Source organism: Variovorax gossypii, from assembly GCF_003965815.1.
GTDB lineage: Bacteria > Pseudomonadota > Gammaproteobacteria > Burkholderiales > Burkholderiaceae_C > Variovorax > Variovorax gossypii.
This window is the reverse complement of the sequence record NZ_RXOE01000009.1, coordinates 54,177-107,179: the sequence shown is the minus strand read 5'-3', so window position 1 is coordinate 107,179 and position 53,003 is coordinate 54,177. Positions and strand designations below refer to the sequence as shown.

At 68.9% G+C, this 53,003-nt stretch carries 59 protein-coding genes (1 of these 59 only partly in view); 19 read left to right on the top strand and 40 right to left on the bottom strand.

Translation table 11 applies throughout. The features are described 5' to 3' along the window. On the top strand, positions 1–559 hold the 3' portion of the coding sequence (locus EJP69_RS25700) for an ABC transporter ATP-binding protein (RefSeq protein WP_093199482.1). 512 nt of this gene lie to the left of the window's left edge; 559 of the gene's 1,071 nt are visible here — the last part of the coding sequence; its start codon lies off the left edge, out of view; the stop codon is at positions 557–559. 144 nt (positions 560–703) lie between these two features. On the opposite strand, the gene EJP69_RS25695 is transcribed toward EJP69_RS25700, so the two are convergent. After that, entirely contained in the window at positions 704–1,744 is a 1,041-nt protein-coding gene (locus EJP69_RS25695; protein ID WP_126473099.1) for an endonuclease/exonuclease/phosphatase family protein, read from the bottom strand. A gap of 141 nt (positions 1,745–1,885) precedes the next feature. Then, positions 1,886–3,658, bottom strand: a complete 1,773-nt coding sequence (locus EJP69_RS25690) for a DEAD/DEAH box helicase (RefSeq protein ID WP_126473097.1) — start codon at positions 3,656–3,658, stop codon at positions 1,886–1,888. Between the two features lie 302 nt (positions 3,659–3,960). Here EJP69_RS25690 and ettA point away from each other — a divergent pair, with 302 nt between their 5' ends. Further along, on the top strand, positions 3,961–5,622 hold the full coding sequence (gene ettA / locus EJP69_RS25685) for an energy-dependent translational throttle protein EttA (RefSeq protein ID WP_093199490.1): 1,662 nt from the start codon (positions 3,961–3,963) through the stop codon (positions 5,620–5,622). 106 nt (positions 5,623–5,728) lie between these two features. Here ettA and EJP69_RS25680 read toward each other — a convergent pair whose 3' ends face one another. From EJP69_RS25680 to EJP69_RS25660, 5 genes are read right to left on the bottom strand one after another with little or no spacing between them, the layout of a single operon-like run. Beyond that, on the bottom strand, positions 5,729–6,184 hold the full coding sequence (locus tag EJP69_RS25680) for a carboxymuconolactone decarboxylase family protein (RefSeq protein ID WP_126473095.1): 456 nt from the start codon (positions 6,182–6,184) through the stop codon (positions 5,729–5,731). Beyond that, a complete protein-coding gene (locus EJP69_RS25675; protein ID WP_126473093.1) occupies positions 6,111–6,599 on the bottom strand; it encodes a MerR family transcriptional regulator in 489 nt (162 codons plus the stop codon). Before EJP69_RS25675 ends, EJP69_RS25680 begins: the two co-directional genes overlap by 74 nt. A gap of 57 nt (positions 6,600–6,656) precedes the next feature. Further along, entirely contained in the window at positions 6,657–8,450 is a 1,794-nt protein-coding gene (gene pabB, locus EJP69_RS25670; RefSeq protein ID WP_126473091.1) for an aminodeoxychorismate synthase component I, read from the bottom strand. Beyond that, positions 8,440–9,837: a TAXI family TRAP transporter solute-binding subunit gene (locus EJP69_RS25665; RefSeq protein WP_093199500.1), complete on the bottom strand. Its 1,398-nt coding sequence runs from the start codon at positions 9,835–9,837 to the stop codon at positions 8,440–8,442. The genes pabB and EJP69_RS25665 overlap by 11 nt, the downstream gene beginning before the upstream one ends. 17 nt (positions 9,838–9,854) lie before the next feature. Then, complete coding sequence (locus EJP69_RS25660; protein ID WP_126473090.1) at positions 9,855–10,883, bottom strand: P1 family peptidase; 1,029 nt, start codon at positions 10,881–10,883, stop codon at positions 9,855–9,857. A 40-nt stretch (positions 10,884–10,923) separates the two neighbouring features. On the opposite strand from EJP69_RS25660, the gene EJP69_RS25655 reads away from it, so the two are divergent. After that, entirely contained in the window at positions 10,924–12,234 is a 1,311-nt protein-coding gene (locus EJP69_RS25655) for an NAD(P)/FAD-dependent oxidoreductase (protein WP_126473088.1), read from the top strand. Positions 12,235–12,241: 7 nt separating this feature from the next. Here EJP69_RS25655 and EJP69_RS25650 read toward each other — a convergent pair whose 3' ends face one another. Next, entirely contained in the window at positions 12,242–13,138 is an 897-nt protein-coding gene (locus EJP69_RS25650) for a LysR family transcriptional regulator (RefSeq protein WP_126473086.1), read from the bottom strand. Between the two features lie 110 nt (positions 13,139–13,248). On the opposite strand from EJP69_RS25650, the gene EJP69_RS25645 reads away from it, so the two are divergent. Then, positions 13,249–14,160, top strand: a complete 912-nt coding sequence (locus EJP69_RS25645) for an isocitrate lyase/PEP mutase family protein (RefSeq protein WP_126473084.1) — start codon at positions 13,249–13,251, stop codon at positions 14,158–14,160. Here the strand turns inward: EJP69_RS25645 and EJP69_RS25640 are convergent. The 9 genes from EJP69_RS25640 to EJP69_RS25600 all read right to left on the bottom strand — a co-directional run bounded on the left by EJP69_RS25640 (position 14,129) and on the right by EJP69_RS25600 (position 20,782). After that, positions 14,129–14,419, bottom strand: coding sequence for a copper-binding protein (locus tag EJP69_RS25640; protein ID WP_126473083.1), 291 nt, complete (start codon positions 14,417–14,419; stop codon positions 14,129–14,131). The genes EJP69_RS25645 and EJP69_RS25640 overlap by 32 nt on opposite strands. A gap of 54 nt (positions 14,420–14,473) precedes the next feature. Then, positions 14,474–14,914 (bottom strand): DUF411 domain-containing protein, encoded by a 441-nt coding sequence (locus EJP69_RS25635; protein ID WP_126473227.1) that lies wholly within the window; start codon positions 14,912–14,914, stop codon positions 14,474–14,476. Positions 14,915–14,940: 26 nt separating this feature from the next. Beyond that, positions 14,941–15,459 carry a cupredoxin domain-containing protein gene (locus EJP69_RS25630; protein ID WP_093199516.1) on the bottom strand — a complete coding sequence of 173 codons (519 nt, stop codon included), beginning with the start codon at positions 15,457–15,459 and terminating at the stop codon, positions 14,941–14,943. Between the two features lie 39 nt (positions 15,460–15,498). Beyond that, positions 15,499–16,887: a multicopper oxidase family protein gene (locus EJP69_RS25625; protein ID WP_126473081.1), complete on the bottom strand. Its 1,389-nt coding sequence runs from the start codon at positions 16,885–16,887 to the stop codon at positions 15,499–15,501. 1 nt (position 16,888) lies between these two features. Continuing rightward, positions 16,889–18,289 carry a TolC family protein gene (locus EJP69_RS25620; protein ID WP_420824235.1) on the bottom strand — a complete coding sequence of 467 codons (1,401 nt, stop codon included), beginning with the start codon at positions 18,287–18,289 and terminating at the stop codon, positions 16,889–16,891. A gap of 191 nt (positions 18,290–18,480) precedes the next feature. Beyond that, a complete protein-coding gene (locus tag EJP69_RS25615; RefSeq protein WP_093199523.1) occupies positions 18,481–18,909 on the bottom strand; it encodes a hypothetical protein in 429 nt (142 codons plus the stop codon). A gap of 24 nt (positions 18,910–18,933) precedes the next feature. After that, positions 18,934–19,209 carry a hypothetical protein gene (locus tag EJP69_RS25610; protein ID WP_126473077.1) on the bottom strand — a complete coding sequence of 92 codons (276 nt, stop codon included), beginning with the start codon at positions 19,207–19,209 and terminating at the stop codon, positions 18,934–18,936. Next, complete coding sequence (locus EJP69_RS25605) at positions 19,206–20,204, bottom strand: glycerophosphodiester phosphodiesterase (protein WP_093199528.1); 999 nt, start codon at positions 20,202–20,204, stop codon at positions 19,206–19,208. Before EJP69_RS25605 ends, EJP69_RS25610 begins: the two co-directional genes overlap by 4 nt. Continuing rightward, entirely contained in the window at positions 20,201–20,782 is a 582-nt protein-coding gene (locus tag EJP69_RS25600) for a DUF1439 domain-containing protein (protein ID WP_126473075.1), read from the bottom strand. The genes EJP69_RS25605 and EJP69_RS25600 overlap by 4 nt, the downstream gene beginning before the upstream one ends. A 247-nt stretch (positions 20,783–21,029) precedes the next feature. Between EJP69_RS25600 and EJP69_RS25595 the strand changes: the two genes are divergently transcribed. Then, positions 21,030–22,586, top strand: coding sequence for an ArnT family glycosyltransferase (locus EJP69_RS25595; RefSeq protein ID WP_170217230.1), 1,557 nt, complete (start codon positions 21,030–21,032; stop codon positions 22,584–22,586). Here the strand turns inward: EJP69_RS25595 and EJP69_RS25590 are convergent. The 11 genes from EJP69_RS25590 to EJP69_RS25540 all read right to left on the bottom strand — a co-directional run bounded on the left by EJP69_RS25590 (position 22,559) and on the right by EJP69_RS25540 (position 31,482). Beyond that, positions 22,559–23,065 (bottom strand): GNAT family N-acetyltransferase, encoded by a 507-nt coding sequence (locus EJP69_RS25590; RefSeq protein ID WP_093199673.1) that lies wholly within the window; start codon positions 23,063–23,065, stop codon positions 22,559–22,561. The two genes, EJP69_RS25595 and EJP69_RS25590, sit on opposite strands and share 28 nt — an antisense overlap. A gap of 28 nt (positions 23,066–23,093) precedes the next feature. Next, the gene (locus tag EJP69_RS25585) at positions 23,094–23,555 is read right to left on the bottom strand and encodes a P-loop nucleotide/nucleoside kinase family protein (RefSeq protein WP_093199536.1); all 462 of its coding nucleotides are present in this window, start codon (positions 23,553–23,555) and stop codon (positions 23,094–23,096) included. 224 nt (positions 23,556–23,779) lie between these two features. Further along, complete coding sequence (locus EJP69_RS25580; RefSeq protein WP_093300904.1) at positions 23,780–24,562, bottom strand: amino acid ABC transporter ATP-binding protein; 783 nt, start codon at positions 24,560–24,562, stop codon at positions 23,780–23,782. Continuing rightward, a complete protein-coding gene (locus tag EJP69_RS25575) occupies positions 24,546–25,199 on the bottom strand; it encodes an amino acid ABC transporter permease (protein ID WP_093199540.1) in 654 nt (217 codons plus the stop codon). Before EJP69_RS25575 ends, EJP69_RS25580 begins: the two co-directional genes overlap by 17 nt. Positions 25,200–25,229: 30 nt before the next feature. Further along, the gene (locus EJP69_RS25570) at positions 25,230–25,892 is read right to left on the bottom strand and encodes an amino acid ABC transporter permease (RefSeq protein WP_093300901.1); all 663 of its coding nucleotides are present in this window, start codon (positions 25,890–25,892) and stop codon (positions 25,230–25,232) included. Between the two features lie 114 nt (positions 25,893–26,006). Further along, positions 26,007–26,807, bottom strand: a complete 801-nt coding sequence (locus tag EJP69_RS25565) for a transporter substrate-binding domain-containing protein (RefSeq protein ID WP_126473071.1) — start codon at positions 26,805–26,807, stop codon at positions 26,007–26,009. After that, a complete protein-coding gene (locus tag EJP69_RS25560; protein WP_093199547.1) occupies positions 26,804–27,586 on the bottom strand; it encodes a GntR family transcriptional regulator in 783 nt (260 codons plus the stop codon). Before EJP69_RS25560 ends, EJP69_RS25565 begins: the two co-directional genes overlap by 4 nt. Positions 27,587–27,686: 100 nt before the next feature. After that, positions 27,687–29,036 carry an MFS transporter gene (locus EJP69_RS25555; protein ID WP_126473069.1) on the bottom strand — a complete coding sequence of 450 codons (1,350 nt, stop codon included), beginning with the start codon at positions 29,034–29,036 and terminating at the stop codon, positions 27,687–27,689. Positions 29,037–29,067: 31 nt separating this feature from the next. Continuing rightward, positions 29,068–30,141 carry an MBL fold metallo-hydrolase gene (locus EJP69_RS25550; protein WP_126473068.1) on the bottom strand — a complete coding sequence of 358 codons (1,074 nt, stop codon included), beginning with the start codon at positions 30,139–30,141 and terminating at the stop codon, positions 29,068–29,070. 52 nt (positions 30,142–30,193) lie between these two features. Next, the gene (locus tag EJP69_RS25545; RefSeq protein ID WP_126473066.1) at positions 30,194–30,967 is read right to left on the bottom strand and encodes an SDR family NAD(P)-dependent oxidoreductase; all 774 of its coding nucleotides are present in this window, start codon (positions 30,965–30,967) and stop codon (positions 30,194–30,196) included. Beyond that, positions 30,964–31,482, bottom strand: coding sequence for an ester cyclase (locus EJP69_RS25540; protein WP_125951135.1), 519 nt, complete (start codon positions 31,480–31,482; stop codon positions 30,964–30,966). Before EJP69_RS25540 ends, EJP69_RS25545 begins: the two co-directional genes overlap by 4 nt. A 142-nt stretch (positions 31,483–31,624) precedes the next feature. Between EJP69_RS25540 and EJP69_RS25535 the strand changes: the two genes are divergently transcribed. Further along, entirely contained in the window at positions 31,625–32,344 is a 720-nt protein-coding gene (locus EJP69_RS25535; RefSeq protein WP_126473064.1) for a Crp/Fnr family transcriptional regulator, read from the top strand. A gap of 25 nt (positions 32,345–32,369) precedes the next feature. On the opposite strand, the gene EJP69_RS25530 is transcribed toward EJP69_RS25535, so the two are convergent. Both EJP69_RS25530 and EJP69_RS25525 read right to left on the bottom strand, forming a co-directional pair. Continuing rightward, complete coding sequence (locus EJP69_RS25530; RefSeq protein WP_126473063.1) at positions 32,370–33,338, bottom strand: Bug family tripartite tricarboxylate transporter substrate binding protein; 969 nt, start codon at positions 33,336–33,338, stop codon at positions 32,370–32,372. A 45-nt stretch (positions 33,339–33,383) separates the two neighbouring features. Beyond that, the gene (locus EJP69_RS25525; protein WP_093300890.1) at positions 33,384–33,824 is read right to left on the bottom strand and encodes an OsmC family protein; all 441 of its coding nucleotides are present in this window, start codon (positions 33,822–33,824) and stop codon (positions 33,384–33,386) included. Between the two features lie 239 nt (positions 33,825–34,063). Here EJP69_RS25525 and EJP69_RS25520 point away from each other — a divergent pair, with 239 nt between their 5' ends. Then, positions 34,064–35,761, top strand: coding sequence for a long-chain fatty acid--CoA ligase (locus EJP69_RS25520; protein ID WP_093199676.1), 1,698 nt, complete (start codon positions 34,064–34,066; stop codon positions 35,759–35,761). Between the two features lie 48 nt (positions 35,762–35,809). Here EJP69_RS25520 and EJP69_RS25515 read toward each other — a convergent pair whose 3' ends face one another. Further along, positions 35,810–36,265, bottom strand: coding sequence for a hypothetical protein (locus EJP69_RS25515; protein WP_126473061.1), 456 nt, complete (start codon positions 36,263–36,265; stop codon positions 35,810–35,812). After that, entirely contained in the window at positions 36,262–36,741 is a 480-nt protein-coding gene (locus EJP69_RS25510; RefSeq protein ID WP_126473059.1) for a tetratricopeptide repeat protein, read from the bottom strand. The genes EJP69_RS25515 and EJP69_RS25510 overlap by 4 nt, the downstream gene beginning before the upstream one ends. 142 nt (positions 36,742–36,883) lie before the next feature. Here EJP69_RS25510 and EJP69_RS25505 point away from each other — a divergent pair, with 142 nt between their 5' ends. Both EJP69_RS25505 and EJP69_RS25500 read left to right on the top strand, forming a co-directional pair. Further along, complete coding sequence (locus EJP69_RS25505) at positions 36,884–37,423, top strand: thermonuclease family protein (RefSeq protein ID WP_126473057.1); 540 nt, start codon at positions 36,884–36,886, stop codon at positions 37,421–37,423. Positions 37,424–37,517: 94 nt separating this feature from the next. Continuing rightward, positions 37,518–39,452: a PhoX family protein gene (locus EJP69_RS25500; protein WP_126473055.1), complete on the top strand. Its 1,935-nt coding sequence runs from the start codon at positions 37,518–37,520 to the stop codon at positions 39,450–39,452. A gap of 21 nt (positions 39,453–39,473) precedes the next feature. Here EJP69_RS25500 and EJP69_RS25495 read toward each other — a convergent pair whose 3' ends face one another. Then, the gene (locus EJP69_RS25495; RefSeq protein WP_126473053.1) at positions 39,474–39,719 is read right to left on the bottom strand and encodes a hypothetical protein; all 246 of its coding nucleotides are present in this window, start codon (positions 39,717–39,719) and stop codon (positions 39,474–39,476) included. A gap of 16 nt (positions 39,720–39,735) precedes the next feature. Continuing rightward, positions 39,736–41,082, bottom strand: a complete 1,347-nt coding sequence (locus EJP69_RS25490; protein WP_093199585.1) for an NAD(P)/FAD-dependent oxidoreductase — start codon at positions 41,080–41,082, stop codon at positions 39,736–39,738. 177 nt (positions 41,083–41,259) lie between these two features. On the opposite strand from EJP69_RS25490, the gene egtB reads away from it, so the two are divergent. The 5 genes from egtB (at position 41,260) to EJP69_RS25455 (ending at position 45,904) form a co-directional block, all read left to right on the top strand. Beyond that, positions 41,260–42,516 (top strand): ergothioneine biosynthesis protein EgtB, encoded by a 1,257-nt coding sequence (gene egtB, locus EJP69_RS25485; protein ID WP_126473051.1) that lies wholly within the window; start codon positions 41,260–41,262, stop codon positions 42,514–42,516. Between the two features lie 2 nt (positions 42,517–42,518). Then, positions 42,519–43,535 (top strand): L-histidine N(alpha)-methyltransferase, encoded by a 1,017-nt coding sequence (egtD, locus tag EJP69_RS25480; RefSeq protein ID WP_126473049.1) that lies wholly within the window; start codon positions 42,519–42,521, stop codon positions 43,533–43,535. Between the two features lie 778 nt (positions 43,536–44,313). After that, the gene (locus EJP69_RS25465) at positions 44,314–44,598 is read left to right on the top strand and encodes a DUF427 domain-containing protein (RefSeq protein WP_093204311.1); all 285 of its coding nucleotides are present in this window, start codon (positions 44,314–44,316) and stop codon (positions 44,596–44,598) included. Then, positions 44,595–45,350, top strand: coding sequence for a 2OG-Fe dioxygenase family protein (locus tag EJP69_RS25460; protein WP_093204314.1), 756 nt, complete (start codon positions 44,595–44,597; stop codon positions 45,348–45,350). The genes EJP69_RS25465 and EJP69_RS25460 overlap by 4 nt, the downstream gene beginning before the upstream one ends. Positions 45,351–45,463: 113 nt before the next feature. After that, positions 45,464–45,904, top strand: coding sequence for a universal stress protein (locus EJP69_RS25455; protein WP_007833935.1), 441 nt, complete (start codon positions 45,464–45,466; stop codon positions 45,902–45,904). Between the two features lie 48 nt (positions 45,905–45,952). On the opposite strand, the gene EJP69_RS25450 is transcribed toward EJP69_RS25455, so the two are convergent. Next, positions 45,953–46,609 carry an RluA family pseudouridine synthase gene (locus tag EJP69_RS25450; protein WP_126473047.1) on the bottom strand — a complete coding sequence of 219 codons (657 nt, stop codon included), beginning with the start codon at positions 46,607–46,609 and terminating at the stop codon, positions 45,953–45,955. Between the two features lie 206 nt (positions 46,610–46,815). On the opposite strand from EJP69_RS25450, the gene EJP69_RS25445 reads away from it, so the two are divergent. After that, positions 46,816–48,015: an MFS transporter gene (locus tag EJP69_RS25445; RefSeq protein ID WP_093204320.1), complete on the top strand. Its 1,200-nt coding sequence runs from the start codon at positions 46,816–46,818 to the stop codon at positions 48,013–48,015. A 6-nt stretch (positions 48,016–48,021) separates the two neighbouring features. Here the strand turns inward: EJP69_RS25445 and EJP69_RS25440 are convergent, their stop codons facing one another. Genes EJP69_RS25440 through EJP69_RS29575 form a run of 3 tightly spaced genes read right to left on the bottom strand, consistent with a single transcriptional unit; the run spans position 48,022 to position 48,758 of the window. Beyond that, positions 48,022–48,309 carry a 2Fe-2S iron-sulfur cluster-binding protein gene (locus EJP69_RS25440; protein ID WP_093204323.1) on the bottom strand — a complete coding sequence of 96 codons (288 nt, stop codon included), beginning with the start codon at positions 48,307–48,309 and terminating at the stop codon, positions 48,022–48,024. After that, entirely contained in the window at positions 48,306–48,596 is a 291-nt protein-coding gene (locus EJP69_RS25435) for a VF530 family protein (protein WP_093204327.1), read from the bottom strand. The genes EJP69_RS25440 and EJP69_RS25435 overlap by 4 nt, the downstream gene beginning before the upstream one ends. Positions 48,597–48,608: 12 nt before the next feature. Further along, a complete protein-coding gene (locus tag EJP69_RS29575) occupies positions 48,609–48,758 on the bottom strand; it encodes a hypothetical protein (RefSeq protein WP_170217229.1) in 150 nt (49 codons plus the stop codon). A gap of 87 nt (positions 48,759–48,845) precedes the next feature. On the opposite strand from EJP69_RS29575, the gene EJP69_RS25430 reads away from it, so the two are divergent. The 3 genes from EJP69_RS25430 to EJP69_RS25420 all read left to right on the top strand — a co-directional run bounded on the left by EJP69_RS25430 (position 48,846) and on the right by EJP69_RS25420 (position 51,093). Then, positions 48,846–49,364 (top strand): GNAT family N-acetyltransferase, encoded by a 519-nt coding sequence (locus EJP69_RS25430; protein WP_093204330.1) that lies wholly within the window; start codon positions 48,846–48,848, stop codon positions 49,362–49,364. A gap of 14 nt (positions 49,365–49,378) precedes the next feature. Further along, entirely contained in the window at positions 49,379–50,068 is a 690-nt protein-coding gene (locus EJP69_RS25425; protein WP_093300873.1) for a PepSY-associated TM helix domain-containing protein, read from the top strand. 116 nt (positions 50,069–50,184) lie between these two features. Then, a complete protein-coding gene (locus EJP69_RS25420; protein ID WP_093300871.1) occupies positions 50,185–51,093 on the top strand; it encodes a DUF808 domain-containing protein in 909 nt (302 codons plus the stop codon). A 46-nt stretch (positions 51,094–51,139) separates the two neighbouring features. On the opposite strand, the gene EJP69_RS25415 is transcribed toward EJP69_RS25420, so the two are convergent. Continuing rightward, positions 51,140–51,355, bottom strand: a complete 216-nt coding sequence (locus tag EJP69_RS25415; RefSeq protein WP_093300870.1) for a hypothetical protein — start codon at positions 51,353–51,355, stop codon at positions 51,140–51,142. A 33-nt stretch (positions 51,356–51,388) separates the two neighbouring features. After that, entirely contained in the window at positions 51,389–52,576 is a 1,188-nt protein-coding gene (locus EJP69_RS25410; protein ID WP_126473045.1) for a lactonase family protein, read from the bottom strand. Between the two features lie 129 nt (positions 52,577–52,705). Here EJP69_RS25410 and EJP69_RS25405 point away from each other — a divergent pair, with 129 nt between their 5' ends. Further along, entirely contained in the window at positions 52,706–52,978 is a 273-nt protein-coding gene (locus EJP69_RS25405; protein ID WP_093204347.1) for a DUF2164 domain-containing protein, read from the top strand. Positions 52,979–53,003 lie beyond the last annotated feature (25 nt).

The following is a 53,003-nucleotide window of genomic DNA, read 5'->3' as shown; positions in this document are numbered from 1 at the left end:
GATGCGTGCCGAGATCAAGGCGCTGCACCAGCGGCTGAAGACCACCACCGTGTACGTGACGCACGACCAGATCGAGGCCATGACCATGGCCGACCGCATCGTCGTGATGCACGACGGCATCGTCGAGCAGATCGGCACGCCGCTGGAGCTGTACGACCGGCCCGACAACCTGTTCGTCGCGCAGTTCATCGGCTCGCCGTCGATGAACGTGATCGAGGGCACGGTGCGGCGCTCGGGCGGGGAGTGCTGGGTCGAGTCGCAGGGCGCACGCTGGCCCGTTCCGGCCGCCACCGCGGTGCCCGACGGCCAGCCGGTGCACTACGGCATCCGGCCCGGCGACATGACTCTCGGTGGCGGATCGCACGGCGTGGAAGCCAGGGTCATCGTGGTCGAGCCCACGGGCGCCGAGACCGAACTGCTGGTGCAGGTCGGCGAGGCCAGGCTGGTGCTCGCCGTGCACGGCCGCGTCGACGCCCGGCCCGACGATACGGTGCGGCTGGCCATCGAGGCCGAGAGCGTGCACCTCTTCGACCGGCAGACCGGCCGCCGCATGGGCTGACTCCGCCTGAAACCAGGGCCCGCCGCGAAGGCGCGGCCTGTTCGTGTTCGCGGGCGCGCGCGGAACCTGCTTTGACGGGCTGCTGGGTGCGCCCTCGTGAAGGGGGGCAGAGCCACACGAAGTGTGGCGAGGCTGGGGGCGGGCCTAGCTTGTGCGCAGCCTGAGAAGGGCGCGCACGAAGCCGTGATCTGAGCGCGAGCGATCGCGTCCCTCGTGCAGGTGGTCGTTGAAGTAGTCGACCCGCCGCACGTCGCCCAGGCTGTGCCGGCTGGTGGCGACGAACTCCTCGCTCACGAAGATCTGGTCGAGCACCTCCGGGTAGCCCTGGTGGACGTGCGAGTAGGCCACGTCCTTCTTGAGCGCCGCCTCGCCCTGCATCTCGTAGGCGTTGAACAGGGCCACGTCGCGCGCGGCCTTGTCGTAGGCCACTTCGGAGGTGGCCGCCACGAGCTGCGTGGTCACGCTGTGGGGGTTGTCGTTGAAGTCGCCCATCACCACCAGCGGCACGTTCGTGCCCTGCAGCAGGTCGATCACGATGCAGCGCAGGGCGGCCGCTTCAGCGCCGCGCATCAGCAGCGAGCGCAGCGAGGCCATCACGCCCACCTTGCGGTCGTCGCGGTCCTCGAGGTGATTGCCTTGCGCATCCTGCAGGAACTTGGGGCGCTTGGACTTCAGGTGCACCGTGAGCACGTGCACCTGCTGGCCGTGCTTCATGCGCACCGTGGCGAGCAGGGGCGGCCGCTCGAAGCGCGTGTGGGGGCCGAGGCCCGGTACTTCCACGCCGAAGCCCGGGGGGAAGTCGACGAAGGAGCGGACCTCGTCCACCTTCAGCCTCGTTGCGATGCCCACGCGCGGCGTGCCCTGCGCGCCAGGCCGCGCGGGCGTGCCTTCGGGGCTGCCGGGCGGCGGCGTGTTTTCCGCGCCGGGTGCCGAAATGAAGTCGTAGCGCAGGCCGCTGCGCGCGATGCAGGCCTTCAGCGCGGATTCGTCCCACACCTCCTGCACCGCCAGCACGTCGGCGTTGAGCGCGTTGAAGCGCTCGCCGATCCAGTCGATCTTTCGCTCGTACTCGCGCTCGGTGTAGGCGTCCTGGTTCTCGTAGTACACGCGGTTCGGGGCCGCGAGGTTGAGGAGGTTGCAGGTGGCTACGAAGAGGGTCGCGTAGTTGGGTGGGATGTATTGCATGGCGTGACGATTGTGGCTTGAGTTGTCATTTGCCAGCCCGTACCGCCGCGATGGAAAACCCCATGAAAAAAGGCGCCCGGAGATGCTCCGGGCGCCCTGGTTCGGATTGCCGGTAGCTGCCTGCTGCGCTACCCGCGGATGTCAGCGGCCGAACGAACGGCCGCCACCGCCACCGGAGCGATTGCCACCACCGCCGTAGCCGCCACCACCCGAGCGGCCACCGCCGCCCGAACGGTTGCCGCCACCGTAGCCACCGCCACCCGAACGGCCGCCGCGTCCACGGCCACCCATGTGGTCGACGCTGGTGCGAAGCGGATCGGGCTGGCCGGCACCGCCGCCACCGACCGATTCGGCGCGCAGGTGCGCGACCTGGTTGGCTTGCGTCGGGCTGTGGCTGTTGCCGTGGTGGCGCGGCTGGCGCTCTTCATGCGGCGCGTGATGGTGGTGCTGCGGCGCGCGTGCCGGGCCCTGCGGGCCGCGGGCTTGCTGCGGGCGGGGGGCTTGGCCGCGTGGGCCCTGGCCTTGACCCTGGCCGCCGCCGTTGGCGTTGCGGCCCTGGCTGTTGCCGCCGCCCTGGCCACCGCCACGACGCTGGCCACCGCCACCGCCGCTGCCGCCACCCTGGCCGGCCTTGTTCTCACGGATGCGCTGCAGCATCTCGGTGCGCGCAGCCTTGGCGGCCGCCTGCATCACTTCGCGGCTCGGCGGACGGCCGGCGCCGCCCCAGATGGTCTGGCGGCCCATGGCGATGGGCTCGGCGCGTTCGCCTTCCTCGGGGCCGTAGCCCTCGATGATCTGCACGGGGATCGTCTGCTTCGTGAAGCGCTCGATCTCCTGCATGAAGCCTTCCTCGTCCAGGCACACGAAGCTCACGGCCTCGCCGCTGGAGCCGGCGCGGCCCGTGCGGCCGATGCGGTGCACGTAGTCTTCGCTGACGTTCGGGATCTCGTAGTTCACGACGTGCGGCAGCTCGTCGATGTCGATGCCGCGGGCGGCGATGTCGGTGGCCACCAGCGCGCGCAGCTCGCCGCTCTTGAAGCCGGCCAGCGCCTGGGTACGGGCGCTCTGGCTCTTGTTGCCGTGCAGCGCCATCGCCTCGATGCCGTTCTTGGTGAGGAATTCGGCCACGCTGTTGGCGCCGAACTTGGTGCGCGTGAACACCAGCACCTGGCTCCACTTGTTCTCGTTGATGATGTGCGCGAGCAGCGCCTTCTTCTTGCCGCGGCCCACGGGGTGGATCACCTGGGTGATGCGCTGCACGGTGGTGTTGCGCGGCGTGACCTGGATGCTCTGCGGGTTGCGCAGCAGCGTGGCGGCCAGGTCGCGGATCTCGTCGCTGAAGGTGGCCGAGAACAGCAGGCTCTGCTTTTCCTTGGGCACCAGCGCCAGCACCTTGCGCACGTCGTGGATGAAGCCCATGTCGAGCATGCGGTCGGCTTCGTCGAGGATGAGGATCTGGACCTGGCTCAGGTCGAGCATGCCCTGCTGCTGCAGGTCGAGCAGGCGGCCGGGGGTGGCCACGAGGATGTCGACGCCGCTCTTGAGCTTGCTGATCTGCGGGTTCATGCCGACGCCGCCGAAGATCACGGTCGAGCTCAGCTGCAGGTACTTGCCGTAGGTGCGCACCGATTCCTCGACCTGCGCGGCGAGTTCGCGGGTGGGGGTCAGCACGAGGGCGCGCACGCCGGTGCCGCCGAACTTGTTGGTGGCGCTGCGGGTCATGCTGAGCTTGTGCAGCATCGGCAGCGTGAAGGCGGCGGTCTTGCCGGTGCCGGTCTGGGCGCCGCCGAGCAGGTCGTGGCCCTCGAGCACCGCGGGGATGGCTTGCGCCTGGATGGGGGTGGGGGAGTCGTAGCCGTGTTCGTGCACAGCCTTCAAGATGGCGGGGGCCAGCTTCAGTTCGTCAAAAGTCATTGGAAACAACAAGCGCCATACACGGCGCGGTGGCATCGGCCCGCCAGGCGTCTAAAGACGACGCCGAGCCAGTCAAGGCAGATGAGGGTCAGGGGTGGGAGCCGGAAAGTCCGCCCTTGCGAAAGGGTTGAAATGGCGCTTTCTTCGTCCCCGGCAGAGAGCCGGTGTTGCGGGCAACTGGACCCGGCAACGGGGTCTATTGTCGCATGAGTCGATAATCAGTGGTTTGCCGCGCCCGAATGCCTCCATTCCGGCGACCGCGCATCCCTTCGAATCCCGCTACCCAAGGTAACCAACCACACATGGCTCAATACGTCTATTCGATGAACCGTGTCAGCAAGACCGTGCCGCCCAAGCGGCAGATCTTGAAAGACATTTCGCTGTCCTTCTTCCCCGGCGCCAAGATCGGCGTGCTCGGCCTGAACGGCTCGGGCAAGTCCACGCTGCTCAAGATCATGGCGGGCGTCGACAAGGAAATCGAGGGCGAGGCACTGCCCATGCCCGGCCTGACCATCGGCTACCTGGAGCAGGAGCCCAAGCTCAATGCCGAGCACACGGTGCGCGAATCGGTCGAGGAATCGATGGGCGCCGTCAACGCGGCCAAGAAGCGCCTGGAAGAGGTCTACGAGCTGTACGCAGCCGAAGACGCCGACTTCGACGCACTTGCCGCCGAACAGGCCGAACTCGAGGCCATCATCGCCACCGCCGGCACCGATTCCGAGCACCAGCTCGAGATCGCCGCCGACGCCCTGCGCCTGCCGGCCTGGGACGCCAAGATCGGCGTGCTCTCGGGCGGCGAAAAGCGCCGCGTCGCGCTGTGCCGCTTGCTGCTGAGCAAGCCCGACATGCTGCTGCTCGACGAACCGACCAACCACCTTGACGCCGAATCGGTCGAGTGGCTCGAAGTGTTCCTTCAGCGCTTCCCGGGCACCGTGGTGGCCATCACCCACGATCGCTACTTCCTCGACAACGCCGCCGAGTGGATCCTCGAACTGGACCGCGGCCGCGGCATTCCATGGAAGGGCAACTACAGCACCTGGCTCGAGCAGAAGGGCGAGCGCCTGGCGCAGGAGCAGAAGAGCGAGGAAGCCCACGCCAAGGCCCTGAAGAAGGAACTGGAGTGGTCGCGCCAGAACCCGAAGGCCCGCCAAGCCAAGAGCAAGTCGCGCCTGGCCCGCTTCGAGGAGCTGAGCGACGTCGAATACCAGAAGCGCAACGAAACGCAGGAAATCTTCATTCCCGTGGCAGAGCGCCTGGGCAGCCAGGTGTTCGAGTTCAAGAACGTCAGCAAGTCCTTCGGCGACCGCATGCTGATCGACAACCTGAGCTTCAACATCCCGGCGGGTGCCATCGTCGGCATCATCGGCCCGAACGGCGCCGGCAAGTCGACGCTGTTCAAGCTGCTCGCGGGCAAGGAAAAGCCGGATTCGGGCGAGGTCGTCATCGGCCAGACCGTGAAGATGGCCTTCGTCGACCAGTCGCGCGACGCGCTGGGCGACCAGAAGACCGTGTGGGAAGACATCTCGAACGGCCTCGACATCATCAACGTCGGCAAGTTCCAGATGGCCAGCCGCGCGTATGCGGGCCGCTTCAACTTCAACGGCGCCGACCAGCAGAAGAAGGTCGGCACGCTGTCGGGCGGTGAACGCGGCCGCCTGCACCTGGCCAAGACGCTGATCGCCGGCGGCAACGTGCTGCTGCTTGACGAACCGTCGAACGACCTGGACGTGGAAACCCTGCGCGCGCTCGAAGACGCGCTGCTCGAATTCGCCGGCACGGTCATGGTGATCAGCCACGACCGCTGGTTCCTCGACCGCATCGCCACGCACATCCTCGCGGCCGAAGGCGACAGCCAGTGGACCTTCTTCGACGGCAACTACCAGGAGTACGAAGCCGACAAGAAGAAGCGCCTGGGCGAGGAAGGCGCCAAGCCCAAGCGCATGCGCTACAAGGCCCTTAAATAAGGCTCGCCCCCAGGCTGCGCGCACTTCGTGTCGCTACGCCAACCCCCTACCGGGGGCAACACCTGCGGCCCGGCAAAGCCGGTTCCGCGGTGTTCCTGGAATGGGTTCAGATTGCTTCGACAAGAGCGCGTGGTTCCGCAAGGGGCCGCGCGCTTTTTTCATCGTCCGCCGCGAAAACCTCACGTGCGGCGAAGATGCCGTTGAGCGCCGCGGGGAAGCCCGCGTACACCGCCATCTGCATCATGATCTCGACCACTTCGTCGCGCGTCACGCCGACGTTCAGCGCGGCCTGGATGTGCACCTTCAGCTGCGGCGCGGCATTGCCCATGGCGGTGAGCGCGGCCACCGTCGCGATCTCGCGGGAGCGCAGGTCGAGGCCGGGGCGCGAGTAGATGTCGCCGAACGGAAACTCGATCACCAGGCGACCGAAGTCCGGCGCGATGCCGGCCAGGCTCTCGACCACCTTGACGCCGCCTTCGCCGTCGATCTCATGAAGCCTGGCCAGGCCACGCGCGTAGCGCTGGTTGTCGCTTTGGCCCTGGTCTTGTTGTTTGTTCGTCATCGCTCGTCTTTCCTTCCCGGGCCTTGCCCGACTTGGGAGGACGCTTCTGCGTTTTCTCGATCTCGCTGTAGTGGTCGATCTTGAACGACAGCGCCTGCATGGATTGCTGCAGCGCCGCCACCTTGGCCTGAACTTCGGCGAGGTGCCGTTCGAGCATCTCGCGCCGTTCGCCGACGCTGGCGTCCCCCTGGCTTCGAAGCCTGACGAAGGCCTGCATGCCCTGGATGGACATGCCGGTTTCGCGCAGGCGCAACAGGAAATCCAGCAGGTCCATGTCGGCGCTCGCATAGCGCCGCTGACCGCCGGGTGCACGGGACACCGCGGCGATCAGCCCGATGCGTTCGTAGTAGCGCAGCGTGTAGACCGTGAGGCCGGTTCGTTCCGCGACTTCCGCAATGGTCAGACTGGTTTCCATGGCGTTGATTCTCGAAATTAGAGCGCGCTCTAAGTCAAGCGCCTTGCCGAACTATTTTTAAAAGCCGTCCAGGTCGGCATCCAGCCAGCCGCGCAGGCTGTTCACGAAGGCCAGGGCCCGCACCCGGGGCAGATCGTCTACCCGAACGACCGCTTCGGCAAGCTGGCCGCTGTGCACGCGGTTGGCGCGGCCGATGCCGTTCAGCAAGCCGCAGTGCAAGGGCGGCGTGACCCAGCGGCCGTCGAGCAGCAGGGCGATGTTGCCGCGCGTGCATTCGGTGATTTCGCGGTCGCGGTTCCACAGCAGGGTGTCGAACACGCCCGGGGCGGTGGGCGCGAAGGCTTCGTAGTGGGCGCGGCGGGTGGTCTTGAATCGGGTGAAGTCGCCGTGGGCTTCGTCGAATGGCCGCTCTGCGAGTTGCAGGCGCACGCGCGCCGACGGCGCTTCCATCGTGAAGGCCTCGGCACGCGGCGTGCCCTGCGCATCGAGCAGCAGGCGCACGCGCCACATGCCCGCGGCATGACGCGCCTTCAGTCCATCGAGACAGTGGGCGACCGTCTCCTCGTTCCACGGGCGGCCGAAGTGCGCTGCCGCGGCCGCCATGCGCGCCAGATGCGCGGGCGCGTCGCGCAGTTCGCCGTCCGCCAGCGCGAGCGTTTCGAGCAGGTCGAACGATGGCGTCGAGGCTTGGCCTGCCCGATCCAGGAAGGCTCGCTTGTGATGCCATTCCTCCCACTCCGCATCGGCCCGCGCATCGGCCGTGATGCCGCTGCCGATGCCGCAGCGCGCCTCGCCGTTTCGCAGCGTCACGGTGCGGATCGGCACGTTGAAGGTGGCATGGCCTCCGGGCCGCACGACGCCCACGGCGCCGCAGTACACGCCGCGCGCCTCGTGCTCAAGCTCGCGGATCATGCGCATCGCGCTGACCTTGGGTGCGCCGGTGATCGAGCCGCAAGGGAACAGCGCCCCGAACACGTCCGCCAGCGTGGTGCCTTCGCGTACGAGCGCTTCTACGTCGGAGGTCATCTGCCACACGGTCGGCAGCGCCTCGGTATGGAACAGGCGCGGCACGCGCACCGAGAAAGGCCGCGCCACGCGCGAGAGGTCGTTGCGGATCAGGTCCACGATCATCACGTTCTCGGCCCGCTCCTTCGGCACCGTACGAAGCCGCTGCGCGAGCGCCTCGTCCTCTGCGGGCGTGGCGCCGCGCGGTGCCGTGCCCTTCATGGGGCGGGTCAGGATGCGGTCGCCCTGCCAGTCGAAGAAGAGTTCGGGCGACACAGACAGCACCTGCTCCTCGCCGGTGTCGATGAAGGCGGTGTAGCCGTCGGGCTGAGCCTGCCGCAGCGCCATGAACAGGGCCTGCGCGTCGCCATCGAAGCGGGCATGCAGCGCGGCGGTGTAGTTGAGCTGGTAGAGCTCGCCGTCCGAGATGGCGCGGTGGATGGCCTGCATGCGCCGGTCGAAGTCGGCGCGCGAGATGCCGGGTTGCCAGTCGATCGAAGGCGCGGCGTCGTCGCCCGGTGCTTCAGGCCAGGGCAGGGCCTCGTCGTGCACGCCGAACCAGGCCAGCGGCCCCTCCGCCGCGTGCACCGCGTGCACCGCGTGCACCGCGAACGCGCGGTCGAATGCCGCGGCTGCCTCGTAGCGCAGGTAGCCCACGCACCATCGCCCCTCGCGGGCGAGCGCCTCGACGGCGTCGAGCACGGGGCGTACCTCGGCCGCGGTGCGCGCCACCAGCACGCGCGACGGTGCGCCGAAGCCCAGGCGCAACCTGCGCGCGTCGCCGTGCGGCTGCGCGAAGTCGATCAGCGTGCGCGGGGTCGTGGGCCGGGTCTTGTCAGACGGCATCGTTCGCCGCTGCCGTGGCCGCGCCGGCCACGCCCGCCTGCGGCGCCTTGGCCAGCACCCGCTTGCGCACCGCGTAGATGTTGTTGCGCAGCGCGTAGAGCTCGTCGGCGTACGACAGCGGCACAGCCACCTTGTTGACCACGCGGTCGAGCTGGTCGAGGTCCTCGAGCAGCGACTTCCGCTCGTCCTCCTTCGCCAGCGTTTCCGTATCGACCTTCGCCTCGATGTCGCGCAGCCGCGCATACCAGCGGAACACGCGCCGGCGCACGCGGAACTGGTACAGCGGCGGCACCACGCGGCTCAGCGGCAGCATCAGCACCAGCAGGCCGCCCAGCACCAGCCACATGCGTTCGACGAGGTTGCTGGCCCAGAAGGGCAGGTAGCGCTGCCAGATCGGCGGCGTGCCGTTGATGGCGCGGTCGCCCTCGGGGCTCACCGGCAGTTCGCTGGTGCGGGTGTTGGGGAAGTCGCGCGTCCGGTTGAACCAGCCCGCGCTGCTGTGCACCGACTGCGCCGCCTGCGCGAACAGCTGGCGCAGGGCCGGGTGCGTCTCGTCGCGCGACAGCAGCGAGGTGGTGGCCGCGAGCAGCGACACGTCCTGCGGCGGCATGTCCTTCGACAGCTCGATCATCCCGCGCGGCAGCGTCACCGGGGAGAGGAACGGGAAGCGCCGCGAATAGGCGTCGGCCTGCCCGAAGTCCATGAGCTTCACGTCGCCGGAGCGCAGCAGCCGCTGCACCTGCGGAGACTGCGGCGCGGAAGACAGCACGATGGCGTCGAGGATGCCGGCCTCCAGCGCCTCGGCGGCGGAGGCCTGCTCCAGGTTCGACAGCAGCAGGTCGTCCGGGCCGAGCCTGTTGGCCTTGAGCATGCGCTCCATGATGTCGGGCAGCCCGCTGCCCGGCAGGTCGACGTTCACGCGCAGGCCGCGCAGCTGGGCGAGCGAGGTCAGCGTGGCGGTCTTTCGGTCGATCTTCTGGGCCGACTCGGTGCGGTAGAAGAGCCAGATCGGCTCGTAGAACAGGCTGCCCAGCGAGGTGAGCCCGGCTTCCTCGTCGGCCACCGGGTCGGCGCTGCCGCCGCGCACGAAGCCCACGTCCGCGCCGCCGGTGCGCAGCAGCTGCAGGTTCTCGGTCGAGCCCGAGGTGGGCTTGAGCTCCACCTCGATGCCGTTGTGCCGCAGCGCCTCGGCATAGCGCTTGCCGAACTGCGCGTAGGCGCTGCCCGTGGGACCGGTGGCCAGCGTCACGTGCTTGGGCGGCTGGGGCTGGAGCCACCAGTAGGCGGCGATCAGCAGCCCGATGACGATGAACACGATCGGCCCTGCCGAAGCGATCAGGTCGCGGATCGACAGCAGTATCAGCTTCAGGGTTCTGGGGAACGCCATGGTGGTCCCTCCTGTTTTCAGCCGCGCGCCGAGCCCAGGTCCGCCGCGCAGGGAATGTGCAGGTCGCCCACCGTCACCGTGCGCGCCGCGTGCACCGCGCGTAGCGTGGCGATGGCGACGGCCTCGGCGGCCATGGTGCTGAGCACCGTCATGCCGGGAGCATCGCCCTCCAGCGGCACGCGGCCGGTGGCCAGCGCGAACAGCGTGTCGCCGTCGCTCATGGTGTGCACCGGGTTGATGGCGCGCGCCAGGCCGTCGTGCGCCACGTTGGCGAGCCGGTTGGCCTGCACCTTGGTCAGTACCGCGTCGGTGGCGATCACGCCGATGGTGGTGTTGGTGCCCGCGAGCAGGGGCTTGGGGCTCAGGCCGCGCAGCAGAGCGCGGCGCGTGTCGAGCAGGGCCTTGCCGTCCTCGGTGCGCGCGCCGGCCACGGGCTGGCCGGTGTTGTGGTCGATCACGTCGCCCAGCGAGTTCACCGCGATCAGCGCGCCTACGGTGATGCCACCGACCTTGACCGAGGCGGTACCGATGCCGCCCTTCATCGCACGTTGCACGCCGAAGAGCTTGCCCACCAGCGCGCCGGTGCCGGCGCCCACGTTGCCCTCGGCGGGCGCGGCGGTGCCGGCGGCCTCGCAGGCGGCATAGCCGGCCGCGGCATCGGGGCGGATGCGCGCGTCGCCCATTGGCAGGTCGAACAGCACGGCGGCCGGCACGATGGGCAGGGTGCCGAAGCGCACGTCCATGCCGATCTTGCGTTCCTCCATCCAGCGCATCGCGCCCTCGGCGGCGGCCAAGCCCCAGGCGCTGCCGCCCGCGAGCACCACGGCGTGCACCTGCTGCACGAAGTTGCCGGGCGCGAGCAGGTCGGTCTCGCGCGTGCCGGGCGCCGCGCCGCGCACGTCCACGCCGGCCACGGCGCCGTCGCGCGCCATGATCACGGTGCAGCCGGTGGGGCGGCGGGTTTCGGTGAAGTGGCCGACCTCGATGCCGGCGACGTCGGTGATGGCACCGACGGAATGTGAGAGTGAAGAAGACGGGGCTGACATGGCGGCCGATTATGAGACCGCACCCCTTACGATTCCCGGCATGACGGTTGCAAGAAGTTTCTCTTCCGCCGCGGGTGCCGCCGACGACAGGCGCCACGTGGTCGTGATCGGTGCCGGCGCGGTAGGCAGCGCCACCGCCATCGAGGCATTGCGCGCGGGCCTGCGCGTGACGGTGGTGGAGCCCGGCGAGCCGGGCGGCCCGCACGCGACGAGCTACGGCAATGCCGGCTGGCTGTCGTCGCATTCCGTGGTGCCGCCCGCGCTGCCAGGGGCGTGGCTCAAGGTGCCGGGCTGGCTGGCCGACCCGCTCGGGCCGCTCGCCCTGCGCTGGCGCTACCTGCCCCGCGCCTTGCCGTGGCTGCTGCGCTACCTGGCGTCAGGCTGGACCGAGGCGCACGTGCAGCGCACTGCGGACGCCCTGCGCACGCTGCTGGCCGATGCGCCCGTCCTGCACGCGCGGCTGGCCGCCGAGGCCGGCGTGCCGCAGCTCGTCGAGCGGCGCGGTCTGCTGCACGCCTACCTGTCCCGCGCCGAGTTCGACGGCGACGCGCTCGGCTGGCGCGTGCGCCGGCGGACCGGGGTGCAGTGGGAGGAATGGCCGCAGGACGAACTGCGCCGCCGCGAACCCGACCTGCATGCGCGCTACACCTTCGGCATCTTCGTGCCCGAGGCCGGCCATTGCCGCGACCCGGGCAGCTACGTGGCGGCCCTCGCGCGGCATGCGCTCGAGGCGGGCGCCGAACGCATCGCGACCCGCGCGACGGGTTTCCGCATCGAAAGCGGCCGGCTGCGCGCGGTGCTCACCGAAGCCGGCGAGATCGCCTGCGACGGCGCCGCCATTTGTGCCGGCGCGCGCTCGGGCCCGCTGGCCGCGGCGGCCGGCTCCGCGGTGCCGCTGGAGTCGGAGCGCGGCTATCACGTGGTCGTCGAAGACGCCGCCGCCGGACCGCGCACGCCGACGATGGTGGCCGACGGCAAGCTCATCGCCCACTGGATGGACGGCGGCCTGCGCGCGGCCGGGCAGGTGGAGATCGCCGGGCTCGAGGCAGCGCCCGACTGGCGCCGCGCGGAGATCCTGCACACGCACCTTCGATCGATGTTTCCCTCGCTGGCTCGGCCCGCGCCGGGCCCGCCTTCGACGGTGAAGCACTGGCTCGGACACCGCCCGAGCCTGCCCGACGGGCTGCCCTGCATCGGCCCGGCGGCGGCCAGCGCCGACGTCGTGCTGGCCTTCGGTCACGGGCACGTCGGCCTGTGCGGCTCGGCGCGCACCGGGCGGCTGGCGGCGCAGCTGCTCGCGGGCATTGCGCCGGAGATTCCGCTGAAGCCCTTCGACCCGGCTCGCTTCTAGCTCTCCGCTAGAACTCGCCGCGCTCCAGCTCGGCAAGCAGCGCGTGCGTTGCGCGGCTGAGAAACGCCGAGCGGCGCACCACGCACGCCACCGGAACGCGCACGTCCAGGTCCGCGACGTGGATCAGCGCGAGGCTTCCCCGCGCGACTTCCTCGGCGATGCCGCTTTGCTGCAGGAACGCCAGGCCGAAGCCGGCCTCGACCAGCCGCTTCTGCGCCGTGAGGCTGTCGACGGCGCTCCAGTCGACCTGTTCCACGCCCCGCACCAGGAACTGCGAAAAGATCGCCTCCGCATGAGGCTCTGTGCGCCGGGGCGGCTGGGGAAAGGCCAGCCACCGCTCCTTCGAGAGCCGCACCAGCGACTTCAACCGCTTGCCCGCGAGCGGATGAGAGGGCGCGCATGCCACCACCAGTTGCTCGTGGTGGACGACCTTGCACAGGAGGTCGGGCGACGGGTCTTCGTAGTAGCGCAAGCCCACCGCAATGTCGCTGGCGCGCACCTTCTCGCTGACCTCCGCGCTGGTGGCCGTCTGCAGCCGGATGTCGAGGCCCGGAAGCGACGTGCGCAGCCTCGCGAGCACCGCAGCCAGTCCCGAGCTCGCGAGCGTGCCGACGGCCGCGATGTGCACGGTGCCCGCCGCGTCCGACTTCGCGGCCTGCACGGCGGCGACCGCATCGCCCAGCGCCGCGGCCACCTTCTCGGCATGCGGCAGCAGAGCCTCTCCCGCCTGGCTCAGCCGGAGCCCGCGGCCCACGCGTTCGAACAGCACGGCGCCGAGTTCTTCCTCGAGCAGCGCGAGGCGGCGGCTGATGGCCGACTGCGTGCGCGACAGCGCGGTCGCGGCGGCGGAGACGCCTCCTTGCCGGTGGACCATCAGGAATGTGGCGAGTGCTTCTGAATCCATGCGAGGCTATCCATGCAAGAAATAGATGGGTTGGAGAAATATTATGCGTTTGACGCACTCCGACCCGAAATCCACCATCGAGGCCTTTCATCGACCACGACGGAGCCGGAATGGACCAGAAGACACGTGCGGCGCGCGGCCGCGCCCTTCTCGAACTGCACAGGACGGGCGGCGGCTTCGTCATGCCCAACGCCTGGGACCCGGGCAGCGCGGTCCTGCTCGCATCGGAGGGCTTCAAGGCCATAGGCACCACCAGCGCGGGCATCGCCTTCTCGCTGGGACGGCCCGACTACAACGTGAGGGACGCCCGCCTCTCGGTCGACCGTGAGGAAATGCTCGAGGTGGTGAGGAAGATCGCCGCGGCGGTGGACATTCCCGTGAATGCCGACCTGGAGGCTGGCTACGGCGACGAGCCCGCGGACGTCGCCGACACCATCCGCATGGCCATCGACGCGGGCGCGGCGGGCGGCAACATCGAGGACACCGATGCCGCGCGCGGGCGGCTGTTCGACGAGAAGCCGGCAGTCGATCGCATTGCGGCGGCCCGCGGCGCGATCGATGCCGCGGGCGGCGGCTTCGTGCTGAACGCGCGCACCGACGCGTTCCAGTTCCGGTTCCCCGGCGACGACGCGCTGGGCATCGCGATCCGGCGTGCCAACCGTTTCATCGAGGCGGGCGCGGACTGCGTGTTCGTGCCGGGCGTGACCGACCCGGCTCTCGTGCGCACGCTGGCGCGCGAAATCGCGGGCCCCCTCAACATCGTGGTGGGGCTGAACGACGCGACGGCCGGCGCTTTCGAGTTGATCGAGGCCGGGGTCGCGCGGATCAGCGTGGGCGGCTCGATCGCGCGCTCGGTGATGGCGCTGGTCAGGCGCAGCGCGCAGGAGCTGCACGCGCTCGGAACGGTGTCCTACGCGCGCAGCCAGATCCCGCAGCGCGAGCTCAATGCGCTGTTCGAAGCGGCATTGAGGACGAGAACGAACGCAGGCCTCAGTTCGACGGCGCGATCGACAGCACCGTGAGCGCGCCGTCGACCTTGTCGGCCGTGAACTGCACCTTGTCGCCGGGCTTCACCTTCGTGAGCAGAGCGGAGTCGCTCACGCGGAAGACCATCGTCATGCCCGTCATCTCGAGGTTGGGAATGTCGCCGTGCTTCAGCGTGATCTTCTTCGCGTCGGTGTCGACCTTGCGGACTTCGCCCTCGACGGAGGGCAGGGCGGCTTGCGCGAAGGCGGCAGCGGCGAGCAGGGCGGCGGAGAGGGCGGTGAGCAGTTTCTTCATGATGGGTTCCTTGGGGGATGAGGGGATGAGGGAATGAGGGAATGAGGGGTGGTTTCAGCGATAGCTCTGGTAGACGCGCGTGCTGCCGTCGGCCAGTACCAGCAGCACGTCGTAGGGATCGCGCTGGTCGCCGTAGGCGGGGCCGTCCATGCCCGGCGAGCCGACCGGCATGCCGGGCACCGCGAGGCCGACGGCCTTGGGCTTTTCCTTGAGCAGCCGCTGCACTTCGCGCGCGGGCACGTGGCCTTCGATGGCATAGCCGCCGACCAGGCCCGTGTGGCACGAGCCCAGCTTCGCGGGAATGCCCAGCCGGTTGCGCGCGTCCGTGTTGCCTTCGTCGTGCACGCGAGTGGCGAAGCCGTTCTTGTTCAGGTGCTTCACCCAATCCTGGCAGCAGCCGCAGTTCGGGTCCTTCCAGATCTCGACCATCGGCGCGGCGGCCAGTGCGGTCGTCGTGGCGAAGGGCAAGGCGGTGGAGGCCAGCGCCAGCAGCATCTTTCTTCTGCGCACGGCGTTCTCCTTCAGGACTTGCCGGCGGCGGGCAGCACGCGCACGCGGCCGGCCATGCCGAGCTCGTAGTGATCCTTCACGAGGCAGGCGAAGTCGAAGTCGCCGGCGCGATTGAAGGTCCAGACCATGCTGCCGGTCTTGCCGGCGGGCACGTGGACCATCCACGGGTCGTCGTGCTCCATGTCGGGAAACTTCTTCATCATGGCTGCGTGGGCCTCGATCTCGGCGGTGGTGCCGAGCACGAGTTCGTGCAGCTCCTTTCCGCGGTTCTTCAGCCGCAAGCGGATGGTGTCGCCTTCGCGCACCTCGATGACCGAGGGCGTGAAGGTCATGTCGTCGGCCATCGCGATGTCGATGGTGCGCTTCACCGCGGCGGCCTTGCCCGCGATGCCCCAGGGCTTCTGCTCCGGGGCGAGTTCGGCCGCGCCTTTCGGCTTGGGTTTATCGTGGGCCTCGTGCGCGAACGAGGCGCTGGCGAGTGCCGCGAGCATGAGGCCGGCGGCGATGGACTTGAGGTGTGTCTTCTTCATGAGGTGGGCTCCGTAAAGAAAGGAGGAGAGGAGAGGGGGTCAGTGGTTGTGCGCGTCGTGCCCCGAGGGCTTGCGCACGGTCGCGTCGGGCCTGCCGCCCTTCGGCGACGCAGGCGTTTCCTTGCGGGTTGCCGGCGGCACGTTCGCGTTCGGCACTTCGCGCGCGACCGTGCCCGCCGGATGCCTGAACCAGCCCGGATCGCGGTAGTCGCCCGGCTTCTGGTCGCGCCGCACCTTCAGCAGCGTGAACATGCCGCCCATCTCGGCCGAGCCGAAGGGGCCGGTGCCGGTCATCATCGGCACGGTGTTGTCGGGAATGGGCATCTCCATCTCGCCCATGTCGGCCATGCCCTTGTCGCCCATCACCATGTAGTCGGGCACGAGCTTGCGGATCTTCTCGGCCACGCCCTTGTGGTCGACGCCGATCATGGTCGGCACGTCGTGGCCCATCGGCCCCATGGTGTGGTGCGACTTGTGGCAGTGCAGCGCCCAGTCGCCTTCCTCGTCGGCGATGAACTCCATCTGCCGCATCTGGCCCACCGCCACGTCCACCGACACCTCGGGCCAGCGCGCAGTGCGCGGCACGGGGCCGCCGTCGGTGCCCGTCACCTCGAACTCGTGGCCGTGGATGTGAATGGGGTGGTTGGTCATCGTGAGGTTGCCCGCGCGGATGCGCACGCGGTCTCCCTTGCGCACGTTGAGCGTGTCGATGCCCGGGAACACGCGGCTGTTGAAGCTCCAGATGTTGAAGTCGGTCATGGTGTTGACCTTGGGCGTGGCGCTGCCGGGCTCCACGTCGAAGCTGCCGAGGAGGAAGCAGAAGTCGCGGTCGACCTTCCCGATCAGCGGGTGCTCGGCCTTCGGGTGCGTGACCCAGAAGCCCATCATTCCCATCGCCATCTGCACCATCTCGTCGGCGTGCGGGTGGTACATGAAGGTGCCGGGGCGGCGCGCGGTGAACTCGTAGACGAAGGTCTTGCCCGGCGGTATGTGCGGCTGCGTGATGCCGCCCACGCCGTCCATGCCGTTGGGCAGGCGCTGGCCGTGCCAGTGCACGGTGGTGTGCTCGGGCAGCCTGTTGGTCACGAAGATGCGCACGCGGTCGCCCTCGACCACCTCGATGGTCGGGCCGGGCGACTGGCCGTTGTAGCCCCACATGTTGACCTTGAAGCCCGGTGCCATCTCGCGCACCACGGGCTCGGCGACGAGGTGGAATTCCTTGACGCCGGCGTTCATGCGCCAGGGCAGCGTCCAGCCGTTGAGCGTGACGACGGGGTTGTAGGGCCGGCCGTTCGGCGGCACCAGCGGCGGCGCGGTGGCGGTGGAGCCCTGGGAGACGGGTTCGGGCAGCGCTGCCATCGACACGCGGCTGACGGTGGTGGCGGCGACGGCCGTGGCCGCGCCCGCGAAGAAGTTTCGACGGTTCATTTCAATGGCCTCCCGTTGCGGGGGCATCGCCGGCCGCCGCGGTCTGCGGCGCCGTCATTGCACCGGGCGAGCTGCCCGTGAGCACCAGCTGCAGATCGGTGTCCGCCAGCCAGAAATCGCGCTGCGCCTCGATGCCCGCGTTCACCGCGAGCATGCTGGCGCGCGTTTCGCCGAGCAGTTCCCAGACGCTGGCGAGCATGCCGTTGTAGCGAAGGACCATCTCCTCGTTGACCTTCTTGCGCAGCGGCAGCACATCGTCGCGGTAGCGGCGGGCCAGCGCATAGGCCGTGTTCCAGCCCTGCCATGCCTCGCGCGCCTCGCTCGCGGCGAGCACGCCCACGTCGCGCACGCGGGCCGCCGACTGCAGGTACTGCGCCTCGGCACGGCCGTTGCGCGACTGGCCCCAGTCGAAGATCGGGATGGGCAGCTCCAGCTCGAAGCCGCGCTTGGTCTTCTTCGTGCGGTCGGCGTCGTTGTCGAAGGTGGTGTTGCGCACCACGCCGAGTTCCATCGCGTTGATCACGCTGGTGGCGTGCGTGAGGCCGAGCGAGCCGGCCACGGCGGCGTTCTGCGCCTGCGCCGAACGCACGTCGAGCCGGTCGCGCAGCGCCAGCGCCTGTACGTCGCCGAGCTCGGGCGGTGCCTTCGGCAGCGCCGGCAGGCGATCGGGCAGCGTGTAGCTGGCGGCGCGCTCGCCGCTCAGGCCCATCAGCCGCGTGAGCTGCTCGCGCGAAGCCACGGCCGCTTGCTCTGCGCGTGCCAGCTGCGCGGCGGCATCGGCCAGCAGCAGCTGCTCGCGCGTGCGCTGCAGCGCGCTCCAGTTGCCGACCTGGGCCATGCGGTGCGCGAGTTCGGCGCCGGCTTCGGCGGCTTCCTTCGCGTCGCGCAGGTATGCCACGCTTTGCTGCGCCGCCACCGCGCGCACCCAGGCGCGGCGGGTGTCGGCCGCCAGCACCAGAACGCTCTGCGCGGCCTGCAGCTTGGCCGCCTCGTGCCGCTGGCCGGCCCATCGGGCCTGCCAGGGCAGCGTGACGAGGCCCAGCACGTTGAAGCTGAGCATCCGCTCGAACTCGCGCTCGCTGCCCTGCGCCAGGCGGCTGAAGGAGAGCACCGGGTTCGGCAGGCTCGCGGCCTGCACGCGGTCGGCGTCGCTCAGCTGCAGGGTGGCGAAGGCGTCCTGCACGCGCGGGCCGTTGATGAGCGCGATGCGCACCGCGGCCTCGACGTCGAGCGGCCTGGCGAGCAGCGCGTCGACGCTCTTCTGCGAGGCTTCGTCGGGCGTGCGCTGCGCCGTGGCGCCGGCCATCAGCGGGTTGTTGCCGACCAGCGCCTGCACGTCGGCGCTGCCGCCGTCCGGCGAGAGGCTCGCACAGCCGGCGAGCACCAGCGCGGCGGCCAGCACGGCGCCGGACCTGATGAATGAAAGCGGGGGCCTGCGAACTGCAGGCGAATCCGGTTCGCTACGCTTCCGATAGCGAAGGAGGCCGGCAGGCTGCCGGCGGACAGGGGAATTCACGTTCGATCTCCATGAGCAATACGGCGGACGCGGCGGGCCGGAACGGGCTCACTGCGGACGGACTACGGGCAGGGAGATCAGGAAATGGGTGGCTTCAGGCCCGAAACGGGCTCGGCGCTGACGAAGCGCGCGGCATGCGCCGTGGGCTGCATGCGGGGGACGTCATTCACGGTGTCGGCAAGGGGCAGGCCGCCCAGCGCCACCGTGTGGCAGACCTGGCATGCGGTGCAGGTGCCGCAGCCCTGGTGATCGGAGTGATCGGAGCTGCTGCCGTCATGGCTGCTGCCATGGGAGGACATGTCCATGCTCATGTCGCTGCCGCCGGCATCCATCGCCTCGTGGCAATGGGCTTCGGCCGCCGCGGTCGCCATGGGCGCAGCTTCCTGCGAAGCCATCGCCATCGCCGCCGGCAGCGAATGCCGCACCATCTCGACCGCCATGGCATCGCCGAGCCAGCCGCGAACGGGCAGCAGGACGATCATGATGGCGAGCAGCAGGGTGCGCATGGGGCGGGATGATAAACCGGTGCCTCAAGACACCAGCTGGTTCCGGGCCTTGTCCGCCCACACCTGCAGGTTGTCGAGCAGGTCCTTCTGGCTGAAGGAGCAGCTTTCCTCGCTGAAGAGCGCGCCCGACTCCAGCCGGTCGAGCAGGTTCAGCAGCACCTCGCCGTAGCGCGGGGGGAGGGCGCCCAGCAGCTCGGTGCTGGCGCGGGCCTCGTTCGACAGCGTGGTGATCGATCCGCCGCCGTCGCGCAGGGCCGCGATGCGCGCGGCGATGGCGTCGAGTTGCAGTGCGGCGCTCATGACTTGCTGTTCTTTCCCGGTGGCGGCAGCGACAGCCCGCGCTCGCGCATCAGGTCGCGCAGGATGTCGGGGTAGTCGGTGATGATCCCGTCCGCGCCCCAGTCCATCAGCCGCTGCATGTCGGCGCGCTGGTTCACGGTCCAGGGCAGTACCTTCATGCCGATCTTCTGCGCTTCCCTGATGACTTCCGGCGTCAGGTCGGCGAAGGCCGGCGACCAGATCACCGGACTCGGCGCGTTGGCCGACGCCGCCCTGACCATCTGCGGCACCGAGGCGAAGCTCGCCGGGTCGAAGCCGTCGGTCCAGCGCTTGTCCTTCAGCGTGCGGGGCGTCGTGAGGTAGGCGCGCGGCATCTGCGGCGCGAGCTTGCCGACCAGCGTCAGCGTGCGCCAGTCGAAGCTCTGGATGGTCACGCGGTCGGCCATCTTCGCCTTGTCGATCTCGGCGAGCAGTGCGCGCACCATCGGCTCGGGCGCGGCAGTCTCGTCGGGCTTCGACGGATCGATCTTGGTCTCGATGTTGAAGCGCACCGTGGCCGCGTCGGCGCCGCGCGCCTGCACCTGCTCGAAGAGCGAGGCCAGCGTGGGAATGCGTTCGCCGTCGCGCGGAATCTGCAGCGCGAACTGCTTGCCGTAGTTGCTCGCCGGGTCGAGGCGGCCCACGTCGTAGCTCTGCAACTGCGCCAGCGTGAGCGAGCGGATCGGGGCGCCGCTCTTCGGTGCCAGCCATGCACCGCTCGCGTCGCGCGTGTGGTCGGGGTTGAGCGATGTGTCGTGCGAGATCACGACCACGCCGTCGGCGGTGAGGCCGATGTCGAGTTCCAGCGTGGTCACGCCCATGTCGATGGCATTGGAGAACGCGGCCAGCGTGTTCTCGGGCGCCAGCCCGCGTCCACCGCGATGGGCCTCGAGGTCGAAGTGCTGGCGGGCCGTGGGCGCGATGGCGGCGCAACCGGCCAGGACGAGCGCGCCGGCGAGGAGGGCGGATGTCTTCATTTGAGCTGCACCTTGATCCCGTTGTCCTGCACCGTGATGTCGCCGATCTCGTAGGTCTTGCGCCCGACCGTGAGTTCGTCGGCCGTGAAGCTGCGCAGCACCTGGCCCTGCAGCAGTTCCTGGGCGACCACCGCGCCCACCTTCTGCAGCCGCTCGGCGTCGCGGCCCTCGACGCCCTGCAGCTCGAGGCGCTCGGCCTTGGGCTGGTCGAGCCGCAGGGCGCGCGCGTTGGCGTCGTACTTCAGCGCGCTGCTGACCGACACCACGCCCTGCACCGGCGAGGCGGCCAGCAGGGGGCTCGCGATGGTCAGGGTGGCGGTGATGGCCGCGCGGTTGGCCTGCGCGTCCAGGCCCAGCTGCGGGTCGCGCAGGCCGACCATGAAGATCTCGGCATAGCGCTCGGCCACCGGGAAGCGCTTGGCGATCTGCGCCTGCAACTCGTCGCGGCTGGCCGTGTATTCGCTGGTGAAGAAATTGAAGCCGGCCAGTGCCGCGAAGGGCGCCTGCAGGGCTGCGGCGCCCAGCAGCGCGCGCAGGAGCCGGCGGCGGGAGGTGGGATGCAGGTTACGAATGTTCATGCTTCTCGGAGCTTGCCACAGGCGTGTGCCGCTTCCCTGACGCGGTGAAGAAGGCGGGGGAGGATGGGCGCGGTTTTTTAACGGTTCGTAAAGTTTTCTGTCTGAATTGCAAAGTGCCGTAGTAAATAGTGTCTATATTCCCGCCTGCGCACCAGGCAGCGTTTCCCGCGCGGTGGAAATGCCAACCCATGCGAGCGGCGGAGCAGCCTCGGCGCCTGCCCGTTTCCTCCTCACACGGATGCTCTTCATGCTGCTTCAACCCGACAGCTCCGGGGATGCGGGTGGTCGCCCGACCGGCCTGGAAACCCGCGACGCCCCGGCATCGTCGCCTTGTCGTTCCGCGAACGCCCATCTGCCCGACGCGGTGGCGTGGATGGCGGTCTGGGCGGTCGCGTGGGTTTCGGTCCTCATGGCCCTGAGTTGGTCGCCGCCCACCGACTCGGTCGAGCAGCTCGTCTGGGTGCGCTCCATCGAGTGGGGCTACCACAAGCATCCGCCGCTGCCCACGATGATGATCTGGCCGCTGGTCCAGCTCTTCGGCATTCACGAATGGGTGGTCAGCGCCGCAGGCGCGCTGGTCATCTCGGGGGCGCTGCTGATTTCATGGCGGCTGGTGCGCGAGCTGGCCGGCAGGCATTTCGCGGCCCTGGCCATGCTCGGCTCGCTGAGCATCACCTACTACAGCGGCCGCACCAACTTCTACAACCACAACACGGTGCTGCTCCTGTTCGTGGCGGCGGCCGCATGGTTCTGCTGGCGTGCCTTCGCGGACCGCTCGCCGAGGGCCTGGCTCGCGCTGGGGCTGATGCTCGGGCTCGGCGCGCTGGCCAAGTACCAGGTCGTGCTGGCCGCCCTGTGCGTCATCGTCTTCTGGCTCACGCAGCGTGGCTGGCGCGATCCGCTGCACCTGCGCGGCCTGCTGAACGCCGCGCTGGTCGCGGCCGTGGTCTTCGCGCCCCATCTCTGGTGGCTGGTGGCGCACGACTTCCTTCCGTTCCGCTACGCGGCTCATACCTCGCTGGGCGCCGCGATGGCCTGCGCGCAGCGCGCGGCCCATGCGGTGCACTGGCTTGCCGACCAGTGCAACAGGCTGAGTCCGGCGCTGCTGCTGGCGGCCGGCCTGCTGTGGAAGACGAGGCGCGAAACCGTGCCCGCTTCGCCCGACCCGGTTCCCGCCGTTGCCCCGGACGCCCGCGTCTTCCTCCTCATCTGGGGGCTGCTGCCGCTGCTGACCATCGTGCTGATCGGCCTCGTCACCGGCGCCGACCTCCAGTTCCAGTGGGGGACCGCCTTCATGTCCTTCACCTGCGCGGCGCTGATGCTCTTTCTCCCCGAGGGCCGGTGGCACCGCATCGAACGGCGCGACGCCGTGACCGGCTTCCTCGCGGTCCAGATACTGCTGTTCGCCATGACCTGGGTGATGTCGCCGATGAGCGGCCTGGGCCTGTCGAAGAGCAGGTCCGCCGGGTTTCGTTCGGAGCACTTCGCCGCGCGGATCGGGCCGCCGGCTCGTACCGTGCTCGGCGGTCCGGTCAGGATCGTCGCCGGCTCCGCCCGGATCGCGAGCGCCTTCGCGCTGCGCATGCCCGAGCGGCCGCTGGTCCTGCTCGACGGCGACATGACGGCCAGCCCATGGCTGAGCGTCGCGCAGATCCGCCGGCACGGCGTGCTGTGGGTGGGCGACGAGAACTCCGCGCCGCCGCCCGGCCTGGAGCGGCACTGGGTGACGGGCAAGCTGTGGTGGAGCGTGCAGTTACCGGAGCCCGCCCCCTCGGCTCAGGAAGACGAGCTGTCGGGCGACTGAACCGCGAGTTCGTAGCGGGCGAAGGACGATTCGCCCTTGCGGATCACGCTGTGCAGCGAGAAGCCGAAGCGCTCGTACAGCGAGCGCAGCGGCGCCCGGTCGGCCACGCAGTCCAGCCGCAGGAAGGGCCGGCCGATGCCGCGGGCGCGTTCGCGCGCGAAGGCCAGCAGCTGCAGGGGCACGCCTTGCCCCGCGGCTGCGCGTCGCACCGCGAGCTTGTGCACGTACAGCGATGTGCCGGCCTCGATCTCGGGCCAGAAGTGCGGATCTTCGAGGTCGAGCCGCATGACGCCGGCCACGTCGCCGTTGCTGCGAGCGATGAAGTAGCTGCCGGCATCGGTGTCGCGCTGGATGCGTTCGAGGGCGACGTCCGCCGCCGACCACAGCGGCCGGCCCTCGGCGGCGATCCATTGCGCGGCTTCGTTCAACACGGCCGCGACGGTGGCGGCTTCGGTGGGCCTGGCTTGTTCGATCTGCATGGGGCACGGAGCATAGCGGCCCTGGGCGTCAGGCATGCCTCACGACGTCGAAGCCTTCCTGCGGCGACGGCGCGGCGAAGTGGCTCGTGATCAGCTCGAACTGCTCGTCCGTCGTCTCGAAGGGATGGGTGCCGCTCGCGTTGCGCGCGCGCAGGCGCTCCTTGCAGACCGCGTCGGGCACGTCGAGGAAGTGCAGCGCGTGCGCCGCGCCGGTCGCCTCGAAGATGCCGCGCATCCACTGGCGGCTGGCCACCGTGTTGGCGGGAAAGTCGAGCACCACCGACACGCCGGCCTGGAGCAGACCGGCCACGTGGGGCGCCATGACCTGCTTCAGTCGGCCCGCGCAGCGCACGTAGTCGGGCAGTTCGCGGATCTCGCCCGGGTAGAGCGCCGCGAGCCATGCGTCCTCGCTGATCAGCACCGTGCCCGGCGCCGTTGCGAGCTGCTTCGTGAGCGTCGACTTGCCGGCGCCGATCTTGCCGCAGACCATGTGAAGCACGGGGGTGGATGTGGCGGTCAATTCGTTTCTCCTGCTGGACGGGTCTTGAAGAGCACCCCGGGAAACGAAAAACCCGCCTCCTGGGGCGGGTCGCGTGGAATGTGCCTGTGAAGCTGCGCGCTAACCCACCATCCTTCTCGGGATGATGCGAATGATCGGCGCGATGTACAGGCAGGCCACGGGAGGAGGATAGCCCACGCCGGCCTGCGCGGTCGTCAGTCGTGCAGGGACGACAGGAACTGCTTCAGCTCCGCCGTCTGCGGATTGCCGAACAGCTCCGCCGGCGGTCCCATCTCGTGCACGCGGCCCTGGTGCATGAAGATCACGCGGTCGCTGACCTTGCGCGCGAAGCTCATCTCGTGCGTGACCATCAGCAGCGTCATGCCCTCGTCGGCCAGCGACTCCACCACGCGCAGCACCTCGCCCACCAGCTCGGGGTCGAGCGCGGACGTGATCTCGTCGCACAGCAGCACGGCCGGCTCCATCGCCAGCGCGCGGGCGATGGCCACGCGCTGCTGCTGGCCGCCGGAGAGCTGGTCGGGCATGGCGTCGAACTTCTCGGCCAGGCCCACGCGCGCGAGCAGCTTGCGCGCCTGCGAGGCGGCTTCGAGGCTGCTGCGCTTCTTCACCAGCGTGGGCGCGAGCATCACGTTCCTGCCGACCGTGAGGTGCGGGAACAGGTTGAAGCTCTGGAAGATCATGCCCACGCGCTGGCGCAGCTCGCGCATGGCCATGGCGCTCTCGTGCAGCAGCGGCTTGCCGTCCACCGTGAGCGAGCCTTCCTGGAAGACCTCCAGGCCGTTGATGCAGCGAAGCAGCGTGCTCTTGCCCGAGCCGCTCTTGCCGATGATGGCGATCACCTCGCCGCGCTTCACGTCGAGGTCGATGCCCTTGAGCACCTCGTTGGTGCCGTACGACTTGCGCAGCGCCGTGATGCGCACGATGGGCGAGCCCACCGAGGTGGCGGGTTGTTGTTGCGGTTCAAGCACGGCGGCCATGGGATTTCCTCTCGAGGTTCTTGGCGTACAGGCTCACGGGAAAGCACAGCACGAAATAAAGCAGGGCCACGCAGCTGAACACCACGAAAGGCTTGAAGGTGGCGTTCGAAATCATGCTGCCGGCCTTGGTGAGTTCGACGAAGCCGATCACCGACGCGAGCGCCGTGCCCTTGATGACCTGCACCAGGAAGCCCACGGTGGGCGCGATGGCGATCTTCACGGCCTGCGGCAGGATCACGTGGCGAAGCTGCTCGCCGAAGCTCAGCGCGAGGCTGCCCGAGGCCTCCCACTGTCCCTTCGGTATGGAGGCCACGCAGCCGCGCCAGATCTCGGTGAGGAAGGCGCTGGTGTAGAGCGTGAGCGCCACGCTGGCGGCGGTCCACGCCGACACGTCGATGCCGAAGAGTGCGATGCCGAAGTAGGCCAGGAACAGCTGCATCAGCAGCGGCGTGCCCTGGAAGAGCTGCACGTACAGGCCCACGACCTTGCCGATCGCCTTGCCGCCGCGCAGCCGCAGGAAGAGCAGCAGCGCGCCCACGATGCCGCCGCCGATGAAGGCGATGAGCGAGAGAACGACGGTCCAGCGCAGCGCCAGCAGCAGGTTGCGCAGGATGTCCCAGAGAGAGAAGTCAGCCATGATGAAAAGGGGCTTTCTTGCCGTGTCCGCTCAGCGGCCGAAGAAGAACTTCGGCCCCGCCCAGTCGAGCAGCCGCCGCAGCGCCACAGACAGCGCCAGGTAGACCAGCGTGGCGACGATGAAGGCCTCGAAGGCGCGGAAGTTTCGGCTCTGGATCAGGTTGGCCGCGTAGCTCAGCTCCTCGGTGGAGATCTGGCCGCACACCGCCGAGCCCAGCATCACGATGACGATCTGGCTCACCATCGCGGGCCACACCTTCTTCAGCGCCGGCGGCAGCACCACGCGCAGGAACACCTGCGAGCGGCTCAGCGCCAGGCTCACGGCCGCCTCGATCTGCCCCTTGGGCGTGGCCTCGATGCCGGCGCGGATGATCTCGGTGGAGTAGGCCCCCAGGTTCAGCACCATCGCGATCACCGAGGCGACCTCCGGCGTGAGCTTGACGCCCGCCGCCGGCAGTCCGAAGAAGATGAAGAACAGCTGCACGATGAAGGGCGTGTTGCGGATCAGCTCCACGTACGTGCCCACGACGGCGCGCAGCCACCCGGGGCCGTCGGCACGCGCCCACGCGCAGAAGGTGCCCACGATCATGCCCAGCACGGTGCCGATGGCGGTCAGGCCGACGGTCCACGCCACGCCACGAAGCAGCAGCGGCCACTCGGAGAGCACCGCACCGAAATCAAACTCGATGTTCATAGGTCAGTCTGTTCGTGGAACGCCGCGGAACCGGCTTCGCCGGGCCGCGGGCGTTGCCCCCGGCGAGGGGGGGCGCAGCGACACGAAGTGCGCGAAGCATGGGGGAGTGCCCGTTCAGACGGGAAGGTCGCCGGCGGCCTTGCCGAGCCACTTCTTGGACATGGCGTCGAGCGTGCCGTCCTTCTTGGCCGCCGCGATGATCTCGTTGACCTTGGTCTTCAGCGCGGTCTCGCCCTTGGCGATGCCCACGAAGCAGGGGCTGTCCTTCAGCAGCAGCTTGAACTCGGCGCTCACCTTCGGGTTCTTGGCGAGCATGTCGCCGGCGACCGCGGCGCTGGTCGCGATGGTCTGCGTCTGGCCGGCCACGAAAGCGGCGATGGTCGCGTTGTTGTCCTCGAAGCGGCGGTAGTCGACGTTCGGCGGCGCCACCTTGTTCAGCTCCTGGTCTTCCATCGCGCCGCGCGTCACGGCGACGGTCTTGCCGGCCATGTCGGCGAAGCTGGTGAGCTTCATGCTCTTGGCGGCGTACACGGCCTGGAAGAAGGGGGCGTAGGCCGACGAGAAGTCGATCACCTTCTCGCGCTCCGCGTTCTTGCCCAGCGTGGAGATCACGAGGTCGGCCTTCTTCGTCTGCAGGTACGGGATGCGGTTGGCGCTGGTCACGGGCACCAGCTCGACCTTCACGCCGAGCTTGGCGCCGATGAGCTCGGCCATCTCCACGTCGAGGCCCTGCGGCTTCATGTTCTTGTCGACCGAGCCGTAGGGCGGGTAGTCGGTGGGCACGGCGATCTTGATGGTCTTGGCCTTGAGCACGTTGTCCAGCGCGTTCTGGGCGTGCGCGGCGCCGGCCGAGGCCAGCATGGCGGCGGAAGCGAGCGCCAGGGCGACGCGGCGTTTGGAAGCAGAGAAGGTCATAGCAGGGCTCCTAGGTAAGTCGAAGAATCGGAATCGGGGGACGCGCCGGGCTTGCGGCGCTTGCCCTTGGGCGTGGCGGGCGCAGTGGGCGCGGCCGTGTTCTGCAGCGGCGCCAGCGCGTCGCGCAGCTGGGCCAGCGGATCGGTGGGGGCCTGCACGCGAAGGGCGGACTGCACCGTGCCGATGTGCTCGGCCATCAGCGCCTCGGCGGCGGCGTGGTCGCCGCGCTCCAGCGCCGCGACGATCTGCACGTGGTCTTCGCAGGACTGCACCGCATCGTGCGTAGACTGGTAGAGCATGGCGATCAGCGTGGTGCGGGCCGTGTAGTCGCGCAGCGTGTCGGCCAGCAGTGTGTTGCCCAGGCACTCGGCCAGGCACACGTGGAAGTCGCCCAGCAGGAAGCTGCGGTTGCCGACGTCGCTCTCTTTCAGTGCGGCCTTTTCACGCTGCAGGTGCGCTTTCAGCTGGCGCAGGGCGGTCTTTTCGATCTTGCCGGCGGTGCCTGCGCTGCGGATGAGGCCGAGTTCGATGACGCGCCGCGCCTCGAAGGCCTCGCGTGCCTCGTCCTGCGAGGGCTCGATGACGAACCAGCCGCGCCGCGCGCTCACCGTGACGATGCCGCGCGCCGCCAGCCGGGTGAGGGCCTCGCGCACGATGGTGCGGCTGCAGTCGAACAGCATCGCCAGCTGTTGCTCGCCCAGGCGCGAACCCGGCGCGAGCTTCTGTGCCATCACCGCCTCGACGATGCGTGCACTGATTTCGGATGCGGAAATGGCCATATGCCTGCATACCAGCAGCTTCTGTGCCAACTGGTATGCAAGATTTGCGCACCTGAATGGAGCACGGCCCCGGTGCGGGGCCCTCGCGGCGTGCGCCGGTTCAGTGCCGAGCGCGGCCCAGCGCGCTGGCCGGCAGCGCTGCAAGCATGAGCAATGCCGACAGCACCAGCGCTCCGCTCAGCACGTAGAGACTGGGGGTGAAGCTGCCCGTCAGCGTCTTGAGCCAGCCGACCATCATCGGCGCCACCAGCCCGGCGCTGCCCCCGATGGTGCTGATGAGCGCGATGCCCGCCGCCGCGGCGCTCTTCGACATGAAGTTGCCCGGAACCGCCCACAGCACGGTGAATGCCGCCGAGATGCCCATGGCCGCCAGCGACAGGCACAGCACGGCAGCGACGGCGTTGTGCATGAAGAGCGTGGTCAGCGCCAGCCCGGCGGCTCCGACGACGGCACTCAGCGCGAAGTGCCAGCGGCGCTCCTTGCGCCGGTCCGAATGCCGGCCCACGACGATGTTGGCCGCGATGCCCGCCAGCGCCGGAATCACCGAGTAGAAGCCGATCTGCAGCACGCTCAGCCCCATCGACTTGAGGATCGTGGGCTGCCAGAACGACAGCGCGTAGATGCCCAGGATGATCAGGAAGGACATGAATCCGATCAGCCAGACCCGGCCGTCGCGCATCGCCGCGCCGAAGGTATGGCGCCCGGCGGCGCCGTGCGCGGCCTGATCCTCGGCGAGCAGACGGGCCACGCGCTGTTTCTCGGCCGCCGACAGCCAGGCCGCCTGCGAAGGACTGTTCGACAGCCAGCAGAAGGCCGCCACGCCCAGCAGCACGCTCGGCAGCCCTTCGAGAAGGAACAGCCACTGCCAGCCCCGCAGCGACAGCACGCCGTCGAGATACGTCATCGTGAGCCCGGCGATCGGCCCGGCCACGATGGGCGCCGCGCCGAAGGCCATGAAGAAGAGCGCCGTGGCCTGCGCGCGGCGGTGCGAGGGAAACCACAGCGTCAGGTAGAACAGCACGCCCGGCGCGAAGCCGGCCTCGAACACGCCGATGAGAAAGCGCAGCACGTAGAACTGCGTGGGCGTGGTCGCGAACATCATCGCGGCCGACGCCAGCCCCCACAGGCCCATGATGCGCAGGAGAGTCGCGCGCACGCCGATCTTCGCGAGCATCAGGTTGCTCGGAATCTCGAACACCGCGTAGCCGATGAAGAAGATGCCCGCGCCCAGGCCGAACACGGCGTCGCTGAAGCCCAGCTGGTCCTTCATCTGCAGCTGGGCGTAGCCTACGTTGGTGCGGTCCAGGTAGTTCAGCACGTAGCAGGCGCACAGCAGCGGCATCAGGCGCCAGGTGATCTTGCGGAAGAGGGCCGCGTCGTCGCGCGCGCTCGCATCGGTCGAAATGTCCGGCGAGCGCGAGTCGGCGGTGGCCAGGGCGGCGGTGTTCATCGATTTGTCTCCTTCGTTTTTCCGGTCGGCCTCAGGCGACGGTGGGCGTGCCGTGGCTGGTCTCGCCCCACAGGTGGCTGGTGGGCGCGCCCGGAAACAGCCAGTGCGGCGTGCATTCGGCCGAGGGCACCACGTTGCTGAAGCCGTGCGCGGCCGAGATGCCGGCGAGCGTCTTCTCCAGCACCATCGACAGGTACTGGTCGTTGCTGCTTTCCTGCGTGTTGCCGTTGAGGATCACTTCCGCGCCGGTGGCCTTCGCATAGCGGCGGATGCCGTTGTGTCGCGACTGCAGCGGCGCCCAGCTGTCGGCCGACACGCCGTTCTCGCTGCTCACCCGCAGGCCGTCGCCGCTGCGGTGGACCAGCGAGTGGTTGCCCTCGGTGTGGCCCGGCGTGTGCACCAGCGCCAGCCCGCGGCCGAGTTGGATGCTGCCGTCGAAGGGCACGATGCGTTCGGCCGGAATGCCGTCGAGGCCGTGCGGGCAGTACCACTCGGCCTGCACCGGCAGCAGGCCCTGCACGCTGGCGAGTTCCTGGCGGTGCACCAGCAGCCTCGCGTTCGGCAGCAGGCCGGGTGTGCCGGCTCCGCCCAGCCAGCGGCGCAGGTCCTGCGTGTGCAGGTGGTCGTAGGTGATGTAGTCGATCTGCTCCGGCGAGATGCCGCAGCTCGCCAGCGCCTGCGGCACGGTCTGGTAGACCGGCGCGATCGCCTTGTGCAGGAACTTCGGCGTCTGCTCGGCCAGTCGCTTGAAGTAGGGCGTCTCGTTGCCGGCCTCGAAGTCGGCCGGCGTGAACAGCAGCGTGCGCAGCCGGCCCTCGAAGTCGTCGTACTGGATCAGCACGGTGCGCGCCAGCAGATGCACCATGTGCGGCTTGAGCAACTGCTGCGAGTACACGCCGGTGAAGGCGAACCACGCGGGGTACGGAATGCGCAGCAGGTTGAAGCTGCGCGCGAAGCGCACCGGCGGCGCGTCGAGCAGGCGCTCGCGCAGGCCCTCGGCGGCGCGGCGGATGGCGCGCAGGCGGTCCTGCGGCATGGCGGCGTCGCGCGCGCCGTCGAAATCCGCCAGCTGCGCGAGCCCGGAGGGTTCTGGGTCTCGGATCATGTGGGTCTCCTTGTCAGCCCGAAGGAAGCGAAGCGAAATGGATGGGGCGCACTCAGTACATCGAGCGTCCGCCCGAGATGTCGAACACCGCGCCGGTGCTGAACGAGCAGTCGTCCGACGCGAGCCAGGCGGCCATGGCCGCCACCTCGTCGACCTCGACGAAGCGCCCCATCGGCACGCGCGAGAGCAGGGCGGTGCGCAGCTGTTCGCGGTGTTCGGCCGGGACGGCCGCGAACACCTCGGTGTCGGCGGCCGAGGGCGTGATGCAGTTCACCAGCACGCCCGACGAGGCCAGCTCCTTGCCCAGCGACTTGGTGAGCGCGATGAGCCCGGCCTTCGAGGCGGAGTACGCGGCGTTGAAGCCGTTGCCCTCCTTGCCGGCAACCGAGGCGATGTTCACGATGCGGCCCCGCCGCCGGGCGAGCATCGCCGGCACGATCGCGCGGCAGCACAGCCATGCGCCCGTGAGGTTGATGTCGAGCACGCTGCGCCACTGCGCGGGCGTGTGCTCCCAGGCCGGCACGGTCGGGCCGAGCACGCCGGCGTTGTTGACGAGGATGTCGATGCCGCCGAAGCGTTCCTGCGACTGCGCGGCCGCGCGGGCGATCTGGTCTTCGTCGCGCACGTCGACGACTGCCGATGTGGCGGTGCCGAGCGGCGCGAGCGTTTCCAGGGCATCGGCGAGCGCCGAAGCATCGAGATCCCACAGCGCGACGCTCGCGCCGGCCGCGAGGTATCGCCGAGCGATCGCCAGCCCGATGCCGCGTGCGCCTCCGGTCACGACGGCATGCCGACCCGCGAGCGCGTCGCCGCGCAGCGCGCTCATGCTGCAGCCGTCTCGGGTGCGCGAGCCGCGGCCGGCTGGCCCAGCAGCCCGCCGACCAGCGCGGCGACGTGCTCCGCGGGCACGCCCGCCAGCAGTTGCCGAAGCATCGTCAGCGTGTCGAAGTACACGCGCTCGCACACCAGCCGGTCGCCCTCGAAGATGAAGAAGGCGTTCATGCGGCAGCGGAAGCTGTTGCCCGTCGGCGGCAGGCCCTTCAACGGACCCTTGTGCGTGCCCAGCAGCCAGAACTCGACCACCACCGAGTCGTCGGCGTGGCGCAGCTGGATGATCTCGTGGCGTTGGTCCGGGAATGCGCGGCGCGTGTCGATGTAGTACTGGCGCACCTCGGCCATGCCGTCGTGCACCTCGCCGCTGGGAATCAGCTCGTAGTGCGGATGCGGGAAGGTGCCGAGCACCGCGTCGAAGTCCTGCCGGGTCTCGTCGGCGAAGTGGTCGAGCACGAGGCGCTCGCGGCGGGCCTGGAGTTCGGTGCGTGGGGTGTTGTCGTTGCTCATCGGGGTGTGCTCCATGTGACAGGATTGGCTGCTGACATCGGGTTGGCGCGAATGCGCCGGCCCGGGCTCGCTGCGTACTATCGGCACGCCCCTGAAACAAGACTGTCCGGTGTTGGCAATCGCCGCTACGGACAAACCCGCGATGCCACGCACGCCCCCTTCATCTCCCGACACGCCGCCGGACGCGCAGCCTTCGCCGGTGCACAACGGCGACATGCGGCTGGCTGAAGACGTGCAGCAGCGCCTGCTTGCGGTGGCGCACCGGCGCACGCTGGCGCGCGGCGAGTCGCTCTTCCACAAGGGCTCGTCGCCGGATGCGCTCTTCGGCGTGGTGGCCGGATCGCTGCGTGTGAGCGTGGTCGCGCCGGGCGGGCGCGAGGCGGTGATCGCGATGCTCGAACCCGGCCACTGGTTCGGCGAGGTGTCGCTGCTGGTGGGGCGGGAGCGCGTCTACGACACCTGCGCGGTCGATACGACCGAGATGGCGGTGGTCGCTGCGGCCGACTTCCATCGCCTGGTGGCCGAGCATCCCGACGTGCACATGGCCTTCACGCGGCTGGTGTGCCTGCGGCTGCGCCAGGCGCTGGCGTGGATCGACGACGTGATCCTGATGCCGCTGCCGGTGCGGCTCGCGCATCGCCTGCTCACGCTGGACGCGCGCGCCGAGGGCTCGGGCGAGGGCGGCGGCACGCTGCTGGGCGTGTCGCAGGAAGACCTGTCGTTCATGCTCGGCGTGTCGCGCCAGAGCGTGAACCGGCAGTTGAAGCTGTGGGAGGAAGACGGCACGCTGCGCGTGCGCTACCGCAGCATCGAGCTGCTGGACCGCGCGCAGCTCGAGCGGCACGCGGCCACGCCGCCCTGAACCTTGCGGGACGGCGGCGTGGGGCTCAGTCCATCCGCGCGCCGGATGCCTTCACCGCCTTTTCCCAGCGCGGGGTTTCCGTCGCCAGGAAGCGCGCGAAGTCCTCGCTGCCCAGGAAGGCCGGGTCGGCGCCCTGGCTCACCATGCGCTCGCGCACCTCGGGGTTGTTGAGCACCTGCTTGAACGCATCGCTGAGCTTAGCGACCACGTCTTTCGGCGTGTCCTTCGGCGCGAGGAAGCCGTAGAAGCCCACCACCTCGAAGCCCTTGACGCCCGACTCGATTACGGTCGGAATGTCGGGCAGGGCGGGGTTGCGCTCGCGGCTGGTCACGGCCAGGGCGCGCACCTTGCCCTGCTTGTGATAGTTGGCCGCCTGCGGGATCGACTCGGCCATGAACTGCACCTGCCCGCCCATCAGGTCGGTGAAGGCCGGCGCGCTGCCGCGGTAGGGGATGTGCACCATGAAGATGCCGGTGGCGGTCTTGAACATCTCCGGCACCAGGTGGCTGATGCCGCCGTTGCCCGCCGAGCCGTAGTTGACCTGGCCGGGCCGCGCCTTGGCGTAGTCGATGAACTGCTTCAGGTTCTGCACGGGCAGCTTGGGCGTGACCAGCAGCGCCAGCGGCTGCATGGCGGTGCGCGCGATGGGCACGAAGTCGCGCTGCGTGTTGTAGGGCAGCTTGCTGTAGAGCGCGCCGTTGATCACCGCAACGCCGGTGTTGGCCAGCATCAGCGTGTAGCCGTCGGCCGGGCTCTTGGCGACTGCGTCGGCGCCCACCGAGCCGCCGGCGCCGGGCTTGTAGTCGACGATCAGCGGCTGGCCCAGCACGGCCTGCAGCTTGTCGGTGAGCAGGCGCGCGTGCTGGTCGAGCGGGCCGCCGGCCGGGAAGCCGATGACGATCTTGATCGGCTTGTCGGGAAAAGCGGCCATTGCCGCCGTTGCGCCGAGGCCGAGGGAAAGGACCGCGAGCGCGGTCCGGATGGGCTTGTTCATGATCCGTCTCCTGTTTTTGTGAGGAGACGATCATAGGCAGCGCCCTCAGCCGGCCAGCGTGGCCTTCAGCGTGATCTCGGGCACGCTCGCCAGCGCCTTCGACAGCGGGCAGCCGGCCTTGGCGGCGGCCGCGATCTGCTGGAACTTCGCCTCGTCGAGGTTCGGCACGCTGGCGTCGAGTTCGAGCGCGATGCGGTCGATCCTGAAGCCCTCGCCATCCTTGGCCAGCCGCACGGCCGCCCGGGTGTCGATCTTCGTGGCCGCCAGGCCTTCTCTTTCCAGCGCGAAGGCGAAGGCCATCGTGAAACAGGCGGCGTGCGCGGCGCCGACGATTTCCTCGGGGTTGGTGCCGCGCTTGTCGTCCTCGAAGCGGCTGGCGAAGCCGTAGGGGTAGTCCTTGAGGGCGCCGGTCTCGGTGCTGACCAGGCCCTTGCCGGTCTTGCCGGCGCCTTCCCAGTGAACGCTCGCGTGCTTTTCTGCTGCCATGGAAGCTCCTTCGGTGGGGTGAGTGGGTGGATGGAGAGGGGAGGCTGCAGGTATCGCTCGGGAAGCGGCGCTTGTCTGTAGTCGCAGGGCGCATCCGGGGACGGCCGGGCATGTGAGAAAAAATGGCGTCGCCTAGGCGACGCCCCCCGGGGGCTTCCCCGATGGGAGCGGCGCACGCGGCGGCTTAGGCTGGCGGGCATCCCTCTTTCCGTCCTTCCGTCCCCCCGCCCGTGCCCACCATGGAACAACGCCCGCATCACAAGTTCTGGCCCAAGCGCCTTCCACACTCCATCACCGTCCCGGCCACCTCGCTGTGGCACAACCTGGCCACCTCGGCAGCGCGCTATCCCGACAAGCCCGCGCTGGTGTTCTTCGGCCGCGTCGTCAGCTACCGCGAGTTCGCGGCCCAGGCCGAGCGGCTGGCCGGCGCGCTGCATGCGCTGGGCGTGAAGCGCGGCGACCGCGTGATCCTGGACATGCAGAACTGCCCGCAGCTGGTGATCGCGCATTTCGCGATCCTGCGCGCCAACGCCGTGGTGGTGCCGGTCAACCCGATGAACCGGGCCGAGGAGCTCAAGCACTACATCACCGACCCGGACGCCAAGGTGGCCATCATCACCGGTGACCTGGCTGGCGAACTGGCCAAGGCCAGCAATGCGCTGCCGCCCGAGCAGCGGCTGGCCCACATGATCGTGACCCAGTTCACCGACGCCTTCGACGCCGACGCCTCGGGCGACGACGCCCCGGCGCCCGCCTGGAAGGACTGGCTCACCACCCGCCACCCGCTACCCGAACTGGAAGGCGGCAAGGTCGTCGCCTGGACCGACGCGCTCGAGGCCGGCCACACGCCGCCCGAGCACGTGGTGGGCGCCAACGACATGGCGCTGCTGCCCTACACCAGCGGCACCACCGGCCTGCCCAAGGGCTGCATCCACCACCATTCGAGCCTGATGCACAACGCCTTCGCCGGCCTGATGTGGGGCGGCTCGACCTCGGAGACGGTGGTGCTGGCCGTGGTGCCGATGTTCCACATCACCGGCGTGGTGAGCATGATGCACACCGCCATCCTGGCGGCGGCCACGCTGATCATCATGCCGCGCTGGGACCGCGACGTGGCCGGCCGGCTGATCTCGCGCTGGAAGGTCACGGCCTGGACCAACATTCCGACCATGGTCATCGACCTGATGGCCAGCCCCAACTTCGCGAACTACGACCTGTCGAGCATGACCTACATCGGCGGCGGCGGCGCCGCGATGCCGCAAGCCGTGGCGCAGCGACTGCTGGAGCAGTACGGCCTGAAGTACCAGGAGGGCTACGGCCTCACCGAGACCGCCGCGCCCTCGCACACCAACCCTTCGGACCACCCCAAGCAGCAGTGCCTGGGCATCCCGTTCATGAGCACCGACGCCCGCGTGGTCGACCCCGACACGCTGAAGGAGATGCCCATCGGCGAATCGGGCGAAATCATCATCCACGGCCCCGAGGTGTTCCAGGGCTACTGGAAGCGCCCCGACGCCACCGCGGCCGCCTTCGTCGAGTTCGAGGGCAAGCGCTTCTTCCGCTCGGGCGACATGGGCCGCATGGACGAGGACGGCTACTTCTTCATCACCGACCGCCTCAAGCGCATGATCAACGCGAGCGGCTTCAAGGTGTGGCCGGCCGAGGTCGAGCTGCTCATGTTCCGCCACCCGGCCATCCAGGAAGCCTGCGTGATCTCGACCAAGGACGACTACCGCGGCGAATCGGTCAAGGCGGTGGTGGTGCTGCGCGCCACGCACAAGGACACCACGGAGCAGCAGATCATCGACTGGTGCCGCGAGAACATGGCGGTCTACAAGATCCCCCGCAAGGTGCAGTTCGTGGACGCGCTGCCCAAGAGCGGGAGCGGGAAGGTGATGTGGAGGCTGCTGCAGGAGGCGGAGAGCGAGGCGAAGTGAGATCGGCGGGCAGCAGGCCGCCCACCCGCCTGCCTTGTCCTTCTCGTTCTATTGGCGCGTCCTGATCCAGTTCAGCATCTCGAGCACGCCATAGGCCGTGGCGGGTATCTGCTCGAGGTTCGAGCGGGTCTCGATGCGAGCGCGATCTTCGGCGGTTGTATTGGCTGTGACCCAGCCCTCCAGCAACGCCTGAACGGCGCGCTCGCGTTCGTCGCCGCGTGCCACATTCCTGGCGTAGGGGAAACCGAAGCAACTGCACCCGATGGCCATGGGTTGCCTGTCGGACTCGACGTAAAGGCTCCCCTGGCGGATCGCGAAGAGGCGCTTGCCGTTGGCGCCTTTCAGCTCTACTACCAGCGTTCCGCCATCGGCGAGGAACGACACCTCGTCGATGGATACCGGCTGGGCGAGGTCGCCGGGCTCGACGATGCAGAGCTGGAGTGCAATCAGAGCCAGAACCGCAAGCGACACCAGGAGCGTCAGCGCATACCGTAGAGACTTCACTTGCGGCCCAGCGACTTCAGCAGTTTCCCGGCTTCTTCCCTTCCGTTCGGCGTGACGTACTGCGCCGCCACCGCCTTCGTCAGGTAGTCGACGACCTTGCGGTGGTTCTTGTGCGGGCCTTCCCAGAGGAAGAGGCGGCCCAGCTCGAGCGCCGCGTCGCCGTCGCCCTTGGAGTAGGCGCGCTCGAACCAGTAGCGGGCCCAGCGGAAGTTGCCATCGTCGCGGTAGCAGATGGCGAGGTTGGCGCAGCCTGCCACGTCGCCCGCTTTCGCGGCCTTGCGGTACCACTCGCGGGCGGCGGCGCTGTCCTGCCTCACGCCGATGCCGTGGTCGAGGAAGTAGCCGACGCTGTTGAGCGCATGAATCTCGCCGGCGGCGGCCGCCTTGAGGAACAGCGACAGCGCCTTCTTGTGCTCGCCGGCGTCCCAGGCGTCGTTCGCCGCGGAAAACCAGTCGTCCCGGGTGGGTTCCTGCATGTGAGGGGTCTCCTTCGAAGCGCCGTTCTGGGAAGAACGCGAGAAAGAAAAAAACTGTGTCCCGATCCCTCCCGGCGCATGGATCACTTAGCCTCGATCGGTTTGGCGATTCTGCCAATCTCCAGGTCTTTCCGGCTTTTTCATGCACTTTCGCGCGCTGCTTTCCAGTCTTCTCCTGCTTGCCTTTCCTCTGCTTTCCCAGGCCGCACCCCGCAACTGCCTCGTCGTCGGCATCAGCGACGGCGACACGCTCACCGCCCGCTGCGGGCGCATCGGCGCCTACGAGCGCGTGAAGGTGCGCATCGCCGCCATCGACGCGCCGGAAAAAGCCCAGCCCTACGGCCAGCGCAGCAGGCAGGCGCTGAGCAGCATCTGCTTCGGCGAGCAGGCGCGCATCACCGAGATCGACACCGACCGGTACGGCCGCACCGTGGCGGACGTGAGCTGCAACGGCGAGGACGCCGGCAGCCGCATGGTGGCCGACGGCTGGGCCTGGGTGTACGACTACAACCGCCTGGCCACCAAGCGCGGCGGCGGGCTCTTCAGGCTGCAGGACAGCGCCCGGTCCCGGCGTGCGGGCCTCTGGGCCGACCCCAGGCCGACGCCGCCCTGGGAATGGCGCAAGCACCAGCGCGAGGAGCAGCAGCACTGGGGCGGCAGCCACTGGGGCAGCCTCTTCTGATTGCCCCGGGGCCTCCGCGACAGGCCCCATGTCACGGCGGATTCACGGGACCGCGGGACCATTTCGGGTTCCCACAATCCCCCGCGACAACAACATGGCCAAAGACTTCGCCCGCATGGAGGACTCCAACCCCTCCGCCAATCCCACCATCCATGAAGTTTCCGATCCGTCCCGGCGCGTGTTCGTGCGCGGCGGCATGGCGGCGGCGGTGGCAGGGCTCTTCGGCCCGCTGGCGGCCGGCACCCTGGCCGGATGCGCCACCACCGGCGGCAGCGGCAATGTGAGCGGCCTGGGCCGTGCCATCGGCTTCAAGAGCGTGCCCATGGCGGCCGTCGACACGGTGGTCGTGCCCGAGGGCTACAGCACACAGGTTCTCTACCGCTGGGGCGACCCGACCGGCATCGCGGGCGCCATGCCCGCCTTCAAGACCGACGGCTCCAACACCGCCGAAGAGCAGGCGCTGCAGGCCGGCATGCACCACGACGGCATGGCCTTCTTTCCGCTCGAAGGCTCCAACCGCGGCCTGCTGGTGCTGAACCACGAATACGTCGACGACGGCCTGCTGCACCCCGACGGCATGAAGACCTGGACGCCCGAGAAGGTGCGCAAGTCGATGAACGCCCATGGCGTGTCGGTCATCGAACTGCAGCGCGACAGCGCCGGCAAGTGGACACAGCTCGCGCCTTCGCGCTTCGCCCGCCGCGTCACCGCGCTCACGCCGATGACGCTGACCGGCCCCGCCGCCGGCCACGCCATGCTGCGCACCGCCGCCGACCCTTCGGGCACGCAGGTGCTGGGCACCTTCAACAACTGCGCCAACGGCCACACGCCGTGGGGTACCTACCTCACCTGCGAGGAGAACTTCGCCGACTACTTCGAGGGCACCGACACGCCCGACGCCCACCAGAAGCGCTGGGGCATCAAGAAGGGCAACGGCGCCAAGTACCGCTGGCACGAGCACGAGGCGCGCTTCGACGTGTCGAAGCACCCGAACGAGTCGAACCGTTACGGCTGGGTGGTCGAGATCGACCCGCAGGATCCGACCTCCACGCCGCGCAAGCGCACCGCGCTGGGCCGCGCCGCGCACGAAGGCGCCGCCACCGCGCTCACCAACGACGGCCGCGCCGTCATCTACATGGGCGAGGACTCGCGCTTCGAGTACATCTACAAGTTCGTGAGCCGCGACGCGGTCAAGCCCGGCGGCGCCGCAGCCAACCGCGACCTGCTCGACCACGGCACGCTGTACGTGGCCCGCTTCGACGTGGACGGCACGGGCGAATGGCTGCCGCTGGTGCAGGGCAAGGGCGGCCTCGTGGCCGACAAGGGCTTCACCACGCAGGGCGACGTGCTCATCAAGGCGCGCCAGGCCAGCGACCTGCTGGGCGCCACCAAGATGGACCGCCCCGAATGGACCACGGTGGATCCGCTCACCAAGGAGGTCTACTGCACGCTGACCAACAACAGCAACCGCGGCGGCGCCGGCCAGCCCTTCATGGACGCGGCCAACCCGCGCTCCAACAACACGATGGGCCAGATCATCCGCTGGAAGGAAACCGGCGACCTCGACGCGACCAAGTTCGCCTGGAACCACCTCGTGCTCGCGGGGGACCCGAAGCAATCGCGCTACGAGGCGCAAGGCAACATCAAGGGCGACACCTTCGGCAGCCCCGACGGCCTGATGGTCGACGCGCGCGGCGTGCTGTGGATCGAGACCGACGTGTCGACCTCCACGCTGGGCAAGGGCGAGTACGCCAACCTGCCCAACAACCAGATGCTGGCCTGCGACCCGACCAAGGGCGAGATCCGCCGCTTCCTGCTCGGCCCGGCCGGCTGCGAGATCACCGGCCTCACGGCCACGCCCGACCTGCGCACGCTGTTCATCAACATCCAGCACCCGGGCGAGCCGGCCAACGAGCGCAGCGACCCCGAGCGTCCGCTCGCCGTGTCGAAGTGGCCCGACGGCGCCGGCCGGCCGCGCTCGGCGACCATTGCCATCACGAAGAACGACGGCGGCGTGATCGGGACCTGAAGACCTGAAGGCGCGCGCGCCTCAGCAGGTTCCCCAGCATCGCAGCGAGGGCACGAAAAGCCCCGCCGCGAAGCTGACGGCACAGAAGAACAGCAGGATCAGCGCCGCCAGCTTCAGCCCCTCGGCGCTCCAGCGCGGCGCAAAGGTGCTGATGAGGCCCGAGGCGAAGCTGCCTTCGAGCCGCTCGGCACCGCCCCAGCGCAGCACCCAGAGGCAGAACAGCGCCTCGGCGGCGTGCGCGACGGTCCACACGAGGAAGGACAGCATCGCCAGCCTTCCTCCCTCAGGATTCGCTCTTGCCTTGCACGTCGGCTACCACGCGCGCGTTGCGCTGGAAGCTCCAGTACGCGCCGGCCCAGTCCATCATCACGACGACGCGGTTGCGAAAGCCGATCAGGAAATACGCGTGCGCGAACAGCCAGAACAGCCATGCGAGCCGGCCGCTGAAACGCAGAGGGCCGAAGGGCGTGCCGAGGTCGACCACCGCCGAATTGCGGCCGATGGTGGCGAGGTTGCCGTAGTCGGCATAGCGGAACGGCACGGTCGGCTGGCCCGCGATGCGGCGCAGGATGTTGGCGGCCGCCGCGCGACCCATCTGCTTGGCGCCGGGCGACACGCCGGGCACGGGTTTGGGCGGCTTGCCGGGCGCATGGCTCATGGCGGCGGCGAGGTCGCCCACCACGCTGATCTCGGGATGGCCCGCGAGGCTCAGGTCTGGCTCGACCTTGATGCGTCCCGCGCGGTCGCATTCGACGCCCGTGGCGGTGCCCAGCATGCGGCCCAGCGGAGAAGCCGCGACACCTGCCGCCCACACCACGCAGCTGCTATCGATTCGGTAGCTGTCGACCGGCGATCCGTCTGCGCCGCCACCGGTCTGCACTTCGAGCCCGTTGGCATCGATGGCTGTCACGCGCGCATTCAGGCGTACTTCGACGCCCAGCCGCTCCAGCTGTTCGAGCGCCTTCTGGCTCAGCGATTCGGGCATGGCCTGCAGCACGCGCGGGCCGCCCTCGACCAGCAGCACCTGCGCGCTGCTCGGGTCGATGTGGCGGAACTCTCCTGACAGCGTGTGCTTGGCGATCTCGGCCAGCGTGCCGGCCATCTCGACGCCCGTGGGGCCGGCGCCGATCACCACGAAGGTGAGCAGGGCGCGGCGCTTTTCCAGGTCGGCCGTGATCTCGGCGGTCTCGAACGACAGCAGCACGCGGCGGCGGATCTCGAAGGCATCGGCCAGCGTCTTCAGCCCGGGCGCCACGCTCGACCATTCGTCGTGCCCGAAGTAGCTGTGCGTGGCGCCGGCCGCGACGATCAGGTGGTCGTAGGGCACGCGGTCGCCGTTGGCAAGGTGCACCGACCGGGTTGCCGGATCGATGCCGGCCACCTCGCCCAGCAGCGTCGTGATGTTCGGCTGCTTGCGGAACAGCGAGCGCACCGGCGCCGCGATCGACGGTGCGGCGAGCCCGGCGGTCGCCACCTGGTACAGCAGCGGCTGGAACAGGTGGTGGTTGGTCTTGTCGATCACCGTCACGTCGACGTCCGCCTTCTGCAGCTTGCGCGCGGCTTCGAGTCCGCCGAATCCGCAGCCGACGATGACGACTTTGGGCCTGCCCGATGGGTTGGTCGTTTGCATGCGACGGATGATACGCAGCCGCCCTGCACGCCCCGGCGTCTTGTGCCACAGTGGCTGCCCCTTGCGCCCGTTGGCGCTCTTTGCCGAAGTCGCGGCGGCAGGCCTGCGGCGTTTTGTCCTACGTGCCGCCGCGACCCGGATGGGCTACAACTTGCGGCTGACCCGACTGGAGACTCCATGACGCTTTCCCGGCCGATCACTCAGGCGGCGGGCGCACTGCGCGACAGGTTCCGCGAGGTGCGCGCCACGAGCCTGGCGCTTGCCGCCCCGCTCTCCGCCGAAGACCAGTGCATCCAGTCGATGCCCGACGCGAGCCCGACCAAATGGCACCTCGCGCACACCACCTGGTTCTTCGAGAGCGTGCTGCTGCAGCCGCATGCCGGCGGCTACCAGCCCTTCGACGCGCGCTTCCTCTACCTCTTCAACTCGTACTACGAGGCGCTCGGCCCGCGCCATCCGCGTCCGCAGCGCGGACTGCTGACGCGGCCCTCGCTCGACGAGGTGCACGAATACCGCCGCCAGGTGGACGATGCGGTGGTGGCGCTGCTGGAAGAGGGCGGGGCCGACTGGGCCGTGATCGAGCCCATCGTCACGCTCGGGCTGAACCACGAGCAGCAGCACCAGGAGCTGCTGCTCACCGACATCCTGCACGCGCTGTCGTGCAACCCCATGCTGCCCGCCTACAAGCCCGCGAACGGCCCCGCGCTGCGGCTGGCCGCCGTGCCGCCTGCCGTGCGCTGGATCGAGCGGGCCGGCGGCATGGCAGAGGCGGGGCACGAGGGCGCCGGTTTCTCCTTCGACAACGAAACGCCGCGCCACCGCGTGCTGCTGCAGCCTCATGCCATCGCCGACCGCCTGGTGAACTGCGGCGACTATGCGCAGTTCATCGCCGACGGCGGCTACCAGCGGCCCGAGCTATGGCTGTCCGACGGCTGGGCCGCGGTGCAGGCGAACGGCTGGCGGCATCCGGCGTACTGGCTCGCGCAGGACGATCCCCGCCTGCGCTTCGCCGGCCCCTCGTCGCAGGCGGCGGGCGACTGGCATGTGTTCGGCCTGAACGGCGTGCGGCCGATGGAGGCCGATGCGCCGGTCTCGCAGCTCAGCTTCTATGAAGCCGCCGCGTATGCCGAGTGGGCCGGTGCGCGGCTGCCCACCGAGTTCGAATGGGAAGCCGCGTTCGATGCACCCGGCATCTCGCAGATGACCGGGCACGTCTGGCAATGGACGCGCTCGTCGTACGACCCGTATCCGGGATTCCGCCCCATGCCGGGCATCGCGGCCGAATACAACGGCAAGTTCATGGTGGGGCAGCTGGTGCTGCGCGGCGGCAGCGTCGCCACGCCGGCCGGGCATTCGCGTCCCAGCTATCGCAACTTCTTCCCGCCGGCGGCGCGCTGGCAGTTCACGGGGCTGCGGCTCGCGAAAGACATCTGATCATGCGCAATCCAATTTCTTCGTCCTCGCTGTCGTCCTTCGTGCCCGCGAAGGCATCGCAGAAGCCGCGCGCTGCATCGCCGGCGGCAGCCGCCACGCCGCTGTCGGAATTCGGCCGCGAGATGCAGGCGGGGCTCGCGCGCTCGCCACGCAGCATCTCGCCGAAATTCTTCTACGATGCGGCGGGCTCGCAGCTGTTCGACCGCATCTGCGAACTGCCCGAGTACTACCCGACGCGCACCGAGCTGCGCATCCTCGGCGAGTGCGCCGGCGAGATCGCCGGGCAGATCGGGCCGAATGCGGAGATCGTCGAGTTCGGCGCGGGGTCGCTGACCAAGGTGCGGCTGCTGCTCGATGCGCTGGAGACGCCGAAGCGCTATCTGCCCATCGACATCTCCGGCGAGCACCTGGAGGCGGCTGCCGAGCGGTTGAAGGCGGACTATCCGGAGCTGGTGGTGCAGCCCATCGCCGCGGACTACACGATGCCTCTGGTGCTGCCTGCGCCGATGGCCGGGGCGGGGAGGCGAGTGGGGTTCTTTCCGGGGTCGACTATCGGGAACTTCGAGCCTGACGAGGCGCTGGCGTTCTTGCAGCTGGCTGCGCGGATGTTGCGGGGGGGCGGGTTGCTGATCGGGGTGGACCTTGTCAAGGATCCTGGGCGCCTGCATGCGGCATACAACGATGCGCAGGGGGTTACGGGGGAGTTCAACCTCAATCTGCTGCGGCGGGCGAATGCTGAGCTGGATGCGGACTTCGATCTTGATGGGTTCTCGCATGCGGCGTTCTATAACGCGCCTCGGCAGAGGATCGAGATGCATCTTGTGAGCCGGCGGGCTCAGAGCGTTTCTCTGAATGGGGAAGTGTTTGGGTTTGCGGAAGGCGAGACTATTCATACGGAGTACTCGCATAAGTTCACTGTTGAAGGGCTTCGGGCTCTGGCTGTGAGGGCTGGATTCAAGCCTGGGGCGGTTTGGGTGGATCCGGAGAGGCTCTTCAGCGTGCACTGGCTGGCTGCCTAGTTTTTTCCTTGTGAGGTGTTTGCTTTCCGAGGCCGGGACTCGCCCCGGCGGGCGACCTACTTTCTTTTGCTTCGCCAAAAGAAAGTAGGCAAAGAAAAGGCGACCCCACTGTCTGCGACCCCTTCGCTTCGCTACGGGGCAACCTGCGGTGCTCGCGTTTCGCGGGGTCCGCAGAACTCGCTTCGCTCAAACAGCTGCGGCCCTTATCCGCGAAACGCTGCGCTCCTCGGCGCAGCCAGAGGGGAGGGGGAACGCCCGGGCCATCGCTTTGCTCGGCCCCCAAGGCACAGCAGGCGCTTCGCGCCTGCTGTGCTTGGAACGAGGCGTTGGGGCGGCTGAAGCTTGAAGCGGTCGCGATTGGCTTGAGATTCCGGGCCGAGCGAAGCGAAGGCCAGTCCAGGTAGTTCAAAGGCCGAGCGCAGCGATGGCCTGCCCGGTCTCCAACTCCCTTCTGGCTGCGCCGAGGAGCGCAGACGTAGGAGGGATAAGGGCCGCAGCTGTTTGAGCGAAGCGAGTTCTGCGGACCCCCCCCTCCTACGTCGAGCACCGCAGGTTGCCCGCAGCGAAGCGAAGGGACGCAGACAGTAGGGTCGCCTTTCTTTTGCCTACTTTTCTTTGGCGAAGCAAAGAAAAGTAGGTCGGCCGCCGGGCCGAGACCCGGCCCCGAAAAGCAAACTCCCAGCAGGGGGTAGATAACCAGCACCAAGAAACCAAACCCACGGCAACGGCACAATAACCCCCACAGCGGCACCCGGCCGCCCCCGGAGACCCCCAACCCATGAAAGCAACCTGGAACGGCGTAACCATCGCCGAAAGCGACGACACCGTCCTCGTCGAAGGCAACCACTATTTCCCGATGAGCGCGCTCAACCGCGACTTCGTCACCTTCAGCAACCACAGGTCCACCTGCCCCTGGAAGGGCACCGCGAGCTACTACTCGCTCCTGGTCAACGGCGAGCTCAACACCGACGCCGCCTGGTACTACGCCGATCCGAAGCCCGAAGCCGAAGAGATCCGCGACCGCGTCGCGTTCTGGAAGGACGTGAAGGTCAGCGCCCAGTGACCACCGCCGCATTCACCCCCCCGTTCATCGCTCCCGCCGAGCTGCCCGCCGCGCTGCGCGACCAGGGCTATGCCGTGCTGAGCCCGCAGGGCGTCGGCGAATGGCTCGGTGTTCCGGTCTCGCAGCTCGAAGCGCTGCACCCGGACTGGAACGATCTTCCGCCCGACGATTACCTGAAGGACGGCGGCCGCTACCGCACCCGGCGCCATGCCTGCTTCACGGTGGAGGCCGACGAGCAGGCCACGCTGGCGCAGGTGCCGCATCGCGCGCATTGGCAGCCGGTCGAATACAACGCGCTGCATGGCGGCATGCAGCGCTGGTTCGCGCCGATGCTCGAAGCCACCGTCGCACAGCCCGTGTGGCATCGGCTGCTGCAGCAGCTGGGCAGGGCCAGCAGCGAGATGCGCGGCGAGGCGCAGCGCTGGTACGTGGAGGCGCATCAGTTCCGCATCGACACCGCGGGCGGCATCGGCCGTCCCACGCCCGAGGGCGCGCACCGTGACGGGGTCGATCTCGTGGCGGTGGCGCTCGTGGGCCGGCACGGCATCAAGGGCGGCGAGACGCGCGTGTTCGAAGCTAACGGGCGTCGCGGCGAACGCTTCACGATGACCGAGCCGTGGACGCTGCTGGTGCTCGACGATGCACGCGTGATCCACGAGTCGACGCCGATCCAGCCGCTCGAGGAGGGCGGCGAGGGCTGGCGCGACACGCTCGTGATCACCTGCAGGGCCAAGGGTTTCCAGGGGGATTGAACTCACCCTGCGGCGGGGCAGTCCTACAGCCTGCGGCGCGCAACAGCGGTTAAATTCGGGGCCGGCCCCATGTGGGCCGTGTGTCTGTCTGCGAACGAAAGCGAGGTCCCGCCATGTTCAATCACATCCTGGTTCCGATCGACGGCTCCGAAACTTCCATGCTCGCCGTCAGCAAGGCCAGCGGCCTCGCGCTGGCCTTCGGTAGCCGCATCACGCTGATCCACGTGATCGACAACTATCCCTTCATCGGCGTCGGCGCTGACTACGCGCTCGGCCAGAACGAATACCTCGCGGCGGCCACCGCCAGCGCCAATGCGGCTCTCGCGCGCGGCGTGGCGGCGCTCGCGGCCGAAGGCCTGCACAGCGACCAGCGCGTGATCGACGGCCACGTGGTGCACGAAGGCATCGTCGACACGGCCATCGCCATCGCGGCCGACCTGATCGTGATGGGCTCGCACGGCCGCAGCGGCATCGAGAAACTGCTGCTGGGCAGCGTGACGCAGCGGGTGCTGCAGGATGCGAACATGCCCGTGCTGGTCGTCAAGGGCGGCTGAGCGGCGGCATCCGCAACAACGGAAACCGCGGCGTAGCGGAATCGGGGATCAGGGGACGACGAAGCCAGACGGCCGCTCGAAGCAAAGCTCCTGCCCCGTCGCCGGATGCACGAACCCCAGCTCGCTCGCATGCAGCATCAGGCGCGGCGCCCGCGCCTGCAGGGCCGCGTCGCCGTACAGCGCATCGCCCAGGATCGGATGCCCGATCGACAGCAGGTGCACGCGCAGCTGGTGCGAGCGGCCTGTCAACGGCTCCAGCAGTACATGCGTGGCGGCGGGCTCTCTCGGCAACACCGAAAGCGCCTTCCATCGCGTGACGCTGGGCTTGCCGGCCGGGTCGATTTTCTGCAGGGGACGGCGCGGCCAGTCGGCCATCAGCGGCGCGTCGATCACCGACCAGTCTTCGCGCAGCGGCATTTCGCCGTCGACGACGGCTTCATAGCGCTTGTGCACCCGGCGCTCGGCGAATTCGGCGCTCAGCGCCCGCTGCATCTCGATGCCCCGTGCCATCACCACCAGCCCGCTGGTGGCCATGTCGAGGCGGTGCACGATCAGCGCGTCGGGCCACTGCCGCATGGCGCGTGCGCTCAGGCAGTCCTGCTTGTCTTCGCCGCGGCCGGGCACGCAGAGCAGGCCGGCTGGCTTGTCGAGCACCAGCAGGTGGGCGTCTTCGTGAACGGGTTGCAGCGGCGGCGGGGCGGTCATGGGAGCCGCCGAGTGTAGACAGCAGCCCGCGAGCCGGCGCGTGGGGCCGCCGCCGGCCCTCATGCCCTGCTCATCCGGGCTCGGCTATCCTCGGACGAATGTCCGGCCCCGCCCCAGCTTCCGCTTCCCCCTCTCCCGACGCCGCCCTGCAGGGTGCCGCGGCTTCTCCCCCCAGCTTCTCCGACCTGACGCGCGAACGCCCCTTCATGCAGATGTGGACGGCGCGCCTGTTCGGCACGGCCGCCTCGCAGATGCTGCTGGTGGCCATCGGCTGGCACATGTACGAGCTCACCGGCAGCGCCTGGGACCTGGGCCTGGTGGGCCTCTACCAGTTCGTGCCCGCGCTGCTGCTGGCGCTGCTGGCCGGACACATCGTCGACCGCCACCATCGCGGGCGCATCGTGGCGGCCTGCTTCGCGGTGCAGGGACTGGTGGCGCTCGTGCTGCTGCTGGCGGTGCTCGAAAAGCACGACACGCGCGGCCTGCTGCTGGGCCTGTCGCTGGTGCTGGGCGCGGTGCGGGCGTTCCAGATGCCGGCCCAGCAGGCGCTGACGCCGCTGCTGGTGCCGCCTGTCATGCTGTCGCGCGCGATGGCCTTCAGCTCGGCGGGCATGCAGGGCGCGATCATCGGCGGGCCGGCCCTGGGCGGGCTGCTGTTCGTGGCGGGCATGGCGGTGGTGTACGGCGCGAGCCTGGTCTTCTTCGCCGTCGCCTGCGCGCTGGTGCTGCGGCTGCGCTACGCCTACACGCCGGCCGCGCGCGAGCCGGTCACGCTGTCCACGGTGTTCGCGGGCGTCGACTTCATCTGGAAGCGCAAGCCGGTGCTCGGCGCGGTCTCGCTCGACCTGTTCGCGGTGCTGCTGGGCGGCGCGGTGGCGCTGCTGCCGATCTATGCCAAGGACATCCTGCACACCGGCCCCTGGGGGCTCGGCCTGCTGCGCAGCGCGCCGGCGGTGGGGGCGCTGGTGATGTCCATCGCGCTCACGCGCAGGCCGGTCGAGCGCAACGTGGGCCGCACGCTGCTGCTGGCGGTCGGGCTCTTCGGGCTGTGCATGGTGGTGTTCGGCATCTCGAAGAGTTTTGTCGTCTCGCTGGTCGCGCTTGCGGTCTCGGGCGGCGCGGACATGGTCAACGTGGTGATCCGCCAGACGCTGGTGCAGCTGGAGACGCCCGATGCCATGCGCGGGCGGGTGAGCGCGGTCAACTCGATCTTCATCGGCGCGAGCAACCAGCTCGGCGAATTCGAATCGGGCGCCACGGCGGCACTGCTCGGGCCGGTCGGCTCGGTGGTGGTGGGCGGAGTGGGGACGATGCTGGTCGCGCTGACCTGGTTCAGGATCTTCCCCTCGCTGGCGCACCGCGACCGGCTGGTGGTGGCGGCGCCTTCGGTCAGGCCGCCGGCCTGACGGCGATCAATCCGCGAACAGGGCGCGTGCGCCGGGCACTTCGAGCGTGATGTCGCCGAGCGCCTGCGCCACGCAGGGCAGGATCCAGCCCTCGGCCTTTTCCTCGGCGCTCAGGCCGGGCCATTCGATGATGTGGCGGGTTTCGCCCGCGAGCCGCAGGCAGATGCAGGTGCGGCAGGTGCCGTTGCGGCACGAACTCGGAAGCTCGATGCCGGCGGCTTCCGCGGCCTTGAGGAGGGTGATGTCGCCGTCGGTCTCGAAGTCGAGGCCCGAAGGCTCGAGCCGGACCTTCATGGCTGCTGCTGTTGTTGTTCGCGGCGCTGCTCGCGCAGCATGAAGAGATAGAGGCTCTCGACCTTCTCGCGCGCCCAGGGCGTCTTGCGAAGGAACCTGAGGCTGGAGCCCACGCTCGGGTCGTGCGTGAAGCAGCGGATGGGAACGAGCTCGCTCAGCCTCGGCCAGCCGTAGTGGCCGGCCAGCGCCGTGACGATGGCCTCCAGCGTGACCCCGTGCAGCGGATTGCGCGGCTGGGCCTGCCTGGCCGCGGGGGCGGGCGGTGGCGTGGGCGAGTCGTTCGTCACTTGCTTGCTTGTCTACTTGTTCTTGAGCTTGCCGCGGGGAATCACCTCGGTCGTGACCGTGCGGACAGGCTCGATTCCGCCGGTGCTCACGGGCTTGGGCGGCGAGGTGTCCTTCTTCGGTTTCTTCGCTTCCTTGTTGCTGCGCTGCTGACCCTTGGCCATGTCGGTTTCTCCTGTAGTTGCGACGTATGCGGGCTGCAGTTTAGCGGTGAGGCGACAATACGCGGTTCCATCCGATTTCCCGCATTCATGTCAGATTACGAAGTTCGCCCCGCGACCCTGCGCGACGCCAAGGCCGTCGCAGAAATCCACGCACTCTCCGTCAAGGCCGCCTACGAAGGCATCCTTCCCGAGGAAGAACTGCGCGCCCTGGCTCCCGCCACGCGCGAAGCCAAGTGGCGCGAGGCCATCGAGTACAGCGAACCCCAGGTCCATGTGGTGGTGCACGGCAGCGAGATCGTGGGCTTCGTGGGCTTCGACCGCTCGCGCGACCCCAAGACCCCGCCGACCACCGGCGAGATCTGGGCCATCTACGTCAAGCCCGAGCACTGGGGCAAGGGCGCCGGCGTGGCCCTCTGGGACGCCGCCCGCGAAGGCCTCGAGGACGAGGGCTGCACCACGGTCACCATCTGGGTGCCGATCCGCAACGACCGCGCCATGCGCTTCCACGAACTCGCGGGCTTCAAGCGCGAGATGAAGACCGCCAAGACCACCGCCATCGGCACCGTGCGCATCGAGGAAATCCGCCTCAAGCGCAACGTGGCCTGAGCCGGCGCGACGCCATGGACGCCGCCGGCGGTTCTTCTTCCCTCGGCCACGCCGCGCGTGTGCGTTCGCACCAGCGGCGCACGGCCGCAGTGCAGTGGATTCGTCGCACCCACGGCTGGTTCGGCCTCTGGGGCGCGGTGCTGGGGCTGCTGTTCGGCTTCAGCGGCATCTGGCTCAATCACCGCAACGTGATGAAGCTGCCGCAGGCCCAGGAGCGCACGCGCGCCCAGCTCGCGCTGCCCGACCCGGTGCCGGAAACGCCCGAGGCCATGAGCCGCTGGCTGCAGGAGGCGCTGCGCATGAGCGGCCCGCCCAACTCCAGCCGCATCGAGCCCTCCAAGCCCGTCGCCTGGGCCGACAAGGGCGACAAGAGCGCTCCGGCCCTCACTCAGCCCGCGCACTGGGTGTTCAACTTCGGCGGCCCCAACGAGATCGTGCAGGCCGAGTACTGGCAGGGCAACCGCTCGGTGGGCGTCACCACCACGCACAACGGCATCGTGGCCACGCTCACCAACATGCACAAGGGCGGCGCCATGCCGCTGCCGTGGATCCTGCTGGTCGACACGCTGGCCGGCAGCCTGATCTTCCTGTCGATCTCGGGCGTGGCGCTGTGGATGCTCACGCATCGCCGCCGTCGCGTGGGCCTGGCGCTGTTCGGTGCCTCGCTGGCGGCCGTGCTCGTCATCGCGCTCGGCGCTCTCTGAACCGCTCCCGGACCCGCTCCGGTGCCTGCTCGGGGAGCGCCCCCGTACGGGTATTGACGGGGCGGGCAGCGGCTGCGGATAAGCTCGCCGCTTCTTTTTCAGCCTGAATCCTGCCAATGGCCTCCAGCCTGCTCCTGCTGCTCGACGACATCGCGACCGTCCTCGACGACGTATCGGTCCTTACCAAGGTAGCCGCCAAGAAGACAGCCGGCGTGCTGGGCGACGACCTCGCGCTCAACGCGCAGCAGGTCACGGGTGTCAAGGCGGAGCGCGAGATTCCGGTCGTGTGGGCCGTGTGCAAGGGCTCCTTCATCAACAAGGCGATCCTCGTGCCCGCCGCGCTGGCCATCGGCACCTGGCTGCCCTGGCTGGTCACGCCGCTGCTGATGATCGGCGGCGCCTTCCTGTGCTTCGAGGGCGCCGAAAAGCTCGCCCACAAGTTCCTGCACAAGAAGGAGCACGACGCAGACACGCAGCGCCACGAGAAGGCCGTGGCCGACACATCTGTCGACGTGGTGGCGGTCGAGAAGGACAAGATCAAGGGCGCGGTGCGCACCGACTTCATCCTCTCGGCCGAAATCATCGCCATCACGCTGGGCACCGTGCAGGGCCAGCCTTTCACGACGCAGCTGAGCGTGCTGGTCGGCATCGCGCTCATCATGACCATCGGCGTCTACGGCCTCGTGGCCGGCATCGTGAAGCTCGACGACGCGGGCCTCTACCTGAGCCAGCGCGCCAGTGCTGGCGCACGGGCGCTGGGCCGCGGCATCCTGGCGGCAGCGCCCTGGCTCATGAAGGCGCTGTCGGTGGCCGGCACGGCCGCGATGTTCCTCGTGGGCGGCGGCATCCTGGTGCACGGCGTGCCGGCACTGGGCCATGCGGTCGAAGACTGGGCCAAGGCCACGGGCGGCGTGTTCGGCACGCTGGGCTCGATGGGCGTGAATGCCGGCGTGGGCATCGTGGCCGGTGCCATCGTGCTGGCGGTGGTGGAACTGGTCGGCAAGATGCGCGGCAAGAAGGCCTGACGCGCGCCTGCCGACTGCCAACGAAACCCGCCGCGAGGCGGGTTTTTTATTGCCGGCGCGATCTGCCGAGCTTCACCAGTTCGACCACGATCAGCGCCACGCCCAGCACCACCGCGAACCAGCCCACCAGATAGGCCCCCGCGACCATCTCGAACCAGCGCGTGCCCTGCAGGAAACGCGGCCCCAGCAGGACTGCGACGCCGATCACGAGGCAGAGGATGCCGCGTTCGAGCGTGCGGAGAGGTCGTTTGGGTTGCGCCATGGGTCTTCGTTCTTTCGCAGGAGTGCTGGTCGGTCAGTGCGTCATTTTCCCGCGCATCGCAGCCGGATGGCCCTGCAGCTGGAACGACTTGCCCGTCGGCACCAGCGTGTCTCCATCGAGCCGCAGGATCGTGATGTCCTGGTCGATGAAATTCCCCACGTACAGGTATTTCCCGTCGGCGCTCCACACCGCGCCTTCGGGCAGCCCGCGCACCACCACCTCGTTGGCGCGCGTGACCTTCTTGCCGTCGATCTTCAGCAGCACCACCGAGCCGTTGCGGTTGTAGAAGTAGGCGTTCTTCGCCGCGTTGCTGCCGCGCAGGATCACCGCCACGGCGTGCCGGCCGGTCGGGCTCACGGCCAGGCCCTCGGGGCCGTCGCCGACGACCACCTTGTCGATCACGCGCGGCGGCGCGGCTTCCATGTCGATCACGCTGACCGTGTCGACCTGGCCGTCGGAGGCGCCCGAGTTGCCGTTGTCGGCGGTGAGCGCGAGCTTGCCGTCGGGCGTCACGTCAACGTTGTAGGGCCACAGGCCGGCGGCGAGGTCGAGCTTGTTGTAGCTGACCTTCTCGCCGTTCACCTCGAGCAGCGCGATCTTGTGGCTCGGGAACTTGGCCGCCAGCGCGCGCTTGCCGTCGGGCGTGAAGCGCACGTGCGCCACCGAGTCGCCCATGGCGACGGTGTCGACCAGCGTCACCTTCTTGCCCGAGATGCGCAGCACGCTCACCGAGTTGTCGGCACGGTTGGCCACCAGTGCCAGGTCGCCCGTGCGGTTGATCGACAGGCCCGAGGGCTGCTTGCCGACCTGCAGCGTGTCGAGCAGCTTGGGCGGCGTGGTGGTCAGGTCGATCACGAAGAGCCGGTTGTCGGGCACCTGCTTGCGCGCGCCGTTCTCCTCGATCACGTTGAGCGAGTTGGCGACCAGCGCCAGCGTCTCGCCGGGCGTGATCGCGAGGTTGGTCGGCGGGCCGGCGATGGTGTTGTCCAGCTGCAGCGTGCCGAGCACCTTGGGCGCCAGCGGATCGGTGCCGATGTCCAGCACCTGCACGGTGTCGCGCCCCATCGGGCCGAGGATCACCGCGCCGGCGTCGTTCCACGACTGCTTCTCGTCGTTGGCGACCAGCATCAGCTGGCGCTGGGGCACGGTGGGGGTGAGGTTCGTGCAGCCGGCGAGTGCCGCGAGGGCAAGGGCCGCGAGCGCGGCGGGGCGGAACTTCATGGTGTGTGTCTCCGGTGTGGTGTTGTTGTGAGCGCGCATGGTAGCGAAGGGCGCCAAGGGCACGAAACCAAAGGCACGAAAGGTGGCCGGCACAATCGACGGCCCGAACCTCCCGAGGAAGGAAGACGCATGACCATCGAGATCCCGAAGGAAGCCCGCCAGCAGGCCATCACCTCCATCGAACGCTATTTCCGCGAGAACATGGAAGAGCCCATCGGCAACATCGCGGCCGGCGCGCTGCTCGGCTTTTTCCTCGAGGAGATCGGGCCGCTGGTCTACAACCGGGCGGTGGCCGAGGTGCAGGAGCGGCTGCAGTCGCGCATCTCGGAGATCGACCTCGAGGTGCACGAGGATGAATTCCAGTACTGGCGCAAGTACGACAAGCAGAAGAAGGGCCGCTAGCAAAGCCGGACGGCGTGGTGCCTGC

Excerpts from the sequence above, each read along its gene's own strand:
- EJP69_RS25695 (WP_126473099.1), bottom strand. The coding sequence starts at position 1,744 with ATGCAATACATCCCACCCAACTACGCGACCCTCTTCGTAGCCACCTGC.
- EJP69_RS25690 (WP_126473097.1), bottom strand. The coding sequence starts at position 3,658 with ATGACTTTTGACGAACTGAAGCTGGCCCCCGCCATCTTGAAGGCTGTG.
- ettA (WP_093199490.1), top strand. The coding sequence starts at position 3,961 with ATGGCTCAATACGTCTATTCGATGAACCGTGTCAGCAAGACCGTGCCG.
- EJP69_RS25680 (WP_126473095.1), bottom strand. The coding sequence starts at position 6,184 with ATGACGAACAAACAACAAGACCAGGGCCAAAGCGACAACCAGCGCTAC.
- EJP69_RS25675 (WP_126473093.1), bottom strand. The coding sequence starts at position 6,599 with ATGGAAACCAGTCTGACCATTGCGGAAGTCGCGGAACGAACCGGCCTC.
- pabB (WP_126473091.1), bottom strand. The coding sequence starts at position 8,450 with ATGCCGTCTGACAAGACCCGGCCCACGACCCCGCGCACGCTGATCGAC.
- EJP69_RS25665 (WP_093199500.1), bottom strand. The coding sequence starts at position 9,837 with ATGGCGTTCCCCAGAACCCTGAAGCTGATACTGCTGTCGATCCGCGAC.
- EJP69_RS25660 (WP_126473090.1), bottom strand. The coding sequence starts at position 10,883 with ATGTCAGCCCCGTCTTCTTCACTCTCACATTCCGTCGGTGCCATCACC.
- EJP69_RS25655 (WP_126473088.1), top strand. The coding sequence starts at position 10,924 with ATGACGGTTGCAAGAAGTTTCTCTTCCGCCGCGGGTGCCGCCGACGAC.
- EJP69_RS25650 (WP_126473086.1), bottom strand. The coding sequence starts at position 13,138 with ATGGATTCAGAAGCACTCGCCACATTCCTGATGGTCCACCGGCAAGGA.
- EJP69_RS25645 (WP_126473084.1), top strand. The coding sequence starts at position 13,249 with ATGGACCAGAAGACACGTGCGGCGCGCGGCCGCGCCCTTCTCGAACTG.
- EJP69_RS25640 (WP_126473083.1), bottom strand. The coding sequence starts at position 14,419 with ATGAAGAAACTGCTCACCGCCCTCTCCGCCGCCCTGCTCGCCGCTGCC.
- EJP69_RS25635 (WP_126473227.1), bottom strand. The coding sequence starts at position 14,914 with ATGCTGCTGGCGCTGGCCTCCACCGCCTTGCCCTTCGCCACGACGACC.
- EJP69_RS25630 (WP_093199516.1), bottom strand. The coding sequence starts at position 15,459 with ATGAAGAAGACACACCTCAAGTCCATCGCCGCCGGCCTCATGCTCGCG.
- EJP69_RS25625 (WP_126473081.1), bottom strand. The coding sequence starts at position 16,887 with ATGAACCGTCGAAACTTCTTCGCGGGCGCGGCCACGGCCGTCGCCGCC.
- EJP69_RS25615 (WP_093199523.1), bottom strand. The coding sequence starts at position 18,909 with ATGCGCACCCTGCTGCTCGCCATCATGATCGTCCTGCTGCCCGTTCGC.
- EJP69_RS25610 (WP_126473077.1), bottom strand. The coding sequence starts at position 19,209 with ATGAGCGCCGCACTGCAACTCGACGCCATCGCCGCGCGCATCGCGGCC.
- EJP69_RS25605 (WP_093199528.1), bottom strand. The coding sequence starts at position 20,204 with ATGAAGACATCCGCCCTCCTCGCCGGCGCGCTCGTCCTGGCCGGTTGC.
- EJP69_RS25600 (WP_126473075.1), bottom strand. The coding sequence starts at position 20,782 with ATGAACATTCGTAACCTGCATCCCACCTCCCGCCGCCGGCTCCTGCGC.
- EJP69_RS25595 (WP_170217230.1), top strand. The coding sequence starts at position 21,030 with ATGCTGCTTCAACCCGACAGCTCCGGGGATGCGGGTGGTCGCCCGACC.
- EJP69_RS25590 (WP_093199673.1), bottom strand. The coding sequence starts at position 23,065 with ATGCAGATCGAACAAGCCAGGCCCACCGAAGCCGCCACCGTCGCGGCC.
- EJP69_RS25585 (WP_093199536.1), bottom strand. The coding sequence starts at position 23,555 with ATGGTCTGCGGCAAGATCGGCGCCGGCAAGTCGACGCTCACGAAGCAG.
- EJP69_RS25580 (WP_093300904.1), bottom strand. The coding sequence starts at position 24,562 with ATGGCCGCCGTGCTTGAACCGCAACAACAACCCGCCACCTCGGTGGGC.
- EJP69_RS25575 (WP_093199540.1), bottom strand. The coding sequence starts at position 25,199 with ATGGCTGACTTCTCTCTCTGGGACATCCTGCGCAACCTGCTGCTGGCG.
- EJP69_RS25570 (WP_093300901.1), bottom strand. The coding sequence starts at position 25,892 with ATGAACATCGAGTTTGATTTCGGTGCGGTGCTCTCCGAGTGGCCGCTG.
- EJP69_RS25565 (WP_126473071.1), bottom strand. The coding sequence starts at position 26,807 with ATGACCTTCTCTGCTTCCAAACGCCGCGTCGCCCTGGCGCTCGCTTCC.
- EJP69_RS25560 (WP_093199547.1), bottom strand. The coding sequence starts at position 27,586 with ATGGCCATTTCCGCATCCGAAATCAGTGCACGCATCGTCGAGGCGGTG.
- EJP69_RS25555 (WP_126473069.1), bottom strand. The coding sequence starts at position 29,036 with ATGAACACCGCCGCCCTGGCCACCGCCGACTCGCGCTCGCCGGACATT.
- EJP69_RS25550 (WP_126473068.1), bottom strand. The coding sequence starts at position 30,141 with ATGATCCGAGACCCAGAACCCTCCGGGCTCGCGCAGCTGGCGGATTTC.
- EJP69_RS25545 (WP_126473066.1), bottom strand. The coding sequence starts at position 30,967 with ATGAGCGCGCTGCGCGGCGACGCGCTCGCGGGTCGGCATGCCGTCGTG.
- EJP69_RS25540 (WP_125951135.1), bottom strand. The coding sequence starts at position 31,482 with ATGAGCAACGACAACACCCCACGCACCGAACTCCAGGCCCGCCGCGAG.
- EJP69_RS25535 (WP_126473064.1), top strand. The coding sequence starts at position 31,625 with ATGCCACGCACGCCCCCTTCATCTCCCGACACGCCGCCGGACGCGCAG.
- EJP69_RS25530 (WP_126473063.1), bottom strand. The coding sequence starts at position 33,338 with ATGAACAAGCCCATCCGGACCGCGCTCGCGGTCCTTTCCCTCGGCCTC.
- EJP69_RS25525 (WP_093300890.1), bottom strand. The coding sequence starts at position 33,824 with ATGGCAGCAGAAAAGCACGCGAGCGTTCACTGGGAAGGCGCCGGCAAG.
- EJP69_RS25520 (WP_093199676.1), top strand. The coding sequence starts at position 34,064 with ATGGAACAACGCCCGCATCACAAGTTCTGGCCCAAGCGCCTTCCACAC.
- EJP69_RS25510 (WP_126473059.1), bottom strand. The coding sequence starts at position 36,741 with ATGCAGGAACCCACCCGGGACGACTGGTTTTCCGCGGCGAACGACGCC.
- EJP69_RS25505 (WP_126473057.1), top strand. The coding sequence starts at position 36,884 with ATGCACTTTCGCGCGCTGCTTTCCAGTCTTCTCCTGCTTGCCTTTCCT.
- EJP69_RS25500 (WP_126473055.1), top strand. The coding sequence starts at position 37,518 with ATGGCCAAAGACTTCGCCCGCATGGAGGACTCCAACCCCTCCGCCAAT.
- EJP69_RS25495 (WP_126473053.1), bottom strand. The coding sequence starts at position 39,719 with ATGCTGTCCTTCCTCGTGTGGACCGTCGCGCACGCCGCCGAGGCGCTG.
- EJP69_RS25490 (WP_093199585.1), bottom strand. The coding sequence starts at position 41,082 with ATGCAAACGACCAACCCATCGGGCAGGCCCAAAGTCGTCATCGTCGGC.
- egtB (WP_126473051.1), top strand. The coding sequence starts at position 41,260 with ATGACGCTTTCCCGGCCGATCACTCAGGCGGCGGGCGCACTGCGCGAC.
- egtD (WP_126473049.1), top strand. The coding sequence starts at position 42,519 with ATGCGCAATCCAATTTCTTCGTCCTCGCTGTCGTCCTTCGTGCCCGCG.
- EJP69_RS25465 (WP_093204311.1), top strand. The coding sequence starts at position 44,314 with ATGAAAGCAACCTGGAACGGCGTAACCATCGCCGAAAGCGACGACACC.
- EJP69_RS25455 (WP_007833935.1), top strand. The coding sequence starts at position 45,464 with ATGTTCAATCACATCCTGGTTCCGATCGACGGCTCCGAAACTTCCATG.
- EJP69_RS25450 (WP_126473047.1), bottom strand. The coding sequence starts at position 46,609 with ATGACCGCCCCGCCGCCGCTGCAACCCGTTCACGAAGACGCCCACCTG.
- EJP69_RS25445 (WP_093204320.1), top strand. The coding sequence starts at position 46,816 with ATGCAGATGTGGACGGCGCGCCTGTTCGGCACGGCCGCCTCGCAGATG.
- EJP69_RS25440 (WP_093204323.1), bottom strand. The coding sequence starts at position 48,309 with ATGAAGGTCCGGCTCGAGCCTTCGGGCCTCGACTTCGAGACCGACGGC.
- EJP69_RS29575 (WP_170217229.1), bottom strand. The coding sequence starts at position 48,758 with ATGGCCAAGGGTCAGCAGCGCAGCAACAAGGAAGCGAAGAAACCGAAG.
- EJP69_RS25430 (WP_093204330.1), top strand. The coding sequence starts at position 48,846 with ATGTCAGATTACGAAGTTCGCCCCGCGACCCTGCGCGACGCCAAGGCC.
- EJP69_RS25425 (WP_093300873.1), top strand. The coding sequence starts at position 49,379 with ATGGACGCCGCCGGCGGTTCTTCTTCCCTCGGCCACGCCGCGCGTGTG.
- EJP69_RS25420 (WP_093300871.1), top strand. The coding sequence starts at position 50,185 with ATGGCCTCCAGCCTGCTCCTGCTGCTCGACGACATCGCGACCGTCCTC.
- EJP69_RS25415 (WP_093300870.1), bottom strand. The coding sequence starts at position 51,355 with ATGGCGCAACCCAAACGACCTCTCCGCACGCTCGAACGCGGCATCCTC.
- EJP69_RS25410 (WP_126473045.1), bottom strand. The coding sequence starts at position 52,576 with ATGAAGTTCCGCCCCGCCGCGCTCGCGGCCCTTGCCCTCGCGGCACTC.
- EJP69_RS25405 (WP_093204347.1), top strand. The coding sequence starts at position 52,706 with ATGACCATCGAGATCCCGAAGGAAGCCCGCCAGCAGGCCATCACCTCC.